This window comes from Petrocella sp. FN5 (genome assembly GCF_029210395.1).
Classification (GTDB): Bacteria; Bacillota; Clostridia; order Lachnospirales; family Vallitaleaceae; genus Petrocella.
Genome location: NZ_JARGDP010000003.1, coordinates 57,672 through 107,087, shown reverse-complemented (window position 1 = coordinate 107,087; position 49,416 = coordinate 57,672). Strand labels below are relative to the sequence as shown.

At 36.4% G+C, this 49,416-nt stretch carries 48 protein-coding genes and 1 tRNA gene (1 of these 49 cut by a window edge); 43 read left to right on the top strand and 6 right to left on the bottom strand.

All coding sequences use genetic code 11. From position 1 onward, the window contains the following. The first annotated feature begins 222 nt into the window (after positions 1 to 222). The 12 genes from P0N36_RS01970 to P0N36_RS01915 all read left to right on the top strand — a co-directional run bounded on the left by P0N36_RS01970 (position 223) and on the right by P0N36_RS01915 (position 11,389). A complete protein-coding gene (locus P0N36_RS01970; protein ID WP_275841103.1) occupies positions 223 to 1,395 on the top strand; it encodes an ABC transporter substrate-binding protein in 1,173 nt (390 codons plus the stop codon). Between the two features lie 125 nt (positions 1,396 to 1,520). After that, positions 1,521 to 2,414 (top strand): branched-chain amino acid ABC transporter permease, encoded by an 894-nt coding sequence (locus P0N36_RS01965; protein WP_275841102.1) that lies wholly within the window; start codon positions 1,521 to 1,523, stop codon positions 2,412 to 2,414. A gap of 2 nt (positions 2,415 to 2,416) precedes the next feature. Continuing rightward, complete coding sequence (locus P0N36_RS01960; RefSeq protein ID WP_275841100.1) at positions 2,417 to 3,463, top strand: branched-chain amino acid ABC transporter permease; 1,047 nt, start codon at positions 2,417 to 2,419, stop codon at positions 3,461 to 3,463. A 15-nt stretch (positions 3,464 to 3,478) separates the two neighbouring features. Next, the gene (locus tag P0N36_RS01955; protein ID WP_275841098.1) at positions 3,479 to 4,240 is read left to right on the top strand and encodes an ABC transporter ATP-binding protein; all 762 of its coding nucleotides are present in this window, start codon (positions 3,479 to 3,481) and stop codon (positions 4,238 to 4,240) included. Continuing rightward, positions 4,241 to 4,945 (top strand): ABC transporter ATP-binding protein, encoded by a 705-nt coding sequence (locus P0N36_RS01950; protein ID WP_275841097.1) that lies wholly within the window; start codon positions 4,241 to 4,243, stop codon positions 4,943 to 4,945. It begins immediately after the preceding gene. Positions 4,946 to 5,031: 86 nt separating this feature from the next. Beyond that, positions 5,032 to 5,457 (top strand): YczE/YyaS/YitT family protein, encoded by a 426-nt coding sequence (locus P0N36_RS01945; RefSeq protein ID WP_275841095.1) that lies wholly within the window; start codon positions 5,032 to 5,034, stop codon positions 5,455 to 5,457. A 156-nt stretch (positions 5,458 to 5,613) separates the two neighbouring features. Then, complete coding sequence (locus tag P0N36_RS01940) at positions 5,614 to 6,219, top strand: acetate uptake transporter (RefSeq protein WP_275841093.1); 606 nt, start codon at positions 5,614 to 5,616, stop codon at positions 6,217 to 6,219. A 431-nt stretch (positions 6,220 to 6,650) separates the two neighbouring features. Beyond that, positions 6,651 to 7,076 carry a flavodoxin gene (locus tag P0N36_RS01935; protein WP_275841092.1) on the top strand — a complete coding sequence of 142 codons (426 nt, stop codon included), beginning with the start codon at positions 6,651 to 6,653 and terminating at the stop codon, positions 7,074 to 7,076. Next, positions 7,024 to 7,719 (top strand): DUF3793 family protein, encoded by a 696-nt coding sequence (locus P0N36_RS01930; protein WP_275841090.1) that lies wholly within the window; start codon positions 7,024 to 7,026, stop codon positions 7,717 to 7,719. The genes P0N36_RS01935 and P0N36_RS01930 overlap by 53 nt, the downstream gene beginning before the upstream one ends. 302 nt (positions 7,720 to 8,021) lie before the next feature. Continuing rightward, a complete protein-coding gene (locus P0N36_RS01925) occupies positions 8,022 to 8,582 on the top strand; it encodes a LemA family protein (RefSeq protein WP_275841089.1) in 561 nt (186 codons plus the stop codon). 261 nt (positions 8,583 to 8,843) lie between these two features. Next, complete coding sequence (locus P0N36_RS01920; RefSeq protein WP_275841087.1) at positions 8,844 to 10,601, top strand: GGDEF domain-containing protein; 1,758 nt, start codon at positions 8,844 to 8,846, stop codon at positions 10,599 to 10,601. 134 nt (positions 10,602 to 10,735) lie between these two features. Continuing rightward, the gene (locus tag P0N36_RS01915) at positions 10,736 to 11,389 is read left to right on the top strand and encodes an HAD family hydrolase (protein WP_275841085.1); all 654 of its coding nucleotides are present in this window, start codon (positions 10,736 to 10,738) and stop codon (positions 11,387 to 11,389) included. Positions 11,390 to 11,406: 17 nt separating this feature from the next. Here P0N36_RS01915 and P0N36_RS01910 read toward each other — a convergent pair whose 3' ends face one another. Genes P0N36_RS01910 through P0N36_RS01900 form a run of 3 tightly spaced genes read right to left on the bottom strand, consistent with a single transcriptional unit; the run spans position 11,407 to position 13,730 of the window. Further along, positions 11,407 to 12,120 (bottom strand): hypothetical protein, encoded by a 714-nt coding sequence (locus P0N36_RS01910; protein ID WP_275841084.1) that lies wholly within the window; start codon positions 12,118 to 12,120, stop codon positions 11,407 to 11,409. 27 nt (positions 12,121 to 12,147) lie between these two features. Continuing rightward, complete coding sequence (locus P0N36_RS01905; protein ID WP_275841083.1) at positions 12,148 to 12,876, bottom strand: fluoroquinolone export ABC transporter permease subunit; 729 nt, start codon at positions 12,874 to 12,876, stop codon at positions 12,148 to 12,150. Next, entirely contained in the window at positions 12,873 to 13,730 is an 858-nt protein-coding gene (locus tag P0N36_RS01900; RefSeq protein WP_275841082.1) for an ABC transporter ATP-binding protein, read from the bottom strand. The genes P0N36_RS01905 and P0N36_RS01900 overlap by 4 nt, the downstream gene beginning before the upstream one ends. 237 nt (positions 13,731 to 13,967) lie before the next feature. Between P0N36_RS01900 and P0N36_RS01895 the strand changes: the two genes are divergently transcribed. Next, positions 13,968 to 14,867 (top strand): CAP domain-containing protein, encoded by a 900-nt coding sequence (locus tag P0N36_RS01895; protein ID WP_275841081.1) that lies wholly within the window; start codon positions 13,968 to 13,970, stop codon positions 14,865 to 14,867. 228 nt (positions 14,868 to 15,095) lie between these two features. Here the strand turns inward: P0N36_RS01895 and P0N36_RS01890 are convergent. After that, positions 15,096 to 15,180 (bottom strand) — tRNA-Leu (locus tag P0N36_RS01890). 243 nt (positions 15,181 to 15,423) lie between these two features. On the opposite strand from P0N36_RS01890, the gene P0N36_RS01885 reads away from it, so the two are divergent. From P0N36_RS01885 to guaA, 11 genes are all read left to right on the top strand, one after another. Further along, on the top strand, positions 15,424 to 17,178 hold the full coding sequence (locus P0N36_RS01885) for an ABC transporter ATP-binding protein (RefSeq protein ID WP_275841080.1): 1,755 nt from the start codon (positions 15,424 to 15,426) through the stop codon (positions 17,176 to 17,178). Positions 17,179 to 17,387: 209 nt separating this feature from the next. After that, positions 17,388 to 18,398 carry a PstS family phosphate ABC transporter substrate-binding protein gene (locus tag P0N36_RS01880; RefSeq protein ID WP_275841078.1) on the top strand — a complete coding sequence of 337 codons (1,011 nt, stop codon included), beginning with the start codon at positions 17,388 to 17,390 and terminating at the stop codon, positions 18,396 to 18,398. Positions 18,399 to 18,582: 184 nt separating this feature from the next. Further along, positions 18,583 to 19,488 (top strand): phosphate ABC transporter permease subunit PstC, encoded by a 906-nt coding sequence (gene pstC / locus P0N36_RS01875; RefSeq protein WP_275841077.1) that lies wholly within the window; start codon positions 18,583 to 18,585, stop codon positions 19,486 to 19,488. 2 nt (positions 19,489 to 19,490) lie between these two features. Next, on the top strand, positions 19,491 to 20,432 hold the full coding sequence (pstA, locus tag P0N36_RS01870) for a phosphate ABC transporter permease PstA (protein ID WP_330683926.1): 942 nt from the start codon (positions 19,491 to 19,493) through the stop codon (positions 20,430 to 20,432). Positions 20,433 to 20,617: 185 nt separating this feature from the next. After that, positions 20,618 to 21,379, top strand: coding sequence for a phosphate ABC transporter ATP-binding protein PstB (gene pstB / locus P0N36_RS01865; RefSeq protein WP_275841076.1), 762 nt, complete (start codon positions 20,618 to 20,620; stop codon positions 21,377 to 21,379). 59 nt (positions 21,380 to 21,438) lie between these two features. Further along, positions 21,439 to 22,089 (top strand): phosphate signaling complex protein PhoU, encoded by a 651-nt coding sequence (gene phoU / locus P0N36_RS01860; protein WP_275841075.1) that lies wholly within the window; start codon positions 21,439 to 21,441, stop codon positions 22,087 to 22,089. 17 nt (positions 22,090 to 22,106) lie between these two features. Then, a complete protein-coding gene (locus P0N36_RS01855; RefSeq protein ID WP_275841073.1) occupies positions 22,107 to 22,817 on the top strand; it encodes a response regulator transcription factor in 711 nt (236 codons plus the stop codon). A 21-nt stretch (positions 22,818 to 22,838) separates the two neighbouring features. Then, complete coding sequence (locus P0N36_RS01850; RefSeq protein ID WP_275841070.1) at positions 22,839 to 24,581, top strand: ATP-binding protein; 1,743 nt, start codon at positions 22,839 to 22,841, stop codon at positions 24,579 to 24,581. 127 nt (positions 24,582 to 24,708) lie between these two features. Continuing rightward, a complete protein-coding gene (locus P0N36_RS01845; RefSeq protein ID WP_275841069.1) occupies positions 24,709 to 25,587 on the top strand; it encodes a hypothetical protein in 879 nt (292 codons plus the stop codon). A gap of 21 nt (positions 25,588 to 25,608) precedes the next feature. After that, positions 25,609 to 26,220, top strand: a complete 612-nt coding sequence (locus tag P0N36_RS01840; protein ID WP_275841067.1) for a PHP domain-containing protein — start codon at positions 25,609 to 25,611, stop codon at positions 26,218 to 26,220. Between the two features lie 136 nt (positions 26,221 to 26,356). Next, entirely contained in the window at positions 26,357 to 27,892 is a 1,536-nt protein-coding gene (gene guaA / locus P0N36_RS01835) for a glutamine-hydrolyzing GMP synthase (RefSeq protein ID WP_275841066.1), read from the top strand. A 614-nt stretch (positions 27,893 to 28,506) separates the two neighbouring features. On the opposite strand, the gene P0N36_RS01830 is transcribed toward guaA, so the two are convergent. Both P0N36_RS01830 and P0N36_RS01825 read right to left on the bottom strand, forming a co-directional pair. Further along, positions 28,507 to 30,657, bottom strand: coding sequence for an RNA-binding domain-containing protein (locus tag P0N36_RS01830; protein WP_275841064.1), 2,151 nt, complete (start codon positions 30,655 to 30,657; stop codon positions 28,507 to 28,509). A 40-nt stretch (positions 30,658 to 30,697) separates the two neighbouring features. After that, complete coding sequence (locus P0N36_RS01825; RefSeq protein ID WP_275841062.1) at positions 30,698 to 30,913, bottom strand: helix-turn-helix domain-containing protein; 216 nt, start codon at positions 30,911 to 30,913, stop codon at positions 30,698 to 30,700. A gap of 194 nt (positions 30,914 to 31,107) precedes the next feature. Here P0N36_RS01825 and P0N36_RS01820 point away from each other — a divergent pair, with 194 nt between their 5' ends. The 19 genes from P0N36_RS01820 to P0N36_RS01730 form a co-directional block, all read left to right on the top strand. Further along, a complete protein-coding gene (locus tag P0N36_RS01820) occupies positions 31,108 to 31,890 on the top strand; it encodes a ParA family protein (RefSeq protein WP_275841061.1) in 783 nt (260 codons plus the stop codon). After that, entirely contained in the window at positions 31,883 to 32,905 is a 1,023-nt protein-coding gene (locus tag P0N36_RS01815; RefSeq protein ID WP_275841060.1) for a ParB N-terminal domain-containing protein, read from the top strand. Before P0N36_RS01820 ends, P0N36_RS01815 begins: the two co-directional genes overlap by 8 nt. Next, the gene (locus P0N36_RS01810) at positions 32,898 to 40,004 is read left to right on the top strand and encodes a DUF6908 domain-containing protein (RefSeq protein ID WP_275841059.1); all 7,107 of its coding nucleotides are present in this window, start codon (positions 32,898 to 32,900) and stop codon (positions 40,002 to 40,004) included. The genes P0N36_RS01815 and P0N36_RS01810 overlap by 8 nt, the downstream gene beginning before the upstream one ends. Before the next feature lie 43 nt (positions 40,005 to 40,047). Then, on the top strand, positions 40,048 to 40,296 hold the full coding sequence (locus P0N36_RS01805) for a hypothetical protein (RefSeq protein ID WP_275841058.1): 249 nt from the start codon (positions 40,048 to 40,050) through the stop codon (positions 40,294 to 40,296). A gap of 1 nt (position 40,297) precedes the next feature. Further along, the gene (locus tag P0N36_RS01800; RefSeq protein ID WP_275841057.1) at positions 40,298 to 41,005 is read left to right on the top strand and encodes a JAB domain-containing protein; all 708 of its coding nucleotides are present in this window, start codon (positions 40,298 to 40,300) and stop codon (positions 41,003 to 41,005) included. 12 nt (positions 41,006 to 41,017) lie between these two features. Further along, positions 41,018 to 41,275, top strand: coding sequence for a hypothetical protein (locus P0N36_RS01795; RefSeq protein ID WP_275841056.1), 258 nt, complete (start codon positions 41,018 to 41,020; stop codon positions 41,273 to 41,275). A 3-nt stretch (positions 41,276 to 41,278) separates the two neighbouring features. Then, positions 41,279 to 42,241: a DUF3991 and toprim domain-containing protein gene (locus P0N36_RS01790; RefSeq protein WP_275841055.1), complete on the top strand. Its 963-nt coding sequence runs from the start codon at positions 41,279 to 41,281 to the stop codon at positions 42,239 to 42,241. Between the two features lie 13 nt (positions 42,242 to 42,254). Then, positions 42,255 to 42,668: a DUF6075 family protein gene (locus tag P0N36_RS01785; protein ID WP_275841054.1), complete on the top strand. Its 414-nt coding sequence runs from the start codon at positions 42,255 to 42,257 to the stop codon at positions 42,666 to 42,668. A gap of 167 nt (positions 42,669 to 42,835) precedes the next feature. Next, complete coding sequence (locus P0N36_RS01780; RefSeq protein WP_275841053.1) at positions 42,836 to 43,144, top strand: MobC family plasmid mobilization relaxosome protein; 309 nt, start codon at positions 42,836 to 42,838, stop codon at positions 43,142 to 43,144. Between the two features lie 6 nt (positions 43,145 to 43,150). Then, positions 43,151 to 43,507 (top strand): hypothetical protein, encoded by a 357-nt coding sequence (locus tag P0N36_RS01775; RefSeq protein ID WP_275841052.1) that lies wholly within the window; start codon positions 43,151 to 43,153, stop codon positions 43,505 to 43,507. A gap of 5 nt (positions 43,508 to 43,512) precedes the next feature. Further along, positions 43,513 to 44,469: a relaxase/mobilization nuclease domain-containing protein gene (locus P0N36_RS01770; protein ID WP_275841051.1), complete on the top strand. Its 957-nt coding sequence runs from the start codon at positions 43,513 to 43,515 to the stop codon at positions 44,467 to 44,469. A gap of 16 nt (positions 44,470 to 44,485) precedes the next feature. Next, the gene (locus tag P0N36_RS01765; protein ID WP_275841050.1) at positions 44,486 to 44,935 is read left to right on the top strand and encodes a hypothetical protein; all 450 of its coding nucleotides are present in this window, start codon (positions 44,486 to 44,488) and stop codon (positions 44,933 to 44,935) included. Positions 44,936 to 44,948: 13 nt separating this feature from the next. After that, on the top strand, positions 44,949 to 47,018 hold the full coding sequence (locus tag P0N36_RS01760) for a VirD4-like conjugal transfer protein, CD1115 family (RefSeq protein ID WP_275841049.1): 2,070 nt from the start codon (positions 44,949 to 44,951) through the stop codon (positions 47,016 to 47,018). After that, positions 47,008 to 47,355 (top strand): Mbov_0395 family pilin-like conjugal transfer protein, encoded by a 348-nt coding sequence (locus P0N36_RS01755; protein WP_275841047.1) that lies wholly within the window; start codon positions 47,008 to 47,010, stop codon positions 47,353 to 47,355. The genes P0N36_RS01760 and P0N36_RS01755 overlap by 11 nt, the downstream gene beginning before the upstream one ends. Positions 47,356 to 47,413: 58 nt before the next feature. Continuing rightward, entirely contained in the window at positions 47,414 to 47,659 is a 246-nt protein-coding gene (locus P0N36_RS01750) for a DUF6133 family protein (protein WP_275841045.1), read from the top strand. 77 nt (positions 47,660 to 47,736) lie between these two features. Next, the gene (locus tag P0N36_RS01745) at positions 47,737 to 48,576 is read left to right on the top strand and encodes a conjugal transfer protein TrbL family protein (protein WP_275841043.1); all 840 of its coding nucleotides are present in this window, start codon (positions 47,737 to 47,739) and stop codon (positions 48,574 to 48,576) included. 15 nt (positions 48,577 to 48,591) lie between these two features. Next, positions 48,592 to 48,801 carry a mercury transporter gene (locus tag P0N36_RS01740; RefSeq protein WP_275841042.1) on the top strand — a complete coding sequence of 70 codons (210 nt, stop codon included), beginning with the start codon at positions 48,592 to 48,594 and terminating at the stop codon, positions 48,799 to 48,801. 11 nt (positions 48,802 to 48,812) lie between these two features. After that, positions 48,813 to 49,136: a hypothetical protein gene (locus tag P0N36_RS01735; protein WP_275841040.1), complete on the top strand. Its 324-nt coding sequence runs from the start codon at positions 48,813 to 48,815 to the stop codon at positions 49,134 to 49,136. A 2-nt stretch (positions 49,137 to 49,138) separates the two neighbouring features. Next, positions 49,139 to 49,416: the 5' portion of a prepilin peptidase gene (locus tag P0N36_RS01730; RefSeq protein ID WP_275841039.1), read on the top strand. The gene runs 136 nt beyond the window's last position; 278 of the gene's 414 nt are visible here — the first part of the coding sequence; its start codon is at positions 49,139 to 49,141; its stop codon lies beyond the right edge, outside the window.

Here is a 49,416-nt window from a genome sequence, read left to right as displayed (position 1 = left end):
AAGGGTAGAAACACCTCTTGACAAATGAATACGGTATCATTATACTTAATAAGTTAGATGAAAAAGTGTTTTCTTATGTTATTGAAAGGCCTATAATGAAGCTTAGTATTTAGCCGGAAGGCACTTTTTTTGTGGACTTTGAAGGTATCAACCTTCAGCTTCAAAAGATTTTTGATAGAGGGATGAATTACAAAAAAAACAAAAGATTCAGGAGGAAAGAAAATGAAAAAAGTAATATCAATGCTTATGTTAGGTATCATGTTATTGAGTGTCGCTTGTTCCGGTCCTACGGAAGAAGGGGGAGACACAACCTCAGAAGGTGGTGCGGTAGAAGTCATCAAGATTGGTGTATTTGAGCCAATGACCGGTGCCAATGCTGCCGGTGGAGAAATGGAAGTTGAAGGTATTCGTTTGGCCAATGAACTCTATCCGGAAGTTAACGGTATGAAGGTGGAATTGGTTGTAGCAGATAACAAGTCAGACAAGGTTGAAGCGGCTAACGCAGCGGTGATGTTGATTGATAAGGAAAAAGTTAATGCAATCATCGGTAGCTGGGGATCATCCTTATCTATGGCGGCTGGACCAATTGTTCTTGAAAAACAAATCCCTACAGTTGCAGCATCGGCTACCAACCCATTGGTAACCATCGGTAACGAGTACTATCAACGTGTATGTTTTATTGATTCTTTCCAAGGTACTGTTATGGCGAAGTATGCTTTTGAAACCTTAGGCGCGAAAAAAGCAGCCATCATTCAAGAGATTTCAAGTGACTATTCTGTAGGACTTGTAAAATATTTTAATGATGCATTTATCGAATTAACAGGTGATGCAGATGCCATCATCGGAACTGCAAACTATAGTACCGGAGATCAAGATTTCTCTGCACAACTCAGTAACATCAAACAACTGAATCCAGACGTTATTTTTGCACCAGGTAACTATACGGAATCAGCCTTGTTAATTAAACAAGCCAGAGAACTGGGTATTACAACACCTTTTATTGGTGGGGATACTTGGGAAGCACCTGAGTTCTTAGAAATTGGTGGGGATGCTGTTGAAGGCGCTGCTTTTTCAACATTCTTCACAAGTGATGTTCCAATAACAAAAGAGTCAGAAACATTTTTAGACGCCTACAGAGCAAAGTATGATAAAGAGCCGGCATCAGTTACGGCACTTGGTTATGATGCATACTTAGTTATCCTAGATGCTATTAAGAGATCCGGATCAACAGATCCTGTAGAGATACAAAAAGCATTAGCAACAACAACAGATTTTGAAGGCGCTGCAGGTATGATTACCCTTGATGAGAATGGTGATGCAGTTAAGAGTGCGGTCATCAAAATGGTTGAAGGTGGTTTATTTAAGTACATGACAACAGTAGAACCAATAAAATAATAATCCAAATCAATGCATGGGGTCTTTCCCTATGCATTGATTTTTAATAAATTAAAGTATTAGACTAGATGAGCCTATGAATGTAGGTTATTTAATCTATCAAATCTAATTAAGGGAGAAGCTCTATGGATTTAGAACTATTTTTACAACAATTGGCCAACGCAATTTCCCTTGGAAGTCTTTATGCACTTTTGGCAATCGGTTACACAATGGTATACGGTATACTTAGATTGATTAATTTTGCCCATGGAGACATCTTCATGTTCGGTACTTATATGGCTTTTTATATGATGACAAGCTTTATGCTACCTTGGGGTGCGGCTTTTATAATAGCCATAATCCTAACCATTGCCTTTGGTGTACTGGTTGAAAAGGCTGCATACAAGCCCCTTAGGAACTCACCGAGAATGTCCATTATGATTTCAGCGATTGGTGCCTCATTCTTGATTGAGAATTTGGCCATTGTGGTTTTTGGTGGACGGCCAAAATCCCTTCCGGTACCTGATTTATTTAATAGAATCATTCACATTGGCAACGTATCTGTTGTTAGTATCACATTTATCACACCCATTATTACAATGGTTGCTTTGGCTATACTTATGTTTATTGTTAATAAAACAAAGACAGGCATGGCGATGAGAGCGGTTTCTAAAGATTATGAAGCAGCCAGACTCATGGGGATTGATGTTAATTTTATTATTACATTCACCTTTGCAATCGGCTCAGCGTTGGCGGCAATTGGTGGTATTATGTGGGGGTTAAAATACCCGAGTTTATTACCTCTAATGGGTGTTATGCCCGGTCTTAAATGTTTCATTGCAGCCGTAATTGGTGGCATTGGGGACATTCGAGGTGCCGTCATCGGTGGGTTTATACTTGGACTCATTGAGATTATGCTCATTGCTGTTTTTCCTGAATTGACAGGTTATAGAGACGCTTTTGCATTTGTGCTTTTGATTGTCATTTTATTGGTTAAGCCGACAGGCATCATGGGTAAAAACATAGCGGAGAAGGTGTAATTATGAAAAATAGAAAAACACAACTTACCATAATTTTATTGATTGTTACAATCGCAATCATTGCGGTTTTAAACATAACGTTAGACTCATATAAGATAAAAATATTTACCCTATGTGGTATTTATATTATTCTTGGTCTATCCATGAACCTTATTAATGGTTTTACAGGCCTGTTTTCTTTAGGTCATGCTGGATTTATGGCGGTAGGTGCTTATGTTTCTGCACTTTTAACCATGAGTCCTGAATTAAAGGATTCGGTTTTTTATGTGGCACCGATTAATCCCTTTATAAAGGTGATTCAACTACCTTTTCCCTTGGCTCTGATTGTTGGCGGCCTAGCGGCAGCCGGCATTGCTTTTCTTATTGGCGCACCGGTATTACGCCTTAATGACGATTATCTGGCCATTGCCACATTAGGATTCAGTGAGATTATTCGTGTTGTAATTACAAATACACAGACATTAACCAATGGGTCTTTAGGTCTAAAGGGCATTACCCGCTATACCAACGCATGGTGGGCATGGGGTATTGCTATTCTAACCATATTTTTTATGATTTGGTTGATTCATGGGATGTATGGTAAAGCCTTTAAAGCCATACGAGAAGATGAGATTGCAGCTGAAGCCATGGGCATCAGCTTGTTCAAACATAAAATGATGTCATTTGTTATTGGTGCTTTCTTTGCAGGCGTTGGTGGTGGACTACTGGGCCATCTTATAGGCGCCATAGACCCAAATATGTTTAGATTTATTTTGACCTTTAATATATTGTTAATTGTCGTTCTTGGCGGTATCGGTAGCATTACAGGCACCATTATTTCTGCAACGGCAGTAACCATACTCATGGAAGTACTAAGATTTATCGAGAATCCGATTAATCTAGGATTTGTAAATATACCTGGTATACCTGGTATGAGAATGGTTGTTTTTTCCTTAATGCTCATGGGTGTTATTTTATTTTATCCAAAAGGCCTTATGGGAAGGGCAGAATTCAACTGGGATTATTTCTTGAAAAAGAAATTCTTAAGAAACAGAAAAAAATCAGCTTAAAAGGGTGTGAACATTATGGCGTTACTTAGGACAGACAAAATCACCATGCAATTTAGTGGATTGACAGCGGTTTTGGATTTGAATATTGAGATCAACGATAGGGAAATCATTGGCTTGATTGGCCCAAATGGAGCCGGTAAAACAACGGCTTTTAATATGATCACAGGTGTTTACAAACCAACCAAAGGTCAAGTGTATTATAACGATAAAGACGTAACCGGATTAAAGCCTCATGAGATTACAAAGTTCGGCATAGCCAGGACTTTTCAGAACATAAGACTTTTTAAGGAATTGAGCGTTCTTGACAATGTTATTATAGCCAATCATTTAAGGTTAAAGTCCAATTTATTTGGATCTGTTGTAAGAACACCCGGTTATCGAAGAGAAGAGCAAGAGATCTATGAAAAATCTATGGCACTTCTTAAAGATGTCGGTTTGGATGATCTGAAGGATGAGAAGTCATCGAACTTACCTTATGGCAAGCAAAGAAGACTTGAGATTGCAAGAGCCCTTGCAACAGATCCCAAATTATTGTTATTGGATGAGCCGGCAGCAGGTATGAACCCTCAAGAATCACACGAATTGATGGGCTTTATAAGAGAAATTAGAGACAAGTTTGATATTGCCATTCTGATGATTGAGCATCATATGCAAGTCGTCATGGGTGTATGTGAACGGATTTATGTTCTAGATTATGGTGTGACCATTGCAGAAGGTCTTCCGGATGCCATACAGAATGATCCAAAAGTAATAGAAGCTTATTTGGGGGTGGACTAGATGTTAAGAGTAGAAAACCTAAACGTTCATTATGGTGGTATTCATGCCCTAAGAGGCATCACGTTAGATGTAGAGGAAGGCAAGATCATCAGCCTAATTGGCGCCAACGGTGCTGGAAAAAGTACGACCTTAAGAACCATCATGGGCCTTGAAAAACCATCAAAAGGTAAAATCATATATAATGGAAAAGAGATTACAGGCAAACAAACCAAAGAAATTGTAAAATCAAATCTGGTACTGGTACCGGAGGGACGAAGAGTTTTTACCAATCTATCGGTAATTGAGAACTTGATTTTAGGATCTTATATAAGAAATGACGCAAAAGAAATACAAAAGGATTTAGATTGGGTATTTGAGCTCTTTCCTATATTAAAGTCAAGACAAGAACAAAAAGCAGGGACCATGTCAGGTGGTGAGCAACAAATGTTGGCCGTTGGCCGAGCACTTATGACCAAACCCAAACTATTGATGATGGATGAGCCATCTCTTGGACTGGCACCACTTATTGTAAAAAATATCATTGAAATTATAAAAAAAATCAATCAAGAGGGCGTAACCATCCTATTGATTGAGCAAAACGCCAAAGCTTCCTTAGAAATATCGGATTATGCTTATGTCCTTGAGACCGGTGAAGTATTTATGGAAGGCAAAGGCATGGACTTGCTAAACAATGAAGAAGTAAAAAAAGCATATTTAGGTACGTAATCGATAGGTTGTATGAGAATTAGTGAGACTTAGTTTTAGGTTCTAACCTTAACGGTTAACTTAATGTACTGCTTATTGGAACTTTTATGGATATGTTAATAGCTATTAATATGCTACCTGTAATGGAACACTTTTTATCAGGTCTTCTTATGCTGCTTTTAGGTCTTTTTATCATTGCGCTGGGTTCTTATTTTTATATTGGTTCAGGATTTGGAGCCGGACCCAGAGATAATCTGATGGTTGTGATTAGAAAAAAGACAAATCTACCTATTGGTATCTGTCGTGGTATGGTTGAACTCACTGCTTTTATTATCGGTTGGCGTTTAGGTGGTATGTTTGGTATTGGAACAATCTTATCTGCAACAGGGATTGGGTATTGTATTCAAACCACGTTTAAAGTCCTAAAGTTCGACCCTGCACACATTAAGCATGAAACTTTTTATGATACCTACCAATGCCTTCTCAAGGGTAAGATAAAATCCGACTTGGAATCTGTAACGGAAACCAGTTAGTATATATGTAGACTTAAGTCTTTATAAAGTACAATAAGAGTCCAAATAGTTCTTGAAATCATATCCATCAAGGCGTATACTACAAAATGGCGCTTCTTTGGGCTATACAACCTATTGAGTGTACAAAACCGACAGGATAGATATGAGAGGACGAACATGGAAGAAAAAAGAATGATTACAGTAGCAGACCCAACACCACTAGGTTTATTTGGTTTGGCTATGGTTACACTGGTAGCGGCATCACAAAAACTAGGTTTAACAGAGGGTGTGTCTTTGGTGATACCATGGGCCATTTTTCTTGGCGCGAGTGCACAATTATACGCATCCATTCAAGATGCAAAAAAGAACAATATGTTTGGTGCAACGGCTTTTGGTGGTTATGCTTTTTTTTGGTTTAGTGTTGCCATGACATGGATGACAAAAGCAGGTGTATTTGGTGAAACGCTTGCAAATACAGCGGATACAAAACAACTTGGAATTGCATTTATTGGCTACTTGATTTTCACTTTATATATGACAGTAGGCTCATTAACCACCAATAAAGTTTTATTTTTAATTTTCTTCTTCATTAACTTTTTATTCATTGGGCTTTCTTTCTCTACACTTGGCATTCTAGAAGGACCTATGCATCAATTAGCGGCCTACGCTGAGTTTGTCATTTCCTTACTTAGCTTTTATGGATCAGCTGCATTAATTATTAATGGGCAGTTTGGAAAAACGATATTACCCATGGGCGCACCGATTATTGTAAAAGCTGAATAGAATAGCTTTGCCCCCTTAACCACAATGGTGTTTGCTTGACTTTTTTAGAAGATTTTTAAGCTCTTGACAAGCAAGTGGTTTAATTTATAAGTGGGAAAGTTGAGTTCTTAATTATAAGTATCAAAGTAGCCTGCCTCTTTATGAGGTGGGTTTTTTCATATGTTTTCATATGTTGGTTGAAGGGTAAAAACTAAGTTTCACTAAATTCACATACAATATATAGATTACGTTGATACATTCGTAACTATATATTGTATGTGAAAGTTCAACTATATAGTTTTGACACCTTAACCATATGTTAGAAGTTAACGGATTTCTCCTAGAGTATGACTCTTGACAAGTGAGAGAAATCTGTTTATAATAGCACTATGCAATGATATTGAATATCATATTCAATAAAATAATAGATTAGCTAGAAGAGAGGAAAAAAGATGAGTAAGTTAACCATAATATATTGGAGTGGAACCGGCAATACTCAGATGATGGCAGAGGCATTGTTTGAAGGTGCAAAAGAAGTATCAGACCAAGTAAAGTTAATCAGTGTTGAGAATGCGACAATACAAGATGTTATAGATGCAGAAGTAGTTGCTCTTGGTTGCTCATCAATGGGCAATGAGGTACTTGATCCTGATGATATGGAGCCATTTGTAGAATCTATTGAAGAAGCTGTAAAAAGCAAAAAAGTCTTTCTTTTTGGTTCGTATGGATGGGGCGATGGGGAATGGATGAGAGACTGGGAAAAACGAATGGTAGAATATGGTGGTTTGTTAGTCGAAGAAGGATTAATTATAAATGAGGCACCTGATGAAGGTGGTTTGGAACAATGTAGAGATTATGGGAGACAACTTGGACAATAATAATGAAACGAGGCATAATTCTATGAAAAAAACCTATTTGATGGAACCAATGAAACGTCTTGAACAACTTGATGATTATGATTATATTCTATATAAGCTCTTGTTTCATGGTGCGGCTACATTTTCAAAAGAGAAACCGGCATCTTTAATCACCCTAAAAAACACCAACAAACGTTTGAATGCATTAGGGGTGTGGGATAAATATAAAGATCAGATTGGTAAAACCACCAAAACATCCTATTATGAAATGAAACGTGACGAAAGTCATGTGGTTATTCTTTTCTTTCATAATCCCTTGTTAGAGGCGATGATAGAAGATCGTGATAATATAGAATTTTTGAAACGATACGGCTACAACTCAAAAATGAGTCTAAGTGACGTCTTACAACATTTATCTTCGAGGTTTTTAGAACAATGTCCCCATGAAGTAGGGCTTTTTCTTGGTTATCACTTAGAAGATGTGGTTGAGTATATAAAAGAGACAGATGGCAAAGGTATTGTTGTCGGCTATTGGAAAGTATATACAAAAGCAGAAGAAGCCATAAGTAAGTTCAAGCGTTATGATCAAGCAAGAGCAAAAGTAACAGAAGGCATCTTAAGTGGACTTTCACCAATGAAAACAGCGCATATCTTAGTATCATAAAACTATAAATAAGGTTAAAGTGTCAAAACTAAGTTTCTCTAATTAACATATAACATATAGGCTACGATGATACACTCATAAATATATATTGTATCAAAAAGTTCAACTATATAGTTTTGATACTTTAACCAAATAAAAAAATATAAGCTGATGATCATTAAGACAGAGATTTCAATAATTCAATTGAAGTCTTTTTTTCTTTGTAATTCCCATTAATTAAGCTATAATAGGGTTAAGGCACTAAAAGTTGATCCTTTAGTAATATTAAATCGACTGAAAGAAAATAAAAGGAGGTAGATAGGATGTTGTATTTTGGGATTGGAATTGTTGCATTATTGATATTCCTAGGATTGTGGATTATACTGTTTTACAACAAAATGATTGGTAATAAAGCTAAGGTGGATAACAGCTGGGGACAGATTAATGTTCAATTAAAGATGAGAGCAGATCTAATACCTAATCTTCTAGAAACAGTGAGCGCATATGCATCTCATGAACAAGTTACGCTTAACCAGGTCACTCAAGCCAGAAATATGTATTTAAATGCTCAGACTCAAGATGATGTTATTAAATCATCAGATATGATGACAGGAATGCTTGGTAGACTTTTTGCTGTGTCTGAACAATATCCAGATTTAAAAGCCAACCAAGGTTTCCTGGATTTACAGAACCAATTAAGAGAACTTGAGCAAAAGATTGCCATGTATAGACAATTTTACAATGATTCGGTTTTAAAATACAACCAATTTATTATAACGATTCCTAACAATATTTTTGCAGCCATCTTTGGCGCCACAGAATTTTCTTTTTTTCAGATAGATTCTAGCGAACAATCGGCGCCAACAGTTAGCTTCAGAAGATAGATGTCCGTCAAAATGAATCAATATATAGACTAAACGAGATGACCTCGATGCTCTTGGCTAGCAAGCTGACCGAACGAGCCGCAGAAAAAAGCAAGACAATAGTAAAAATACAAAAAAGCTTTATCCATCATGGGTAAAGTTTTTTTGTAGGTTAAATGGGTACATTGGAAGGAAGTTAACAATAGGCTTATATAAAATTAACACAGTTATGGTACTTTAGAACTATGGATGATGAAGTAAGTCACACTTGAAGGAGCTACCATGGTTATTCATACATCACAAATAGGTGAAATCATTAAAAATGAGCAAGTAACAGCCCATTATCAACCGATTATCTCTTTGCACAACGGTGAGATTATCGGTTATGAAGCGCTGAGTAGAGGTCCGATTAATACACCATATCATTCACCCATTGCCCTTATTGAAGCGGCTGAAGCAGAAGGTTGTGTATGGGAGTTAGAGATGTTATTTCGCAAGAAAGCTATAGAAAACGCCATAGCTTTGCCCTCAAATAGATTACTATTCTTGAATGTAGATCCAAATGTGTTTAAAGAGCCCAGTTACACAAAAGGGTTTACGAAGAAATACCTTGAAGAATATAGAATTGACTCAAAAAACATTGTTTTTGAGATAACAGAACGGACAGCCATAGAAGACTATGCCACTTTTACAGCATTGACTTCACACTATAAAAGTCAGAATTATAAAATTGCCATTGATGATATGGGAAGCGGCTACTCAGGTCTTAAAACGATTTCAGAAGTTAAACCGGAATATGTAAAGTTGGATATGGACCTAATCCGTAATATTGATAAGGATAGTTTCAAGCAATCCATGATTAAAGCTTTGGTTTCCATGGCAAAAGAAACCCATATTAAGTTGATTGCAGAAGGTGTAGAGACAGTTGATGAACTAGAAGAACTTATTAAATTGGATGTATATGCGGCTCAAGGATTTTTGTTCTATAAACCTTCTGAAACGATTGTGATTTATCTTCCGCAAGTTCGTGATTTGATACTTCAGATTAACAAAGACATTGTGGATGCCTTTTCATTTGATGCGGCCTACTATTGTGTCGGTAAGATTGCTAAACAATACAATACCTACTATAGAAACATATCATGTTGTGTCATAAAGGATATAATGGAGCGTGAGGACATGGATAGTATTTGTCTTATCTCAAAGCAAAGATATCCGGAAGGTATAATCATGAAAAACTACTTGAACAGCAAACTAGCTGATCGATATGGCTTTGATTTATACTCCCATAGACCGGTAGAATTGTTAATGGATTCAAGGCCTTTGATGGTTGACTATTATACACCGGTTACGAAAGTTTTGAAACTGGCGATGCAAAGGGCTAAGGCAAATCTTTATGATGATATTATTGTAACTCAATGTTCTAGATATTATGGCATAACAACCATATATGATTTGATTCGTAACTCTACAGAATACGAGAAATTATATGCTAAGCAGCAGAACCCACTGACATCTTTGCCGGGAAATATTATTATAAGACAGATGATGGAACAGTATATCAGTAATGGGGAAAAGGTTGGAATTTTATATATTGACTTAGACCACTTTAAAGCATACAACGATGTATATGGCTTTGAAAAAGGCGATCATATTCTCAAAACAACAGCAAATATCATTGTTGATATCATCAACAAGTATGGCAACAAACATTTTGTTGGTCATATAGGAGGCGATGATTTTGTTGCTTTGGTTAAAGTGGAAGCTTTGGAAGTGGAAGCAATCGGAAAAGAGATTTGTGAAACATTTGATAGCTTATTAGGATCTTTTTTCTCTAAGGAAGATTATCTTAAAGGTTGTTATGTCTCAAAAGACCGTTATAATAATCAGCACATCTACCAACTGAATTCTATATCCATAGCTGCGTACCATGGTGCACTGACGCCTTTTACAACCCCGGAAAATCTTGGAGAATTTATGAGCCAATTAAAAAGACAGGTCAAAGCAATTGAAGGATCAGTCTATAAGCTGGTAGTTTAAGCAGTAACGAACAAGGATATTATAAAGAAAACAAATATGTATTATAATTTACATAAGTTTAATGACGGATCTATTTAAGCATAATGTGAATGAGATAAAATAAGGTAGTAAACAGATGACATAGGAGGTATTTTATGATAGCGACGGTAATTTTTGATTTTGATGGAACGATTATTAACACCAATGACCTTATAAAAGAAGGCTTAAACCTGATTGCGAATAAGCATAGAGGATGCCCATTAACCCCTATGGAATTAGAAATTCTAACAGGTAAAACATTAGAAGCTCAGATGGCTTATATAGATGCCATTCATTTTGATGGCCTCATCGAAGAATTTAAACGGTGGTATGGGCACAATCATGACACAATGGCTAGACCCTTTCCGGGTATGGTACATCTTATAAGAGTGTTAAATGAGTTAGGCTATAAGATCGGTATTGTCACCAATAACAGTCGCATAGCACTGGATATGGGTCTGAAATTATTAGGAATTGATCAATGGATTGACTGCTCAATTACAAGAGATGATGTAAAAGAAACGAAGCCTTCTCCGGAAGGTATTTTAAAAGCCTTATCAACACTTGGGGTGGATATTGATGAAGTACTATTTATTGGGGATACAGCCCATGATATCTTAGCTGCAAAAGCAGCGAATGTTAATAATGCTCTAGTCGGTTGGTCCCACCTTTCACCGGAGATGAGGGAGCAACTTGGTCCGGATCACATCTTTGAGTCTGCAGAAAATGTACTGGACATTATTATAGAAACGAATTGTGAAGTTGCTTAATTAACTTTAATCATAATTTATACATTTATTTTTCGTATACGGGTTATCCAGAGCAGCATAATAAACCAAACAACATGTACGGTCAGTCCAAGAACGATTGGAATGGCCGTTCCTTTGTTTTCTATGATTTTGTAGATCCAATAAGTTGGGAAAAAACCGGCTAGAAATGTCAACCAAGGAATATGAAGTAGATCAACCAATACAAAGAACAACATAAGGTTAAGCCCTTTAGCGTAGGTTAAACCCTTTACCTTATCGGTTGCAAGATTGAAGAAAATCATACCGATACTGGCACCATAGGTGCACATTAATAAACCGATATATATCAAAATCAATATCGGTAGACGGTAGAGTCCCATAATCCAGTATGTGTAAAAAGTATAGATTAGGGTAGCCATGGCCACAAAAGAAAGGCGAACAATTAAGTAACCATTTCGTCCAAAAGGCGTTACACTTAAGAGTTCGATAATTTTTCCATCCTTGTCATCCAGTAGCATAAAGCCCATGACAATACCCAACATAGCGGGAACCATGAGCAAGACAAACGCCAAAATATAATCATGGTAGTTTTCAACAGAGAAAGTGACAAATCGCTGCAAAAAAGGAACACCGATGAGAAGAATGATTTTAAAAAGTGGTGCCATAATAAGTGGTATAAAGAATAGTAGGGTCATCATGGGTTCGCGAAATAATTGTTTCAGATCGCTTTTGAAATATATGAGTTTTAACATGGGTTACCTCCTAATGTTCATGATCTTTTATTCAAGAACCATTTTATTCTGAAAAATTCTATAAGTATATTTTAGTAAGATGACATTCAGTGAAGTCATATATAGAACCAAGATAATGAATTCCAAAAAGCTTAAAGGGTGGTATGCACCCCAAACCAATTTTAGTGAAGCAACACTAGGTATAAGTCCAAGTACAACTAAATTAGGATAAAATACCAATAAGAAACAAGGGAGTATGAGAAGCATCATCCAAGGAATAATTTTCACAAAGAAATCATTAACGGATTTGGACCTTGTAGCAACCAAGAAACCACAAAGTGTAAAAAAAACAGAGGTCAAAATCACACCAACAACTAAGTAAATATAATTAACATTATCTTTATAAGCAATTATGGATATCAACAAAACGGCCATTAACGATATGAAACAAAGGGAGATGACTTTACTTAAGATGTATTCCCATATTCGTAAAGGGGTTACGTACATTAGAGATAATATGCCTTGCTCTTTCTCCAGAAGTAATATGCCACCGATAAAGAATAAACCTAAAACAGAAGGGTCCATAAAGAGTACAATAGGCATAATATAAGAAAGCCATAGGTTGTCCAGCTGATAAAAAACAATCAGATAAAATAGGCTTAGGATTAAGTAGACAAAATAAAAGCCCTGTTTGAACTGAAATAAAATATCTGCTTTAAGTGCCGATAGCAAGCGCTGACCATAAGCATCTGATGCATTGGGTTTAGTGGGTATCATCCAATCAGCTTCCTTCCTGTAAACTTAATAAAAACATCTTCCAAAGTGGCTTCTCCACTGTGTATGGTTATAATACGGTCTTGCTCCAAAATCTCTTTAAAGGCTTTATTATCACCAATACCGCTAAGAGGAAAGGCAGTCTCCATTTCTTGCTGGTTATGTATATACCGTAGCTTAACATAGGCAGTACCATGTTCAACCATTAAATTGGAAGGTGTATCAATAGCAGAGAGAACGCCATCATTGATGAAAGCAACATGATCACAGAGCTGCTCTGCAACCGTCATGTTATGGGTGGTTAAAAAAATGGTTTTACCTTTGGATTTCATATATAGAATCTGTTCTTTGATGATACGGGCATTAACAGGATCTAATCCGGAGGTGGGTTCGTCAAAAAACATGACATCCGGATCGTGCATGATTGACCTTATAAAATTAAGGCGCATTTTCATGCCTTTAGAGAAGTGCTCAACCCTTTGGTGCTTGTCGCTTAGTAAACCAACCATGTCCAGTAGCGAATCAAAATCCTTAGGGCAGTTTTTATAATAGGAACCAATGAGCTTAAGGTTTTCAAGTGCCGTCAGTTTTAAATAGAGATTAGGAAAATCAAAAGCAACACCGATTTTCTCGAAAATATCTTTTTGCCAAAGACGACGTTCCTTACCTAGTATTTCAATCTGGCCATCATAACCTGTAAGAAGACCGATGATTAATCTCTGGGTAGTTGTTTTTCCAGCTCCGCTAGGTCCCAAAAAACCGAAGATTTCACCTTTTTCAATATTAAAATCAATACCTTTAATAGCGTGTTTACCTGATTTTGGGTATACATAGTTCAAATTATCTATATGAATCATTGAAGCCTCCTTGGTTTACATAATAATGAGTATTGGAAAAAATAGGATAAAAGTTAAAGCTTAGATAAAATAATAGCATTATTAATGTTACGGGTCAATTGTTACTACAAAATACAGTCAAATAAGCTAATAATGAGGCATTGGTACTAGGCGGATAGGATTGACAAGAGGGGATTAGCTAGTCATAATGTAGGGTATGATCCATCTATTTAAGCCAATGACTAAGGAGCTCTATAAATGAGAAAAAAAATCGTGACCGGTTTGACCGTTCTGAGTATAATATTATCGATGATGATACCCATTCACGCAAGTCAGTCGATACATACAGTAGCCACAACAGCGAATATTGTGGTCGACAATAAAACAATTACACCTAGAGCCTATAACATCCAAGGTTACAACTACTTCATGCTTAGAGACATAGCGCATTATGTTAAAGACAGTCAAAAAGCATTTGATGTAGAATGGAATCAGGAAACGGCTACTATAATAATAGAAACAGGCAAGCCATATTTAGGTGGCTATGTCAGCAAATCATCAGCAAATGTTAACGCGGTTACTGAAGTAAGCGTCAGTAAAGCAAAAATCATGAAAAACGGTGTTCCATTGTCTATGACAGGTTATGTTATTGAAGGTAATACCTATTATAAACTTAGAGACATGGGTTTGGCGTTTGATTTTAATGTATTTTGGGACGGCGCAAAGAATAAAGTCGTGATGGATACGGAAGGTCATGTTCAGTCAGTCATAAAAAATCAAGACCTATCTTATGAAGTCCTTCGACTGATTAATATAGAAAGAGAAAAAGCAGGGCTACATAAGTTAATCATGGATACCAAATTGGAAAAAGCAGCTTACTTTAAATCCAACGATATGTTGATTAACGATTATTTTGAACATGTTTCTCCGGTTCATGGTGGCATGGTAGATATAGTAGCCATGCACGGTGTTCCTTATAGATGTTTGGCAGAAAACATCGCATCAGGTCATACGACGGCAAAAAAAGTAGTAGATGGATGGATGACATCACCGGGACATAGAAAGAATATTCTTAATCCCAATCTAAATAAAATCGGTATAGGTGTTGTAGCCCGAACTGAGCATGGGTATTTGTGGACACAATTATTTACAGATTAAAATATGGGTTCAAGAGTCAAAACGAAGTTAAATTAATGAAAATAGAGGCAAAGAAATAGAGACACCATATATGGTGTCTCTATTTCTTTATGTTGACAATTTCTTATAATGCAGTCAAGGGGACTTCCGCCGCAAAAGATTCACAGGATCTTCTGCTATCAGGCCACGTTCAAGTCCCACCATATAAGCTAAAAAAAGCATCTACCTAAAGGTAAATGCTTTTTTTAGTGCAGTCAAGGGGACTTGAACCCCTACCCAAACAATATGGACTAGATCCTTAGTCTAGCGCGTATGCCAATTCCGCCACAACTGCATGAATCTTGTTTGATTCGCGAAGTTCATTCTATCATATGTTGGAAGAAAGTGTCAATAGATTTTGAAAAGGTGGACGATAAAAATAATTTATTGGTTCTTAGTGTATCCTGTGTTATAATATCTTGGTTCCTAATGAAGGGTTAAGGTATCAAAACTGTATATTAAGCTAGAGAAACATAGTTATAATGCCTTACCAATAATATGTGTTTAAATATAGAAATGCTTTTACAAGGAGGCACGTATGGCAGGTCAACAAAACTATAAAAAATTCATCAGTTATTATAAACCACATAAAAAATTATTTATCCTAGACATGTTAAGTGCCCTTGTCATAGCGGCCATTGACCTTGTCTATCCAATGCTATCAAGACAGGTACTTAATGAATATTTACCCACATCAGATGAGACCCTTCGGCCTTTTCTGATTTTTATTGGCGCTTTATTATTGATGTACGTGGTACGCTCCGCATTTCAATTTATCGTCGACTACTGGGGCCATATACTAGGTGTTCGGATGGAGTACGACATGCGTAAGGAGCTTTTTAACCATCTTCAAAAGCTTTCATTTAAGTATTATGACAAGACCAGGACCGGTCATATCATGTCTAGAATGATCAATGATCTTAATGAAATGACGGAGTTGGCACATCATGGGCCGGAAGACCTTTTCCTTTCAATCATCATGCTCGTCGGTTCTTTTATTGCCATGCTTATGATTCAGTGGAAGCTGGCATTGGCCGTCTATCTTTTTATTCCGATTTTAATATGGTTTGCCATTAAACAACGAACAAAAATGTCCAATGGATTCAAAGAAGTCAAAAAAAGCATGGCGGGTATTAATGCGGATCTTGAAAGCAGTATATCCGGTATTCGTGTAGCCAAATCTTTTGCCAATGAGAATTATGAGATTGATAAGTTTGACAAAGGGAATATGATTTTTAGAGGCTCAAAAAACATAGCCTATAAAACAATGGCTATTTTCATGTTAGGAATGAGTTTTATGACCAATAGCCTTCATGTGATAGCCCTTGGTTTTGGAGGCTTCTTAATATATAAAGGTGAGATGACCTATACTGACTTGATTGCCTTTACGCTTTATATTAACAACTTCTTAATTCCTATTAGAAGGTTAACCTCTTTTGTTCAACAATATGAATCCGGTATGGCGGGCTTTGAACGCTTTAGGGAGATTATGGCGACCGAACCGGAAATCATGGACCGGGAAAATGCCATAGAGCTAAAAAACATTAAAGGAGATATACGTTTTGAAGATGTTGTATTTTCTTATAATAATCATGAGACAGTTTTGGATGGCATTAACTTGGAGGTTACACCGGGACATACATTGGCAATTGTCGGACCGTCCGGCGGAGGTAAAACCACTTTGTGCCACTTGATTCCTCGATTTTATGAAGTGGATGGCGGTAAAATAAGCATCGATGGTATAGATATACGAGATGTGACCATGGCTTCTCTTCGAACAAATATTGGATTGGTGTCACAAGACATATTCCTTTTTGCCGGTACTGTAAGAGAGAACATTTTGTATGGTAGAACCGATGCGAGTGATGCTGACATTATTGAAGCGGCAAAGAACGCAAAGATACATGACTTTATCATAGGTTTGGAAGATGGTTATGATACGATAGTAGGTGAGCGAGGACTTCGGTTGTCAGGTGGTCAGAAGCAACGGATCAGTATTGCTAGGGTATTTCTTAAGAATCCGCCGATTTTGATCTTAGATGAAGCCACTTCGGCTCTTGATAATGAAACAGAACAAAAGGTGCAATTGGCTCTGGAAAAACTATCCAAGGGTAGAACCAGTTTGGTCATTGCTCATCGATTATCTACAATTAAGAACGCGGATGAGATATTGGTCATCACTGAAAATGGTGTTGAAGAAAAAGGCAACCATGAGACCTTATTAAATAACAATCAATTATATAGCAAACTGTACCATGCCCAGTTCAAAGGCTATATTCCGGATGAATTATAAGTAAAGGATAAGGAAAGAACTCAACTGAGAAAGTAAAAAATAGCGTCCATATGGACGTTATTTTTTTTTGCTTATTATCCATGACTTTACATAAGCTTAACATATAAAACATATTGGATTTACTAGCCCGTGGTATCTTAAGTAAGTACTGTTCTTCACAATGGTGAACAGAAATAAACTATTTTTTATATAATTCAGAGGAGGATTTGATGAAAAAATTATTAGCATTATTATTAGTTGGCGTATTAACAATGAGTTTGGTTGGTTGTGGTTCAACCGAAGAACCAGCAGCAGAAACAACTGAGGTAGAAACAGAAGTAGCAGAAACAGAAACAGAAGTAGCAGAAGAAGTTGAACTTGAAGGTGCTGTTATTGTTGACGGATCAGGTACTGTTTATCCTTTAATGGCAAACATCGCTGAAGAATATATGGTTAATGAGCAAGAAAATGTATCCGTACAAGTAGGTCGAGCTGGTTCATCAGCAGGCTTTAAAAAATTCATTCCAGGTGAACTGAATTTTGCGGATGCATCAAGAGCCATTAAAGACGAAGAAATAGCACAATTAAAAGAAAATGGTTACGAAATGGGTACAGATATATATGAGTTCGTTCTTGCATATGACGGTTTAACAATGGTTATCAATAAAGACAATACATGGGCAACAGAAATGACCAAAGAAGAAATCATAAATATGTACCTCGCATCAAGCAATGTTACAACTTGGGCTGACATACGATCTGAATGGCCAGCAGAAGAAATTAAGTTCTACGGTCCAAATGAAAATCACGGTACTTATGAGTTTTTCTATGAAGTAATTCTTGGTAAAGAAGATATGGTAGCATCAGCTAATTTGCAACAAGATTATTCCACGCTTGTTGACTTAGTTGCCAATGATGTGAACGCGATTGCCTTCTTCGGTTTTGGATACTATGTATCAAACACAGATATACTACAAGCAGTTAAAGTTGACTTTGGTAATGGTCCTGTTGAGCCTAATGTTGAGACGATTGGATTAGATCTTGATTATGCAGGGTTCACACGTCCGGTATTTACTTACTTGAATGTTAAGTATGCTCTTGAAAAGCCACAAGTACTTGATTTTGCAAAATATGTTGTTTCATTTGATGGTGCCAAGAGACTAGCTGGCGATAATGGGTTCGCGCCACTTCCTGATGCAATGTACGAAGAATACCAAGCACAACTTGATGCACTTAAATAATCATTATTAAAATATTACAAGCGTAAGACAAGGGGTTATATGCTTCTTGTCTTACCTTGTTGTTTCTTAGGATTAAGGTGTCAAAACTGTATAATTAACTTTCACATGCCATACATAGTTACAAACGTAACAAGGAAATCTATGAAAGCTTCCCTTATGTAATATTTTGAAATGGAGTGTTAATATGACGGATACAAAATACACAATGAAAATACGTAAAACCCCGATGTTTGAAAACATTGTTCCAATAATTTTATTTCTGATTGCTTCAATCTCAGTTCTAACTTCAATCGGTATTGTATTAACACTTGTTGTAGATGCATCACGGTTTTTTGCTGAGGTTCCTTTTTCAGAAGTTTTTAGTACAAAATTAGAACCCTTAAAAAAAGATCCTAGTTTTGGATTTTTACCTTTAATCACAGGTACAATTGTTACATCTTTAATTGCAATGTTGGTTGCAGCTCCCTTAGGAATTACATCCGCTATATTTTTAAGTGAGTTTATGTCGTCTAAGATGCGAAGAATCATTAAACCAATTATAGAAGTTTTAGCTGGAATACCGACAATAGTTTATGGATTTTTTGCTTACAATACAGTAACACCTTTACTAATGAAATTACTACCCGATCTTGGTGCTAAAAATGCTTTGTCACCAGGTATAGTAATGGGTATTATGATTATACCCATTGTAACATCTTTGTCAGAAGATGCTATGAGTTCCGTTCCAGATTATATACGAAAAGGCGCTTACGGACTTGGCTCAACAAAGTTAGAAGTCGCTACCAAAGTCATTGTGCCTTCAGCCATATCAGGTATCGTTGCAGCTTTTGTTTTGGCAATATCTAGGGCAATTGGAGAAACCATGATTGTTACAATTGCTAGTGGTAGCTCGAAACAGTTTACACTTGATATCATGCAGCCCATGCAAACAATGACAGCTTATATTGTTGAGTTTACGAGTGGTGATGCAGGAAGCGGCACCATTGGTTATTATAGCTTGTACGCTGTTGGTCTTATGTTGTTTATTTTTACAATGTTAACCAATCTATTAGCAAGACATATTACAAAGAAATATAGAAGGGAGTATTAAAAATGGATAGTGTTGTAGATACTCTTAAGGAGCATGGAAGAGAAAGTTTTCAAAATGACAAGAAATATATTGATTTAGGCAAGTCACAAGAGCGATTACAAAGAAGAAAAATTGTTAACATCGTAGCTCAGAGCATGTTTTCTTTAACCATCATATTTATTATATTCGTGCTTGGGTTGTTATTATTTAATATTATTAAGTCAAGTATTGGTTGGTTAGATTGGGAGTTTCTTACAGGAAGGCTTTCTATTAATCCTGCAAAGGCCGGCATCAAAAGTGTCATCATGGGTTCATTTATGCTCATGGTTGTCGTTGCGCCGGTTACAATGGTGATTGGCGTGGCAACAGCTATTTTTCTGGAAGAATATGCGAAAAAGGGAACACTACATTCCATTATCAGTCTTAACATATCTAATTTGGCCGGTGTTCCGTCGGTAATATTTGGACTACTAGGTTTAACGGTTTTTGGCAGAATGTTTGGGCTGGGATCAAGTATATTGGCAGGAGGGTTAACCCTTTCATTATTGGTTCTACCCAATGTGGTTGTATCTAGTCAAGAAGCCATAAAAGCAGTCCCGAATTACTTGCGTGAAGCTTCATACGGACTTGGTGCAACAAAGTGGACAACGATTCGAAAAATAGTGCTTCCATCGGCGATACCGGGTATTATGACAGGATCTATATTAGCGCTTTCAAGAGCGATTGGGGAAACGGCACCTCTTGTTGTACTTGGTATACCAACACTAATATTAAAATCTCCGGAAAGTTTTATGGACGATTTTACAGCTTTGCCAATACAAATCTATTATTGGACGCTAGATACAGTTCTTACAAGAGAATATGCAAATCTTGCAGCTGCAACCATTGTTATTCTGCTTGTAGTATTATTCTTATTAAATGCGTCCGCCATTATAATTAGAAATAAGTTTCAAAGAAGAAATTAATAATAGACCCATCAAGCTATCTGTATGTATTGTAACGTCAACTAAGAAACTTCATATACTTTCAAAGAACTCAAAAATGAGGTAAATAAGTTTCAAATATGGTTAAAGAGTCAAAACTAAATTTCACTAAATTCAACTACATAGTTTTGATACCATAACCAAATATATAAATAAGAGGTGTAAATATGAGCGATCATACTCTAAAATTTCAAATAAAAGATTTAGACTTTTATTATGAAGAGTTTCAGGCATTAAAAAATATCCAAATGGAAATAAAGACCAATGAAATCACGGCTTTTATTGGTCCGTCAGGTTGTGGTAAGTCGACCTTTTTACGGGCATTAAATCGCATGAATGATCTAATTGAAGGCACAAGGGTTGACGGCAAAATATTTTTGGATGGTGAAGATGTATATGAGAAGATAGACGCCATCACACTAAGATCAAGGGTTGGCATGGTTTTTCAAAAACCCAATCCATTTCCAATGAGTGTATATGATAATATTGCATATGGACCAAGACTCAATGGTATTAAGAAAAAAGCCATTCTCAATGAAATTGTTGAAAGATCCTTGAGGCAAGCGGCTGTATGGGATGAATGTAAAGACAAGTTAAAGCAAAATGCATTATCTTTTTCTGGTGGTCAACAGCAAAGAATATGTATTGCCAGAGCATTGGCAGTAGAACCGGAAGTGCTTCTAATGGATGAGCCAACTTCAGCGCTTGACCCAATATCTACTTTAAAGATAGAGGATTTAATAACCGAACTAAAAAAAGACTATACAATTATTATCGTAACACATAACATGCAACAAGCGGCTAGAATATCTGACAAGACAGCTTTTTTCTTGCTTGGTGAGTTACTTGAGTTTGACACGACTGAAACCATCTTTTCTAATCCCAAGAACAAGAAAACAGAGGATTATATAACCGGACGATTTGGTTGATATAAAAAAGTACAAGTGATAAAATATAATAAACGATGCGAAAAACCTTGGAGGTAGTTATGCCAATTAGATATGAATTTGAAAGAGAACTGAATGAACTACATCGTAATCTGGTTAAGATGGGCGCAACCATTGAAAAGCAAATTGATGATATGATTAAAGCCATGCTCAATCAAGATGTTGAATTAGCCAGAGAAGTTATTAAGAGAGACGATATTATTGATGAAATGGAGCGCATTATTGAACAAGAATGCATCATGCTTATCGCCAGACAACAGCCTATTGCATCTGATCTTAGAGACATTGCATCTATTTTAAAAATCATTACAGACTTAGAACGTATTGCAGACCATTGCGAAGATATATCCAAATACACCATAAAATTGAGTAAAGAAACCTATTTTAAGCCATTAGAAGACATTCCCAAAATGGCTTATAAAGTTAAGGATATGATTAAAGCAGTGATAGACAGTTGTATTAGTAAGAATTTAGCCAGAGCTGAAGAAGTCAAGGCAATGGATGATGAGATTGATGATTTGTTTGACACCATTATTGAAGAGCTACAAACCTACATGATGAAAGATTCAACTGTGGTTAAACAATGTACGGACTTTATGTTTATCGTTAAATACCTTGAACGTATGGGTGATCATGCTACCAATATTTCAGAATGGATTGCCTATAATATAACAGGAAAGCATTTTGAATAAACCTAAGAGGTGACACAATGTCAAAAAAAAGAGTATTAACCGTTGATGATGAAGGCCATATTTTAGAACTCCTAAAATACAATCTGGAAAGCAGTGGTTATGAAGTGATTCAAGCTGAAACCGGTGAAGAAGCCTTAGACATCTTGGATAAAGAAAAAATAGATTTGGTATTACTTGATCTTATGCTACCAGGTATCGATGGGCTAGAGGTGTTAAAAAGAATCAGAACCAATGATGCCCACAGAGGAATACCGATTATAATGCTAACTGCAAAATCAGAAGAGATTGATACCGTACTGGGTCTTGAAATGGGGGCTGATGATTATATAGCCAAACCTTTTGGTGTCCATGAGCTCAGTGCGCGTATAAAAGCGGTATTTAGACGAACAGAAGCACTATCTAAAAATACGAGTAGCACTTTACCGGAGGAAGATATATTAAAGCTAGAAGATCTGACGATTAATCGTACAACTCATGAGATTACAGTAAGAGGCAAGAATATGGAGTTACCATTAAAAGAATTTGAACTTTTATACCTTCTAGCAAAGAATCGAGGTCGTGTGTTTGACCGAGAATACCTCTTAGAAAAAATATGGGGTTATGATTATTATGGTGAAACCAGAACCGTTGATGTTCATATAAGGAACCTAAGGGTGAAAATTGAAGTGGATGATAAAAATCCACAACATATTAAAACGGTCCGTGGTGTTGGTTACAAATACGCGTAAAGGAAAAGGATAAGTATAAGTATGCAAAGAAAAATACTATTAACCTATATTATTCTAATCGTTGTAACGGTCATTTTTTCAGTTGGACTTTCCTGGAGTAGAATCAATAATTATTTCTTTGAACGTGTTGAAAAAGAAACTATAACCATTAGTGACATGCTTCACAAAGCCATGGAGGATTCAAATCTTTCAAAAGAGGACTTTCAAAGCTTTATTGATGACTATTCAGAGATTACAACTTTTAGAATCACATTAATTGATCAATCGGGTCTTGTATGGGTAGACTCCTTTAATGATGCAGAGACGATGGATAATCACGCCAACAGACCGGAAGTGAAAAAGGCATTAGCAGGCGAGAAATCATCGGAGATGCGTTATAGTAACACCATGAAAAAATACTTTTTTTATTATGCCAGACCACTTGAAAATGCAGAATTCTCGGGTATTATTAGGGTTTCTTTATCGGTCAGTGAGATTGAAGCGATTACCACAGATATGATTTTTATCATTCTGATCAGTGCGATTTTTGGCTCTTTTATTGCCATCGGTGCGGCTTATGTGGTTACCAATAGGTTCATGAAACCAATTAATGAACTAACCAGGGTAGCAAAAGTTATATCAGAAGGCAATTATGATGAGAAAATCTATATGGATCGTAATGATCAGATCGGTGAGCTTGCGACAGCCTTTAACACCATGACCTTCAATCTAAAAATAAATATGTGGACCTTAGAACAAAAGAATGCAGAGCTTGAATCAATTTTGACCAGTATGAGCAATGGACTTGTAGCTGTAAATATGGATTATAAGATTGTCCTCTACAATGAGCGGTTTACGAAGTTATTGGGCTTACCAAAAGAAGATATGTCAAACCGACTTATATATGAACTCATTAGAGAGCTATCCATCTTTGACATTATAGAAAAAGCCATAGAAGAAAAAACATATGTATCTGGTGAAGCTATTATACATCAAGATAATGAAAATCGGATTATAGAAATTGTAGCAACCCCCATTTTTTCCAAAACAAATAAAAACAAAGCCTTAGCGACCTTGCTCATGTTTTCAGATGTAACTCAGATTAGAAAGCTTGAGAATATACGAAGAGAATTTGTATCCAATGTAACTCATGAGTTGAAAACACCCTTGACATCTATTAAAGGATTTGTGGATACATTAAAAAGCGGCGCCATCAAAGATGAAATTGTTGCCAATCGATTTCTTGACATCATTGATATTGAGACCGATCGTCTGGCTAATCTTATACAAGATATTCTAACACTATCAGAGATAGAGTCCCTCGTTGGCGAGCGAAGCTTGCAGGCATTTGATCTTTCGGATATTGTGAATGAAGTGGTAGATATATTGCCAAAGGACAAGGAAAATGTTCAGTTAATTATGAAGGTAGAAGAAAACCTCACTCCTTTTGAATGCAATCGAGATCGTATGAAACAACTGCTTATTAACCTCCTCGATAACAGTATCAAGTATACAGATGCAGGTTATGTTAAGTTACAAGTTTTTAGAAATAAAAACTTTCTGAATATTGTAGTTGAGGATACAGGCATTGGTATCAAACATCAACATCTTAGTAGAATTTTTGAACGGTTTTACCGAGTTGACAAGGGACGGACCAGAAAAACAGGCGGTACGGGACTGGGTCTCTCTATTGTCAAGCATATTGTAGAGTTATATAACGGTGACATTGATATTCAAAGTGAAGAGGGTAAAGGCACCACCATTAGCATTCGCTTACCCTACTGATCAATCAGCATCCATTTACTAAGGTTGTAAGATAAACCTTGTTAAATGGATGCTTTGACGTTTTATGATGGCAAGAATCCCAGGAATGTACTATACTATACAAATAGAAAGCAAAAGAGGGATTCATATGGGCAAAACATCAAAAAAAGATAAAAGACATTTTAGAACAGTCATAAAAAGAGGCTTCATCCTTGTGAGTATGATTATAATGATGTTTGTAATAATCATGCAAACACCGGTTTACCCATGGGCCAAGAGCATTATTGTTATGAGTGTCTATAGCCGTTATGAATCCGGTTATTCTTTGCTAAAGGATAAGAACATTCAGATTAAGATCCCAGGTGGCCTTCAAACCAAAGAGAAAGACTGGTACCCTTTTGTCATGACTTTTAATGATGACCGAGGCTTTTCTAGATTCATGGGCGAACCCATGCGTATGACCGTTTTATATAATTTTGGCCAATTCTCACCTTTTAAAGGTTATGCCTCTTACTATGACGTAGGTAGCCCTTACTATAATAGCTTCTACGGTGCCTATGGTGTCAGCAAAGCCTCTGAGGAAGCTTTTGGATTCATAGATGGCGAGGCAGACCATGAAGCCATCAGTAAGGTGCCGGAGTTTGATATGGTGCGGCTGGTGCTTGAGAGCATCGGTAGTTATGACAATACTTTTGAATATGAAGTCATCTCCGAAGAAAAGGCAGAGCTGTTTAATGAACCCGATTGGTTGGTCATAGATGCAAGGATTAAGGTCAATGGGTCCATGCATACTTATAAGACAGACCATAGAGCCTATATTCAATATGGAAAGCCGCCGAAAGCCTCCTCAGTTGTAGAGAATTTTATAGAGGACTTTGCTGTTATAGACATGGTAGGCCGCATCTACGTCAAACACTATGAAGAGAAAAACATAAGTTTATTTTTCTACTGCATCACAAGAGATGAAGCAGTCATTGAGGATTGGGACGCCAATATTATGAACCAGACAAGATTAATCATGCATTAAAAGTAGAAAGAGGTAATGAAAATGAAAGTGGATTTTCATTTACATACAAGTGAATATTCAGGATGTGCTATGGCAACAGCCGAAGAACAGATTAGAAGTGCCATAAAAAAGGGACTAGATGTCATATTTATAACGGACCACATGACGCTTTTTCCAAAGGAAGTAATAGAAGACTATAATAAGCAATACGCACCCCTTAAGATCTATCAAGGGATTGAAGTTACGATTATGGAAGGTGCTTATGAGGATGTTCTTGTCTTTGGGGTTCATGATCCTAAGATTGAAGGCAGGCATTGGAAGTATGAAGACCTGCATACTTATGTAAGAAAGAAGGGTGGCGCCATTATTCTAGCTCATCCCTATCGGTTTGCAGATGAAGTAAATGTGAACATATGGGATTATCCACCGGATGCAGTCGAGGTGCTCTCATCGAATATTGGTAGAGAAAACTATGAAAGACGACGTCTTCTAGCAAGGACTTTAGAACGTCCCATGGTGACCAATTCCGACAGCCATTTTATTGAGCACACAGGTTGTTACTACAATATCTTTCCCAGTAACTGTGTGGATGAAGCCTCTATCATAGAGGCCTTAAAAAAAGGTGATTTTGAATGCGACAATATCAAGACTTAAGATTATTTTATTATCCGAACATTAAACACAATATAACAAAAAACGTTTGACAGTACAACCTTGCCCATGTATGATAAAGAACAGGATTCTTATAATCATGATTCTTATAATCGAGGAGTAATTAGGAGGACACAAAATGAAACATGAATTGATCATAGTGCTTGATTTTGGCGGTCAATACAATCAGTTGATTGCAAGACGGGTCAGAGAAGTCAATGTATATGCAGAAGTATTATCTTATGAAACACCCATAGAGGAAATTATAGCAAGAAATCCAAAAGGAATTATTTTTACAGGCGGACCTTCTGTTGTTTTTGAAGAAAATGCCCCCTTAATTGACAAAGCCATTTTTGATGCAGGTATTCCCATATTAGGTATTTGCTATGGATCGCAGTTGATGGGTTATCTACTTGGTGGTAGTGTTGCAAGAGCCGAGTCAAGAGAATATGGTAAAACAGATTTAATAGTCGATCAAAGTGACTTGTTATTTGAAGGTGTTGATGTAGCATCTGTAGCATGGATGAGTCATACTTATTATGTTTCAAGTCCACCGAGTGACTTTAGAATAACAGCATCCACAGAAACATGTCCGGTAGCCGGCATGTCTAATGAAAGTAAAAAACTCTATGCGGTTCAGTTTCATCCGGAAGTCAACCATACACCGGAAGGCACCAAGATGCTTAAGAACTTCCTAGTTAACATTTGTGGTTGTAGCCAAGACTGGATTATGAGTGATTTTGCAAAGGATCAGATTAAACTCCTAAAAGAAAAAATCGGCGACAAAAAAGTATTATGTGCCCTATCAGGCGGCGTAGACTCATCAGTTGCAGCTATGCTCATTCACAAAGCCGTAGGTAAGCAATTGACCTGTATCTTCGTCGATCACGGTCTACTTCGTAAGGACGAAGGGGATGATGTAGAGAAGGTATTTGGTGAAGAGTTCGACATGAACTTGATTCGTGTCAATTGCGAAAAGCAATTCCTTGACAAACTTGCAGGGGTATCCGACCCTGAGACCAAGCGTAAGATCATCGGTGAAGAATTCATCCGTGTTTTTGAAGCAGAAGCTAAGAAAATCGGTGTGGTCGACTTTTTGGTTCAAGGGACCATCTATCCGGACGTTATCGAAAGCGGTACAAAAGACGCAGCCGTTATCAAAAGCCATCACAATGTAGGCGGTCTACCAGAACACGTAGACTTCAAAGAAATCATAGAACCACTTAGAGATTTATTCAAAGATGAAGTAAGAAATGTAGGCCGTGCCGTTGGCATCCCTGAATTCTTAGTATCCAGACAACCTTTCCCAGGTCCCGGACTTGCCATTCGTGTCATCGGCGATATCACCAAGGAAAAGCTGGACATCTTAAGAGAAGCGGACTACATCTTCCGCGAAGAAGTAAAAGCAGCCGGCATCTCAAAAGGTCTTGGCCAATATTTTGCAGTACTAACCAATCTTAAGAGTGTTGGCGTCATGGGTGACGAGAGAACCTATGATTACACAGTAGCCCTAAGATCCGTTGACACCTCCGACTTCATGACCGCAGACTGGTCCAGAATCCCTCACGAGATCCTAGCCAAAGTCTCCAACAGAATCGTCAACGAAGTAAACCATGTGAACCGTATATGCTATGATATCACCAGTAAACCACCAGCTACGATTGAGTGGGAATGACGATTGCAAACGCTACAACCCTTGATTTCGCTGGGGTTGTAAGGTTCAGAAGGTGATTTTGACTCCATTTTGACTCATTTTATTAGTGATAATAGTGATATGAGATAATATAATATATTAAATTGGCAGGGGAATCTCGAAAGAGGTTCCCCTTATTTCATGTGCAGATAGTTGATCAATTGAAATTGAAAGAGACCACATTAGTGGTCTCTGAGTGGAGTCTTGGGATTCGAACCCTAGCACTCTATCCAAATTTATTTGAAGCTGTCAAATTACAGACTACTGGAGACTCCATGAGTGCTAATTACCACCATAGTTACTACTGCTGAAATACCTGTCATAAGTCTACCTCCATTTAGTGTGAGTTTCTTGATTAGCTTGTTAGGAGTTTCCCTCGAGATTTCCAAATCAATAGCTGTAATTAATCCGGCTAAACCAGTGCAACAAATAAGACTTGGTAAGATGACATTATAATTATATCTTATTGAATATGCAGTATCAAATGAATCATATTGTATTGTGTAGATATTAATGAGTAGATATACAATATTCGAAACGGGTAATGTGACTATTACAATACTAAACAGGCTGTTTTTGTCTTTATTAGATGAGTTTTACATTTGATTAGAGTAATTTGGTTGAAAACATCTTCTATATACGTGTTGTAATTCGGGATTATTATTTTCTATATATTCAAGATTTGGCCCTTTGCGTATATATAATTCAGTATCGTTATACAAAGATGGTCCATCAATACATTTTACTTCAATCATCATAATATATCTGTTCTTATAATGAATAAAACCTAAGTTTGACTTTATATGAGTTTTTAACTTTTGGGGAATCATTGAATCATTGATTTTGTTCAATACATAATTTTGATATTTTTCTAAATCGATGCCAAGAATAACAGCTTCTCTCTGAAGGCCAGCAATTCCATTTCCATTTTTTCTTACGATTTCAATATTGTCTAATTTCTCTACCCTTAATGTATCATTTTCGGAATCGCATATTCCTATGAACAATCTACCAGTTATTCCAGTTCCATGATTAGCCATTGCACATATATTCTTCATTATTTTCTCAAAACTTTTCTTATCAAATTCACGCTTTTCGGATAAGTTCAAAAATCCTTGTTTGAAATCATAGCAAGATTCTTCAGCTTGTGATTTCATTAAAAATTCCTCAAATTCAAGTTCTGAAACTTTTATCAAAGAAACGTTTAAGTTTTTTTTATCTAATACTGAAATCATCATTATGTTATTATTAGAGAACTTTTCAACGGTTTGATTGTTAGATAATGCTTGATAGCAGGTTTTCTCGTTGTACCCATGTTCTTTAACTAAAAAATGAACTAAGTCATATAATGCCATACTACCGTTATTCTCATATAAATATTGTGTTGCTAGTTCATTAATACTTTTGATTTTATTACCACGTTTGGATTTTAGTATTTCTTTATAGTTAGATTTCCTAGTCCAACAATCAATATCTTCTTTAATCTCATGGTATAAATATTTTCTTTTTTCAAGGTATGATTTTAAATAGTATTTTGGGGAATCGAAATTGACTTTAATATAATTCCAGATTTCATCGGTAGTGAGATTTTCTTTATCATAATAAGTAAATGTAGCTAATAGTAATTCATCGAAATTTCGGCGACGTCTAGTCTTAATAATTTTATCTGTATATTTACTTTTCCATTCCTTTAAAATGTAGAAGTCACCATCAATTTTCAAAAAGTCATCATAGCTCAAATAAGAAATAATAGTTTGACTTTTTATATGTGGTATTGTTTTATTTACAAAAGATATGATTTCCTCTTTTGATAAATGTTTACCACTGTTGTGAAAAGCTTCTTTGATTATATCTTTTATAAATTTCTTGTCATGATTCCAATCTTTAAGTGCCCATTGTTTTGCTCCGATATTTACTATTTTATTATGCGTTGCCATCTGATTTGTTAGATTTCTAATAGATTTAGAGGTGCTTAGATTTTTGGATTGTATAATTTTATTGAATTCCATATAAATATCAGATATTTCCATTGGATGTCGGTTTTTAAAAAGGATTCTATAGCCTATATCACCTGCAGAAAATGAATCATCAATGCTAATAGCTAAAAGTTCATCATCATGTACTATCATCTTCTCTAATTTTAAACTGTTTAACGCTAATAGAATGTAATTATGATCAAAGTTTCTTCGCTTTTTCTTCATTTCAATTAGTAATTCATCTTTTGAAATATAGACAATATGTTGTCTTAAAAATTCAAAAACTTTTTTTAATTCTTTTTTAAATACCCCTTTATCCAAGTTTGAAGATATTAAGATATTACAATCATGATTTGGTGAAAGTGTACTGTTAATTCCCATTATTTTTGTGACCAAATTTAAATGGCGAATATCATTGATGCCGCTATTGGAAAAAGTAATGAGTTCATCCATTAAAATCACTTCTTGATCAACGATAAACTTGGATAGTTTTATATATTCAGTGGTTAATAGACTATCGCATATGTAATTACATTTTTTTAATTCGTTTCCATTAATCAAAGTACTAAGATTCTTAATTGCTTTAGCTTCAATTTGTCTAACTCGTTCACGACTGATACCATTGTGTAATATACCGAGTTCATCAAGTGTATAGATCTTTGATGATTTTAGTCCAAATCTTTTTTCAATAACATCTTTTTCTCTTAAATCATTTCTAACCTCAAAATAACCATTTAAAAAACTTTTAAATAAATCGATAAAATTACTCATGATACCTCCCAATTTAGTAGTTATATAATATGTTATAAATTTAAATCCTTTCCCCATCCTTATCTACAAAGAATCCCTCAAACTCACAATCCAAAGCCTTTGCAATCGCTTCTAATTCATTCACAGAGAAGTTATCTCTTTTGAATTTATTTGCCATGTTCTGATTTGTGGTTTTAAGTCTTTTGCTAAGTTCTATTATCGTTACATTCTTTCTTTTCAGTAAAATCCGGATTTTTTCACCCATCGTTAATTTCATTAATTATCACCTACCTAAGTTAGATAATACACCTATTAGTGAATATCTGCAATGATTTTGCAAAATGAGCTTTTGCAGAATAAAGAGGTGTTTAGAAAAGCTTAGAAAAGTAAAATAAGTGAAATATTGATTGTGTTAATTATAAAATGTATTATCACATTATAAAGTGAATATCAGAAAGGAGCAAAAAAATCATGAGCAAAATTATAGCCGTTGCTTCACAAAAAGGTGGAGTAGCCAAAAGTACAACTTGTAGGAATTTAGCGACGATTCTAGCAAAGGAGGGTTACAAGGTACTCGCAATCGATACGGATAACCAAGCGTCAATGACGGACTGTTTTGGTATTGAAAAGCCTGAAACACTGGATACAACACTGTACCATCTGATGATGGCTGTTATGAATGAAGATGATCTACCACCAAAAGAGAGCTACATACTAAATAGAGATGGTGTGGATGTCATCCCCAGCAGTATTGAAATGTCAGCCATTGAAATGAACTTGGTCAGTACTATGAGCAGAGAATATGTTCTAAAAACAATCACAGAACAGCTTAGACCTGATTATGACTACATTATTGTGGATTCAGCCCCATCATTAGGTTTAATGACATTAAATGTACTAGCTGCTTGTGACAGCGTATTGATTCCGGCAACACCTGAGTACTTATCTGTAAAAGGCCTGGAGTTATTGCTTCAAACAATTATGAAGATAAAGCGCAGAATTAATCCAAGGATTACTTTCGAAGGAATTCTGCTAACTATGTTTGATGAAAGAACCAATCTATCCAAGAACATGATTGAGATGGTGGATGAAGCTTATGGTGAGCATATCAAAGTGTTTGATATTAGAATTCCTAAATCAGTAAAAGTAGGAGAAGCCAATCTTCAAAGTAAATGTATTGTAGATTATATGCCAACGAACAAGGCAGCTGTTGCTTATCAGGTACTAACAAAGGAGTTGATTACTAATGGATAAAACAAAAATGAAAAAAGTTGAAACCTTTGCCTCAATATTTGGTGAAGATCATAGTGAAGTGCCATCTGAAAAAACAGATGGCACAACGTCATTAAGGCTAGAAGACCTAATCCCTTTTAGAAATCATCCATTCAAGCTTTATGAAGGAGACCGGTTTAACGACATGGTTGAGAGCATTAAGCAATTTGGTGTCATCGTTCCCATTGTAGTAAGAAAAGTGGATGATAAATATGAGATTTTATCTGGACATAATAGAGTAAATGCGGCTAAAGAAGCTGGATTAACAGAAGTTCCAACGGTAATCAAAGAAGGGCTCACTGAGGAAGAAGCAACACTCATTGTCACTGAAACAAACATTATGCAGCGTTCTTTTTCTGAATTAGCTCATTCTGAAAGAGCAACAGTTATTTCAACAAGACATAGTGCGATGAAGAATCAAGGTGTTAGAACTGATTTGTTAAATGAAATTGAAAAATTGTCTAAAGCACCTAACTTGGCAAGTGAAGAAACTTTTTATCCAATGGATAAAAAGTTAAGAACGCATGAAACGATAGGTAATGAATATAATCTTTCTCAAGCATCGGTAGCAAGATACCTCCGTATTGATAAGTTAAGCGATGCAATCAAAGACTTAGTTGATGAAGGCAAAATTGCCATGCGAGCTGGTGTAGACCTTTCTTATCTATCACAGGAAAATCAAGAAATGGTGGAGGCTATTATTTCTGAAAACACCTTTAAAGTGGATATGAAAAAAGCGGCTCTCTTAAGAAAGCATGAGAAAGAGGGAAACTTAAACTGGAATACAGCCCAAAAGATTATCAGTGGTGATATGCTAAAAAGTAGAGGTAAAGTGAAACCATTTAAGCTTCAACCGACAATCATTTCAAAGTATTTTAATCCAAATGAGGACAAGAAGGCTATTGAAAAAACAATTGAAAAAGCTTTGGAATTTTACTTTAGCCAGATGAAAAATCAATCACATGACATTGAGGAGGGGGAGGAGATGATTGAGTAGACTGACAGAAATTAAGGAAATTTATGATTACATCTTGAAAGAAATCATGCAAGATGAGCAGGCATGGAAAGACTTTTTAACCTTTCATGCAAGGATATATAAGCACAGTTTTAATAACACCGTGCTTATATATGCCCAAAGACCTGAAGCTACTTTAGTTGCAGATATGGAAATCTGGAATCGTCGTATTGGTAGGTGGATTAACAGGGGTGCTAAGAGTATTGCAGTCTTTGATGATCAAAGTGCTTATTTAAAACTAAAATACCTATTTGATATTGAAGATACCCATGGCCAGCCGCATACCATTCCTAAAGTGTGGAAATTAAATGAAGCATTAGAATCACAATTACTAGAAAGTTTTAAAGCAAATACCTTTTCAGAATGGATTGCAAGGCGGACCCATGAATCAGTCCTTGCTTATGCCTCAGATATCCAGCAAGGACTTGAAAAAGAATTGTCTAAGACCAAATTATCGGGATTACCCCTTGAAGGCGTTACAAGGCAGTTTATGCAGTCTCTTATGGATAGTGTAGAGTACATGACATCCATTCGCTCAGGTATTGAAGAACCTAAGTTAAGTAATTTAAATGCATTTAATACACTAACAGATTTTGATTCAAAAACATTAATCTTAAGACTAGGCTATCTGACAAGTACCATCTCAGAGCAAATTTTAAGAGAAATTGAAAGAGAAATTAAAACCATCAAAAAAGAAAAAAGGAGTGTGAATGTCAATGAAACCCATGGAACTCAATTATCAGGAAGTACAAGGGATTTATCATCCTCAGATTCAAATATCGAGGGAGAAAAGCTACGACAAGAAGCCACTAGGGAAGTACGGGCAAATGGCGATGAATTACCTGAAAGAGGAACACATCAATCGGTACAATTATCTAGTGACCGAAGGGACGTTGCTTCCAATGATGCATCAAGTGAACGAGGAAGCATGGGAGAGGATGGAGAAACTTCAAGACCAGATGCTACAGGAAGAACCATTACAGAATCCAACCAACACCTATCAGACTTATCGTCACAGAGAGATGATCAGAACGAGAGCGGAAGAGATGATTCTTCAGGAAATCATCTTCAAAGAGAGATAGCAAAAGATTTAGAGCTACCAGAGCGTAGCTCTTTTTTTGTGGAGCTAACAGATGATGAACTTATTGAAAAGGTACTCCTAAGAGGTTCTGGATTTGAAGGTGGGAAACAACGGATTGTTGATTTCTTCTCAGAAGAATATACTGCAAAAGAAAAAGCAGACTTTCTAAAAAATGAACATGGGACTGGCGGTAGCTCGGTTACATTCTCTGATAATCTAAGCGGTTTTGAAAATCACGACAGTAAAGGAATTACCATTGATCTTTATAAAACCGATAAAGAAATTCATTTGTCTTGGGCTAAAGTTACTTCCGGTATTGATGCCTTAATTGATAACGGTAAATACTTTGAACCTCGGTATAAGAATGATAATCCACCAACAAGAAAAGCTATTTATCAACCAACATTATTTGACATCAATTACGCTGAAAATGACATTGCACATGAGAATTATAAAAAGCTAATGAAGATTGCCCCTGGGATCTTAAACGGACGTTATCGTTATATGAAGCTAAAAGCACCTGGCTTTATGGACCTTGTCATTGAAAAGCTATATGAGAATAGAATCTCTCTATCCCATTATTATGAACAAAATGGAGATTTAATGAGTGATCCGGATATGGAACTCATTGTGGACCATAATCAAAAGACATTAACAGCAGCAACCTTTCAGCAAGATAACATGGCAATCTATCATGAAGCGTATCAGGGTGATGAATTAATTAATCCTGATTTAGAAGATGAATTAAATGATTTTCTGAAAGAGTGGTTATCAAATATTGCTAGGCAAGGTCATATTGTTTATAAGGCTTATTATTCAGAGGATGTAGACGAGGCTAACGTAGAGCCAACCTTTGATGATAAAGGTCATGAAATCATTATTAAACCACCTTCAGAAAAGGATGATTTATTGGACCTAGAACATGAGGATCTTCATGAGTATCCCTTAGAAGTAGGCATGGAAGTGGATATTGAGGGGAGAAAATTTCAAATCGAATCCATTGACTATGATAACAATGCTGTATCTCTCATGGATTTAACCTTTGCAGGGCAAACTGGTTATCCAATTTTCAGAAAAGAAAGTGTTGATTTTGTTTTGGACTATCTGCCCGATGAGAAGCCACTGACGGAAGAAGAAAAGTGGGGCATTGTATCCATAGGTCCATTTGCAGATGAAAATCAAGAAAGGCAACAATCTACAAAAATTAATTATCAATTTTCACTTGAAGATGAAATCGGTATTGGTGGGCTAAAAACAAAATTCAGAACCAATGTTGAAGCGATTAAGACGCTAAAAGTTATTGAAACAGAAAACCGTATGGCCACTGACAAAGAACAGTCCATATTAGCTAGATACGTTGGTTGGGGTGGTATGCCACAAGCTTTTGATGTTGGGGCAAGTGGTTGGAGCAATGAATACGGTGAACTAAAAAAAATCTTGTCACAAGAAGAATATGATAGTGCAAAAGCTTCAACACCTAATGCCCACTATACATCCTCTGTTGTTATTCAAAGTATTTATCAGGCACTTGATCAGTTTGGTTTTAAAAAGGGAAACATCTTGGAACCTTCCCTGGGTGTTGGTAATTTCTTTTCCCACCTTCCTGATTCTATGAATAGGGCAAAACTTTTTGGGGTTGAACTAGATGATGTATCCGGACGTATTGCAAGGCAGCTCTATCAGAAAGCGCAGATTCAAGTCAAAGGCTATGAAGAAACACAGTTTGAAGATAACTTTTTTGATGTAGCCATTGGTAATGTGCCTTTTGGTAATTATAAAGTATATGACAGACTTTATGATAAGCATAACTTTATGATTCATGATTATTTCCTTGCAAAAACCCTAGATAAAGTGCGTCCTGGTGGCATCATTGCCTTTGTTACCAGTAAGGGAACCATGGATAAAAAAGATCAAGCTGTCAGGAAGTATATTTCTGAAAGAGCTGAATTAATTGGTGCTATACGATTACCTAATACAGCATTTAAGGAAAATGCCAATACCGATGTAACAGCAGATATCCTTTTTCTAAAAAAGAGAGAACGTCGGTCGGTGGAATTACCAACTTGGCTATCGGTTGTAGATAATGAAAATGGGGTCCCCGTCAATCAATATTTTATTGACCATCCCCATATGATGCTTGGTGAGATGGTATTTGATGAAAGGATGTTTGGTAGAGACAGTCGTTATACGACGTGTGTGAATACAGATAGTAACTTTAATCTAGAAGAAGCTCTAACAGAAGCAGTGTCCCATCTTGAAGCTGAAATTGGTTACTACGAGCAGGCAAAAAAAGAGGACAGCAATGACATACCTGCTGATCCTAAGTACAAGAACTATTGTTATGCCTTTATTGATGACAAACTTTATTACCGTGAAAATTCTATTATGAGACGAATGGATTATACCGGTAAAACCCTTGAACGGATACAAGGCATGATGGCAATTCGAGATATAACTAGAGAAATCATTACACTTCAAACGGAAGGCTGTACTAAAGAATCACTTGAAAAGGCTCAAGACCAGTTAAATCAAATCTATGATGCATTTGTTAAAGACTATGATTATATTACTTCAAGACCCAATGCCAGTGCTTTTCGTGATGACAATGACTATCCACTATTATGTTCTCTAGAAGTGGAGGATGAAGATCATTATGTCACAAAGGCAGATATGTTTACCAAAAGAACCATTAAGCCTTATGAAGCTATTACCGATGTAGATTCTGCAATTGAAGCATTAACAGCATCTTTAAATGAAAAAGGCATGGTGGATATTCCATTTATGGCTGAGCTTTATGATGAAGAACCTCAAGTCATCATTAAGGAACTTGAACAAGACATCTATTTGAACCCTGAAAAATATGATGAAAATGATCCTTTGAGAGGTTGGGAAACGGCTGATGAATATCTCTCAGGTGATGTAAGACAAAAGCTTAAATTTGCTAAAGTCTTTGCGGATATGAATCCGGAAGTCTTTTTAAAGAATGTGCCTGCCCTAGAAAAAGTACAACCCATTGATCTTGAGGCCAGTGATATCGATGTAAGGTTAGGAACCACATGGATTGAAACAGCAGATTATGAACAGTTCATCTATGAGACCTTGAAAACACCGAGATATTATCACAATACCGGTGGCAGAAACGAAATCAAAGTACATTACAATAATTACAATGCAAGCTTTGGAGTTGAGAACAAAGGATTAGATGGGTATTCAGTTTCAGCCAAAGAAACCTTTGGTACATCTAGAATTAATGCTTACTACATCATTGAAGACAGCTTGAATCTTAGAAATTCTACGGTTAAAGACCGTGTTGAAGATGGAGATACCATCAAATATGTCATTAACAAAAAAGAGACCATGCTAGCAAGAGAAAAACAATCGCTACTAAAACAGGCCTTTAAAGAATGGTTGTTTAAAGAACCAGAGAGACGTAAAAAGTATGTGGATTATTATAATCAGCACTATAACAATATCCGCCTGAGAGAATATGATGGCAGTCATTTAAAATTGCCAGGCATGAATCCAGATATAAAATTAAGAGAACACCAAACAGCTGCTATTGCAAGGATTATCTATGGTGGCAGTACACTTCTAGCGCATTCTGTAGGTGCAGGAAAGACTTTCGAAATGGTTGCCAGCTGTATGGAGCAAAAGCGACTGGGACTGATTAATAAAGCAGTTCTTGTTGTACCAAATCATTTAACGCAGCATATCGGCAGTGAGTTCTTAAGGCTTTATCCATCAGCTAATATTCTAGTCACCACAAAGAAAGATTTTCAAAAATCCAATCGGAGACGTTTTGTCAGTCGTATTGCTACTGGTGCTTATGATGCTGTCATTATGGGGCACTCGCAGTTTGAGAAAATTCCTGTCTCGAAAGAACGTCAGGAAGAAATGATACACAGGCAGATCAATGATATCTCTGCTGCTATTGCTGATGCAAAAAAGAGTAATGGCGAAAAGTGGAGTATCAAGCAGATGGAAAAACTCAAACTTTCACTAACAGCTGAAATCAAACGACTTCACGACAGTCCGAAAGATGATGTGATTAACTTTGAAGAGCTTGGAATAGATTGCGTTTATGTAGATGAAGCGCATTATTTTAAGAATTGTGCTGTATTTTCAAAGATAAGAAATGTTGCTGGAATATCTAATACACGTAGTAAAAAATCCATGGATATGCTCATGAAAACCCAGTATATCCAAGACATCAATCAAGGTAGGGGTGTCATCTTTGCCACTGGAACCCCCATCAGTAATAGCATGACGGAAATGTATGTGATGCAAAGGTATATTCAAAATAAGGAGCTTGAAGCAAGAGGAATTCATCACTTTGATGCATGGGCAGCACAGTTTGGAGAAGTGGTTTCAAGTCTTGAATTAGCTCCTGAAGGAACAGGATATCGCTATAAAAGCAGATTTGCTAAGTTCTCGAATTTACCGGAACTCATGACGATTTTTAAAAATATGGCAGATGTAAAAACAGCGGATATGCTTAATTTACCTATTCCTAAGTTAAAAGGTGATAAACATAAGTTGATTTCAGCTGAGTCCAGTGATTTTACAAAAGAGATTATGGAAAGCTTTGTTGAAAGGGCAAGTGATATTCGAAATGGTATGGTTGATCCAAGGATTGATAACATGCTTAAGATAACTAATGAAGCAAGACTTTTAGGCCTTGATCCAAGACTCCTTTATGATGAAGCACCTAATGAAGCAGATAGTAAAGTCAATCAGTGTATTGATAAAGTCTTTGAAGAATATAAGGAAAGCCATGCTTTTAAAGGAACACAAATCATATTTTGTGATGTAGGAACGCCTAATACAGATGGGCGTTTTTCTGTATATCCTTATATCAAGGAAGCATTGATAAAGAGAGGTATTCCAGAAAAAGAGGTCTGTTTTATACACGATGCCAATAGTGAAGCACAAAGAGAAACTTTATTTGCTGATATGCGTAGTGGTAACAAACGTATTATCCTTGGTTCAACTGCCAAGATGGGCACAGGAACCAATATTCAAGATCGTTTAATTGCCCTTCATCATTTAGACTGCCCGTGGCGCCCAAGCGATTTGGAGCAGCGGGAAGGAAGAATCTTAAGACAAGGCAATCAAAATGAAGCTGTAAATATCTATAAATACGTGACAAAGTCGACATTTGACAGTTATTTGTGGCAAATTGTTGAGAACAAACAGCGGTTTATCAGTCAAATCATGACCAGCAAATCCGTTGCTAGAAATGCAGAGGACATTGATGAAACGGTACTATCTTTTGCAGAAGTTAAAGCACTGGCAACAGGGAACCCTTTGATCAAAGAAAAGATGGATATTGATAATGAAGTCAGTCGTTTAAGCCTTTTAAAGTCTGAATACAACAGTAGAAGGTATGCCATGGAGGATAATTTCACTTATAAATACCCTAAACTGATTCAACAGGCAAAACAGCGTCTTGAAGGATTGATTAAGGACATCAGCAAGCGTGATATGAACAAGACAGAAGAGTTTCAAATCAATGTTGATGGCAAATTCTTTGATGAAAGAGAAAAAGCCGGAACTTATCTTCAAGTGATATTATCAAGGCTTGAGCCAGATAAAGAAACCCATGTGGGTACATTTAATGGCTTTGATCTCTTAATCCTAAAGAACAATTTCTTTGGTCAGCATAAGATGATCCTTCATGCAGAGCAAAAGTACGAAGTTGAATTTGGAGATAGTCCCCACGGTAATATGGTCAGGCTTGAAAATCTTTTAGAAGGCCTTGAAAAGCGCATTGAAAAAACAGAAAGCCAGATTGATGAGTATGAAAGAAACATGACCCAGTCCAAGGAAGAATGGGAGAAACCATTTATGTATGAGGAAGCATTAGCGCAGAAGTTAAAGCGACAATTTGAACTGAACGCTGAACTGGACATGGATAAAGGGGATGATGGCATAGCAGTGAGTGAAGAAGATTTTAATGAAGATGTGATAACTGAAGATGATGAAGAAATGACAGTTTAGCAGGGGCAAACCCCTGCTTTTTAAATGGAAGGAGTTGAATTTAATGACTAGACAAATGATTCAAAATGTCAAACAAGAAAATGTCATTGAGCTGATGTGTGAGGTGTTGGAGCTCTCGGAAAACTCAGAAAAGAAAGTGACAAAAGCGGTAGAAAAATTAGGTATTCAGACATTCTTTACAAGCATTGATGCTTTGGATGTTGAAGAAGTTGAAAAAGACAGAATTAAAGCACTTAGAGAAGTAATTGAAGCTAAGGCAAAATCGTTAGAAACATTGGAAGGGGGACAGTGATATGGCAACTAAAACAAAATACTCAGATAGCTTCTTTCAAAGCTTAAATAAACTGACTGGTATTCCAATGAGTAAATTAAAAAGTTATGCAAAGGAAAATAATCCATTTAATATCTTAGAACATCCAGGTGTTGTTGATCCTAATGACAGACAGCTTGAAAAAATCAATAAGCTAAATGAATTCATTGCCTCTTACAATGTGCTCAAGCTGGATCAAGAAAATGAGAAAATCACTTTTAAATCACCTAGTGATTCAGGGAAATACTTTGCATCACTACTTGGTGGTGTTAAAGACAAGGAAAGGTTCTTAGTTGCCTTTTTAGATAACAGCAATAGCATCATTGAGCTTAGAACTGTGTCGCAAGGCACTACTAATATGGCAGTTGTATACCCAAGAGATATTCTTAAAATGGCACTTGCAAATGATTGTAGTAGCATCATTCTTTCACATAATCATCCCGGTGGTAGCTTAAGGGCTTCTAAAGAAGATGTAGCTTTAACACAACGTATCGTTGATATCTTTAAGCCGTTAGATATCAATGTAATTGATCACATTATTGTAGGTGGATATAGCTTCAGCTCTATGGCTGAAAATGATGTGTTGCCAAGTAATAAAATGGATGTTGCAAATTACGAACCTATTAAATTATCAGTAGCTGAAGAAGAGCAGGTTGAATATATTTCAGTGGATGAAGAGATGGAATTGTAGGAGGGATATTTGATGAATAATAGAACAGAACAAATTCGAGAAAATAACGCTGAAAATATTACGTGGATTCTTGGTGCAACAGGCGAAACAAAGGAAAAGATTAAAGGTTATATTTTAGATTATGGCATTAAAGCCTTTTTATTACACCATAATCAAATTGAACTAGCCATTGAAGAACATGAGAAAATTGGTATATTAAAACGAGTGATTCAAACCTTTGACGGAGATATCGAAACAATAAACTTTGGTGATATGGATGAGGGGTGTTAAGCTTTGAAACGATTTACAGAAGCAGAAATTAGTGAAGCGAACAGCATCAATCTCATTGCCTATGCTGAACAATTAGGGCTTAATCTAAAGAAGGTGGGTGATTCTTATAAAGTCAAAGATTATGGTGGACTTTATATCGATGCTACCGGTGCAAAATGGAATTGGTTTTCTAAAGATGCAGGCGGTGGTCCTATTCAATTTGTTATGGAAATGGAAGGCAAGAACTGGGTAGATGCAGTTTATACACTTCTTGGTACAGAAAAAAGTAATTTTACACCAAGACCTAAACCGATTGTTGACGAAAAAGGATCATTTGTATTGCCGGATAAGAATGATACCTATAAACATGTCATTGCCTATCTCATACAATCAAGAGGTATTGATAAAGAAGTTGTTTACGATTTTATCAGTCAAGACAAGTTATTTGAAAATACTCATAGGAGCTGTGTCTTTGTAGGCTATGATGAAAACCATGAAGCCAAGTACGCCAGTGTACGCAGTACCAATACGAGGGGGAATTCCTATCGGGGAGATGTAAAAAACTCTGATAAGGCATTCCCCTTTTTGTATGAGGGATGCAGCGCAACGGTATGTGTCTATGAATCCCCGATTGATCTAATGAGTTATTTAACTTTGCTCCAGTATCATGGGATTGATTCTTTTGAACATCATATGATTTCACTTGGAGGTGTAGCCGATCGAGCATTAGAATATTACTTAAAGCTGCATCCAGAGATTAATAGAATTATGCTCTGCCTCGACAATGACGAAGCAGGGCATTTTGCTTGCCAGCAGTTTAATGAGAAATATCATGAGAACTATAAGCTTTTAAGGCATAGTCCAATAGGTAAGGATTTTAATGAGGATCTACTAACCATAAAAAGCAATCTACAGGAAAGTCGAGCAAGAGAGCCAGAAGTAAGGTATGAAACAGAAAGGGATATTGAAGAAGAAATGGAGCTTTGAAAGGAGGCAGCAAATGTATTTTTTAAATGAAGATCATGCTTATAATTTTCAAAATATGATTTTAAAAGACCGAACCCATCCAAGTGATTTAGAGAGGATGTCACTTTTTTATATCATTGGAGGGAACGAAGATTTATTTACAAAGTTTCGACATATCTATAACTTTAAGAATCATGAAATTAATCCAGAAATTCTAACAAATGGAGAACTGGACTTGTGTTCTAGTAGTAAGGCCTTGGTTAGACTTGCATATAATCTTTTTAACGGTTATGAAGATGAGTACACAACTCCAAGAGATTTGTTTTGTAATCTGGATCGTAAGAATTATCTAGTTGCCAAAGGTGGAATCGATATGCGATTTAATGGGAATATTGAAAAGCAAATTTCTAGGGAATTGGATGAAGAGATGGAGATTGAGTTTATCTGACTTTTATTTTCAATAGCCCAAAGACCGAATAGGAAAGCTCTGCTTTCATGAGGGCAAGCTTCCACAATGTATGACATTGTGCTTGATGGGAGTTTCCCATACCCTTTTAATTCTTGGGAGCGTTGCTCCCAAACCCTCAGTTGATTCTCATAAAGGTAGGTGATGCTATGAATAAATCAAGGCGAATCAACTTAAGAGTTACAGAAAAAGAATATCAAAAGATTGTAGGTAAAGCGAAAAAAGCAAATTTAAGCATCAGCAGATATGTCTCCCTATCCGCACTGGACAAGGAGATTATTTTTTTTGATGACATTAAAGAGATGAATCATCAATTATCTAAAATCGGTAACAACTTAAACCAGTTGACCGTATTAGCCCATCAAGGAAAAATCAAGGAGGTTAATCTAACGAAGACAAGAGAAGCATTCACCGGTTTATGGGATGAGTTATGCAAATTAGTGAAAGGGAAGAGGTGATGACAAATGAATTATCATATTTATCGGTTTGGACATGGCTGCAAATGGATGGATGATCTTAAGGAAGCTGCTGATTATTTTAATCAATTACCGACAGATGGAAAGTATACCACCATAGGCATTACTGAAAGTTCTTATGCAGTGGATGTTGTAATTAAGGGACAATATGCTGAAGGACAAGACTTTTTAATATCTCAAGACATCAGGAAATCAAAACTTTTTGAAGAGAATCCTGAAAAGATGATTAAAGCACTATCCAATCTATATGAGGCTGTAGGTGTTAAATCTGAATTCAGTCAGAAGATGATTGAGGATTTAAAGGATTTAAGCAATGAATTAGATCATGAATTAGATGAGATGTAGCGCTTATGGCTGTTATTGAATTTATTAACGGGAAAAACAACACCTTATCAGCGCTTAACAGAGTCTTAAAATATATTATCAATCCAGCGAAAACAGAAGAAAATCTTAAAGGCGGTCATAACTGTGACGTTAATACGGCATATAACGATTTTTCTATGGTGAAGTCAGAATTCAGTAAATTTAAAGGCAGACAATTTATTCATTTTACTCAGAGCTTTGCACCCTATGATAAGGTGACACCTGAAATTGTAAAAAAGATTGCTGATGAGCTGGTTCAAATGGAAATCTTTAAAGGTTTTCAAATTGCTTATGCAGTCCATACAGACAGAGATCATCTTCACACCCATTTTGTTGTAAACACTGTCAATAAGAAAACAGGCATAAAGTGGAAACAAAGTGCGGAGCAGCTCCAAATGATGAAAGATTATTCTGATGAAATTTGCAAAAAATACGGATTGATTATTACCCAGGGCAAATCAGGCAGTCATGTGAATCGGGGTGAATACCGTTCTAAAGAAAAAGGTCATAGTTGGAAATATGAACTCTTTTTAGCAGTGAAAAAAGTGAAATGGATTGCTAGAAGTAAAGAGGAATTCATATCTAATATGAAGGCATTAGACTATCAAGTGGATTGGAGTGATACTAGAAAATATATTACTTTTACAAATGGTGAGGGCAAAAAATGCAGAAACAGAAAGCTGTATCCTCCAGAGCATTTTACCAAGGAAGCACTGTTAAAAGCTTTTGAATTAAACAGTCAAAGGATGGATGCTAAACTTTCTCAAGGTAAAATGGAAATGCTTTTATCGGCAGTTCAACTTGTTAAAATGGATACTCCATTAGATACCGGCAAGAACTATCCTTTATCAACACTGGAAGGTGAGGCACTCAAAGAAAAAATCGAAGAATCAAAGAAGGGCAAAGGTCTTAACTGGGACAAAGAAAGTGAAAATAGTATGTAGAAAGGTGGACGATTGAATGACAAAATTAATGGAATTCTACAATCAACTAAAACCATTGAAGGCAGATGGATTAAGAGAGGGCTATCGTAAAATTTTAGAACATGATGGACATGTTTTAGCTATGGGTAAAATGCAGGATGGCTTTGAATTTGTGACTTGGCGATATACCTATGATGGTAACTCCGTTACATTAGGGCATTATTTTACAAGTCTTGAAGGTGCAAAAGAGGATTTTGCTAAACGATCAGGACTCATTAATGCCAATCGGATGTTTGGTGAAACGGACTTAAAATTAATCCATTCAAGCCTAGTGAACTATGTGGGGCTTAATGGTAACTTGAATTATAAGGATGAAAAAGCTATCGGTTCGATTCTTGAAAAAATTGAATTGCTTGTGCCAGAGATTCTACGCCATGAGAAGCTAGAAGATCTTGAAATGGTTGCTGATGACGGGATAGAACTGTGAGGTGATGTGAAAGATGAAGTATAAACAACTGAAGCTGATGATATCAGCGCTAATATTTCTTGTAGGTTTATGGATAAATATTTATTTTTCCACGAACCTACATTTTTTATTGTCAGGAAAAATGAAGGTGCTCACCTTTATTCCAATAAAATCATGTTTTGAAAGTATGGCGGCAAGTGGTCAACATTTGTCGCTATTTTTCTATTTACAAGGCTTTATCCTTCTGTGCTCCATTTACTTCTATCTGGCAAATATGAAACCTTATCAATCAGATTTAGAAGCAATTACTCCTGATATAGCAACGCCGGTTAGAGCAGGACAAATGCAATTTGGTTCAGCTAGATGGCTCACAGAAGAAGAAAAGAACAAAGGCTTTAAATCTATAAAGCTTAGAAAAAACGAATTAAAAATATTAATGGAAAGGACCAGGCAGGATGAAGAAAAAGAAAACAGTCCAAAAGAAAAAAGCTTATCCCAAGGAGAATCCCTTCAAAGGCTATCGGAAAGAAGTCATGAAAAGTCAAATGAAAAAGACTTGCCAGAAACCGATACGCAGGTATATTCGTTACCCAAGCTAAACCAAGGTGGTATCGTTGTTGGCTTTCATAAAGAGGCTGATACTGAAAAGATATTCTATATTGATGAGGATACCCATAGTCTCTGTATTGGTGCAACACGATCAGGGAAAACAAGGTCAGTGGTGCTCCAATCGGTCGGACTGCTTGGACTTTCTGCTGAAAGCTTAGTTATAAGTGACCCAAAAGGTGAAATCTTCACTTATACCTATCCGTATTTTGAAGCTCTTGGTTATGAGGTTATTTGCATTGACTTTAAAAATCCCCTAAAGAGTGACCGGTATAACTTCTTACAGCCAGTCATTGATGCCATTGATGAAAATGATATTTCAAAAGCAGTCGATGTCACATGGGATTTAACAGCTGCCCTTGTACCGGAGAATAGTCATAATGAAAAAATATGGACCAACGGTGAAGCCAGCATTATTGCCAGTGCTATTATGGCAGTCGTTTATGACAATCGTAATGGTAAAGACAGAAGATATCAGAACATGAGCAATGTCTATTTCTTCATCAGTGAGATGTGCAAAGTGGTGGATGGGGCAATGCCTATTATCAAATACATGAAGAACATGCCGGCACATCATCCTGCAAAAGCCTTACTGGCCATAAGTGAAGTTGCTCCAAGTAAAACCAGAGGCTCATTTTATACTTCAGCACTTACAACATTAAGGTTATTTACAAATCCACTCATTCATTCTATGTCAGAAGCCAGTGATTTTGATTTAAGAAAAATGGGAACAGACAAGCAAGTACTGTTTATTGTTCTTCCTGATGAAAAGACAACCTATTATAGTTTAGCCAGTCTTTTTGTTAATCAATGCTATATGCAACTGGTTAAAAATGCAGATGAAAGAGGTGGACGATTAAAAAGACGTGTAAACTTCATGCTTGAGGAATTTGGTAACTTTGTGAAGATTCCTGACTTCGCCAATAAACTTACGGTTGGTGGTGGAAGGGGTATAAGGTTTAATTTATTCCTACAAAGCTTTATGCAGTTGGATGAGAAATATGGTAAAGAAGTCGCTGGCACTATTAAATCCAACTGTGAAACCTGGCTTTATCTTCAGGCAGATGATTTGGGAACTTTGGATGAAATATCAAAGAAGCTGGGGAACTATACCGTATCCACTTATTCTTTAAGTTCATCTCATGGTAAATATTCTAATCCATCCAGTTCCCATAGCGTTAATCTGACCCACCGAGCCTTATTAACGGTGGATGAGATCAGACGAATCAATAGACCTTATACATTAATCACTTCGAGAAATCACCCGGCAATGATGCAATTGCCAGATCTATCGGAGTGGTTTTTTAATACCCTCTTTGGACTTGGAGACAAAGAACACAACAGAAAGGTGCGTGAAAAAAGAGAAAAAAAACGTAACGTAAGAAAATCTTCTAATGCCATTGATACATGGAACATTTGGGAGTATTACACCCAAGAAGAAAAATCGAATTTTGTTTATATGCGAAATATGAAAGGCGGTGAACAAGGTGAAACTTAAACCACTAAAAATGAAAGCAGGAAGTCTTATAAAGACGATCTTAGGAACGCTGGTCGTAATGACGATGTCAACGGTTCCAGTTATGGCGGATACGGTTAAGGACAGTCAAATTGTCAAAGGCACTGAAAAATTGATTCAAGATGTAACAACATGGCTGATGGTTCTAGCGCCTATTGTCGGTGTTTTACTGATTATTTATTTCTTTATTAGAAGAAGCGCAGCAGATGAAATCGATCAGAAAAAGTGGAACAACCGTATTGTTACGGTAATTGTTTCTGTTATAGGAGCAGTTCTAGCTTCTGCAACACTTAATCTGATTATTGGTTACTACGTTTAATCATGGGAAAGTCCCGATTAAAAATAAAAAACAAATTTAAACTTATGGAGGTAATGAAATGAGAAAGTTAATGAACAAAGCACAAATGGAAATGGTAAAAGTAATGGTTAAAGGAAGAGCTGTTCTTGCGGGAAATAGCGGTGAAGGAATGGTAGATTCGGCCGTGAAAATTTTGATCTCAATTGTTGTCGGGGCATTGCTATTAGCGGGTTTGTACGCTCTTTTCGGTGATGTGATTCTTCCTACTTTGAGACAACGTATCCAGGACATGTTTAATTTTACTGGCAGTGTATCGGTACGTTAATCTCATCAAAGTGAAGTCGAAAGTAGCAGGGGCTTTTTTGCCCCTGTAAACTTTATCAGAGAAGGAGGTGCACATTAATGGAATACGTCATTATGCTATTAATCGGAGCCATATTAACTGGCTGTTTGGCATATGTAAATACACTCTTAGATGGCCTTGTTCCCATTGCCCTTCATGCAGAAGACTATATGGATACACTTCTTGGAACCAGTGGTATAAGTGGCATATTTGATATTTTCTTTTCATTTGGTGTTTCTCTTATTGTCTTAAAATTTTTAAAGAAAGGTTTTGAGAGATACATTTTATGGACAGAAGGTGATGCAGAGGTTGAACCTATTATGCTCCTTACAGGGTTTTTCAAGTCACTTGCCATCGCCATTAGTTTTCCAACACTATATGGCTGGTTGGCAGAAATTGTTGAAGACTTAAGCAATGAACTAATTACCACGGTCTCTAATGATATGGCAACGGACTTCAGTACCATTATTACCGGTATTACGAGCGCAGGCATTTTCACGGGTATTGTGTCCATCATCTTTTTTATCTGCTTCTTTATGCTGTATATACAGTTTCTCACAAGAGGACTTGAAATTCTAATTCTTAGAATAGGTTTACCTTTAGCTTGTGTGGGTTTAATGGATCAAGACAATGGAGTCTTTAGAACCTATATACAAAAGTTCTTTCAAAGTACAACAGCTGTTCTGGTGCAGATTGTACTAGCGAAACTGGGCGTTTCATTAATGCTCAATGCTCATGTGTTTTGGGGGCTAGCAGCTCTTTTATTAGCCTTAAGGACACCAAAGTTCTTGCAGGAATTCTTGATTGTTTCAAGTGGAAATGATGGCGGTGGCATGATGAATAGGGTTTACTCAACTGCTCGAATCTATCAAATGGGAAAAGCGGTATTTAAAAAATAGAAGGATGGTGAGGCAGTGGATCTATTAAAAGAAATGGCTGATGCCTTCATCCTTTTAATTCGTGTAGGAGCAGTTTTAAGAGTCGTTCACTGCTTTATTCATATAGGAATTGATGAAGAACAAAGTAGCAGCTATAAGAAAAGAATGAAAAATACAGTAATCTTTTATATCTTAGCAGAAAGCATATGGCAGATTAAAGATTTAGTCATGAGTTATTACATGTGATGGAGGTGCGTATGGAAGAAAGAAAAAAGAATCCCTTGTATATTCCCCAAGGATTGAAAACAAGGGTTGAGATTTTTGATGGGTTCGGTAAAGAAGAATTATTTAAAACCATTATGGTGACCATAGTCGTTGGCATTCTTGATATTATGTATTACCTGATTTTTAAGAATATGGTGGTGAGCATTGTCACCATTCTTGTGGCAATTGCAGGCAGTGTCATGATGTTGACAAAAGACCATACTAATATTTCGGTAGTGGATCAGGTGGGCTTTATGGTTCGCTTTGCCAATTCACAAAAATATTATCCTTACAAATATCAAGATGAATGGAGGTAGCTATGGGAGTTTTTCAAATGCTAACCTTCATCATGCTATTAACTTATGCTTCCATGATTGATCTTAGGACAAGAACAATACCGGATCATATACCTATGCTAATTATTCTTATTGGATTGATTGATATGGAACCCGTATCAGCAGTATTAGGGTTGATCCTTGTTCCATTGCCTTATTTTATTATGGCACTTCTTAAAGAAAACAGCATAGGTGGTGGTGATATTAAGCTCATGGGTGCTTGTGGCTTTTACTTAGGCTTACAAGTTGGATATGTGGCTAG

What these genes read in the sequence shown, in the direction of transcription:
- P0N36_RS01970 (WP_275841103.1), top strand. Translation starts at nt 223, where the DNA reads ATGAAAAAAGTAATATCAATGCTTATGTTAGGTATCATGTTATTGAGT.
- P0N36_RS01965 (WP_275841102.1), top strand. Translation starts at nt 1,521, where the DNA reads ATGGATTTAGAACTATTTTTACAACAATTGGCCAACGCAATTTCCCTT.
- P0N36_RS01960 (WP_275841100.1), top strand. Translation starts at nt 2,417, where the DNA reads ATGAAAAATAGAAAAACACAACTTACCATAATTTTATTGATTGTTACA.
- P0N36_RS01955 (WP_275841098.1), top strand. Translation starts at nt 3,479, where the DNA reads ATGGCGTTACTTAGGACAGACAAAATCACCATGCAATTTAGTGGATTG.
- P0N36_RS01950 (WP_275841097.1), top strand. Translation starts at nt 4,241, where the DNA reads ATGTTAAGAGTAGAAAACCTAAACGTTCATTATGGTGGTATTCATGCC.
- P0N36_RS01945 (WP_275841095.1), top strand. Translation starts at nt 5,032, where the DNA reads ATGGATATGTTAATAGCTATTAATATGCTACCTGTAATGGAACACTTT.
- P0N36_RS01940 (WP_275841093.1), top strand. Translation starts at nt 5,614, where the DNA reads ATGGAAGAAAAAAGAATGATTACAGTAGCAGACCCAACACCACTAGGT.
- P0N36_RS01935 (WP_275841092.1), top strand. Translation starts at nt 6,651, where the DNA reads ATGAGTAAGTTAACCATAATATATTGGAGTGGAACCGGCAATACTCAG.
- P0N36_RS01930 (WP_275841090.1), top strand. Translation starts at nt 7,024, where the DNA reads ATGAAGGTGGTTTGGAACAATGTAGAGATTATGGGAGACAACTTGGAC.
- P0N36_RS01925 (WP_275841089.1), top strand. Translation starts at nt 8,022, where the DNA reads ATGTTGTATTTTGGGATTGGAATTGTTGCATTATTGATATTCCTAGGA.
- P0N36_RS01920 (WP_275841087.1), top strand. Translation starts at nt 8,844, where the DNA reads ATGGTTATTCATACATCACAAATAGGTGAAATCATTAAAAATGAGCAA.
- P0N36_RS01915 (WP_275841085.1), top strand. Translation starts at nt 10,736, where the DNA reads ATGATAGCGACGGTAATTTTTGATTTTGATGGAACGATTATTAACACC.
- P0N36_RS01910 (WP_275841084.1), bottom strand. Translation starts at nt 12,120, where the DNA reads ATGTTAAAACTCATATATTTCAAAAGCGATCTGAAACAATTATTTCGC.
- P0N36_RS01905 (WP_275841083.1), bottom strand. Translation starts at nt 12,876, where the DNA reads ATGATACCCACTAAACCCAATGCATCAGATGCTTATGGTCAGCGCTTG.
- P0N36_RS01900 (WP_275841082.1), bottom strand. Translation starts at nt 13,730, where the DNA reads ATGATTCATATAGATAATTTGAACTATGTATACCCAAAATCAGGTAAA.
- P0N36_RS01895 (WP_275841081.1), top strand. Translation starts at nt 13,968, where the DNA reads ATGAGAAAAAAAATCGTGACCGGTTTGACCGTTCTGAGTATAATATTA.
- P0N36_RS01885 (WP_275841080.1), top strand. Translation starts at nt 15,424, where the DNA reads ATGGCAGGTCAACAAAACTATAAAAAATTCATCAGTTATTATAAACCA.
- P0N36_RS01880 (WP_275841078.1), top strand. Translation starts at nt 17,388, where the DNA reads ATGAAAAAATTATTAGCATTATTATTAGTTGGCGTATTAACAATGAGT.
- pstC (WP_275841077.1), top strand. Translation starts at nt 18,583, where the DNA reads ATGACGGATACAAAATACACAATGAAAATACGTAAAACCCCGATGTTT.
- pstA (WP_330683926.1), top strand. Translation starts at nt 19,491, where the DNA reads ATGGATAGTGTTGTAGATACTCTTAAGGAGCATGGAAGAGAAAGTTTT.
- pstB (WP_275841076.1), top strand. Translation starts at nt 20,618, where the DNA reads ATGAGCGATCATACTCTAAAATTTCAAATAAAAGATTTAGACTTTTAT.
- phoU (WP_275841075.1), top strand. Translation starts at nt 21,439, where the DNA reads ATGCCAATTAGATATGAATTTGAAAGAGAACTGAATGAACTACATCGT.
- P0N36_RS01855 (WP_275841073.1), top strand. Translation starts at nt 22,107, where the DNA reads ATGTCAAAAAAAAGAGTATTAACCGTTGATGATGAAGGCCATATTTTA.
- P0N36_RS01850 (WP_275841070.1), top strand. Translation starts at nt 22,839, where the DNA reads ATGCAAAGAAAAATACTATTAACCTATATTATTCTAATCGTTGTAACG.
- P0N36_RS01845 (WP_275841069.1), top strand. Translation starts at nt 24,709, where the DNA reads ATGGGCAAAACATCAAAAAAAGATAAAAGACATTTTAGAACAGTCATA.
- P0N36_RS01840 (WP_275841067.1), top strand. Translation starts at nt 25,609, where the DNA reads ATGAAAGTGGATTTTCATTTACATACAAGTGAATATTCAGGATGTGCT.
- guaA (WP_275841066.1), top strand. Translation starts at nt 26,357, where the DNA reads ATGAAACATGAATTGATCATAGTGCTTGATTTTGGCGGTCAATACAAT.
- P0N36_RS01830 (WP_275841064.1), bottom strand. Translation starts at nt 30,657, where the DNA reads ATGAGTAATTTTATCGATTTATTTAAAAGTTTTTTAAATGGTTATTTT.
- P0N36_RS01825 (WP_275841062.1), bottom strand. Translation starts at nt 30,913, where the DNA reads ATGAAATTAACGATGGGTGAAAAAATCCGGATTTTACTGAAAAGAAAG.
- P0N36_RS01820 (WP_275841061.1), top strand. Translation starts at nt 31,108, where the DNA reads ATGAGCAAAATTATAGCCGTTGCTTCACAAAAAGGTGGAGTAGCCAAA.
- P0N36_RS01815 (WP_275841060.1), top strand. Translation starts at nt 31,883, where the DNA reads ATGGATAAAACAAAAATGAAAAAAGTTGAAACCTTTGCCTCAATATTT.
- P0N36_RS01805 (WP_275841058.1), top strand. Translation starts at nt 40,048, where the DNA reads ATGACTAGACAAATGATTCAAAATGTCAAACAAGAAAATGTCATTGAG.
- P0N36_RS01800 (WP_275841057.1), top strand. Translation starts at nt 40,298, where the DNA reads ATGGCAACTAAAACAAAATACTCAGATAGCTTCTTTCAAAGCTTAAAT.
- P0N36_RS01795 (WP_275841056.1), top strand. Translation starts at nt 41,018, where the DNA reads ATGAATAATAGAACAGAACAAATTCGAGAAAATAACGCTGAAAATATT.
- P0N36_RS01785 (WP_275841054.1), top strand. Translation starts at nt 42,255, where the DNA reads ATGTATTTTTTAAATGAAGATCATGCTTATAATTTTCAAAATATGATT.
- P0N36_RS01780 (WP_275841053.1), top strand. Translation starts at nt 42,836, where the DNA reads ATGAATAAATCAAGGCGAATCAACTTAAGAGTTACAGAAAAAGAATAT.
- P0N36_RS01775 (WP_275841052.1), top strand. Translation starts at nt 43,151, where the DNA reads ATGAATTATCATATTTATCGGTTTGGACATGGCTGCAAATGGATGGAT.
- P0N36_RS01770 (WP_275841051.1), top strand. Translation starts at nt 43,513, where the DNA reads ATGGCTGTTATTGAATTTATTAACGGGAAAAACAACACCTTATCAGCG.
- P0N36_RS01765 (WP_275841050.1), top strand. Translation starts at nt 44,486, where the DNA reads ATGACAAAATTAATGGAATTCTACAATCAACTAAAACCATTGAAGGCA.
- P0N36_RS01760 (WP_275841049.1), top strand. Translation starts at nt 44,949, where the DNA reads ATGAAGTATAAACAACTGAAGCTGATGATATCAGCGCTAATATTTCTT.
- P0N36_RS01750 (WP_275841045.1), top strand. Translation starts at nt 47,414, where the DNA reads ATGAGAAAGTTAATGAACAAAGCACAAATGGAAATGGTAAAAGTAATG.
- P0N36_RS01745 (WP_275841043.1), top strand. Translation starts at nt 47,737, where the DNA reads ATGGAATACGTCATTATGCTATTAATCGGAGCCATATTAACTGGCTGT.
- P0N36_RS01735 (WP_275841040.1), top strand. Translation starts at nt 48,813, where the DNA reads ATGGAAGAAAGAAAAAAGAATCCCTTGTATATTCCCCAAGGATTGAAA.